The 57,671-nt window shown below is 58.0% G+C and carries 52 protein-coding genes and 1 pseudogene (2 of these 53 only partly in view); 25 read left to right on the top strand and 28 right to left on the bottom strand.

Annotated features, from left to right (window positions below):
* From EYC79_RS08725 to EYC79_RS08690, 8 genes are all read right to left on the bottom strand, one after another.
* A protein-coding gene (locus EYC79_RS08725) for a DUF3830 family protein (protein ID WP_130977705.1) crosses the window boundary here: on the bottom strand, positions 1-385 show its 5' portion. It extends 26 nt beyond the left edge of the window; only the first 385 of its 411 coding nucleotides appear in the window; it begins with the start codon at positions 383-385; the stop codon falls past the left edge of the window.
* 21 nt (positions 386-406) lie between these two features.
* Positions 407-1,816, bottom strand: a complete 1,410-nt coding sequence (gene hydA, locus EYC79_RS08720) for a dihydropyrimidinase (protein WP_130977704.1) — start codon at positions 1,814-1,816, stop codon at positions 407-409.
* A 9-nt stretch (positions 1,817-1,825) separates the two neighbouring features.
* Positions 1,826-2,554, bottom strand: a complete 729-nt coding sequence (locus tag EYC79_RS08715) for an amino acid ABC transporter ATP-binding protein (RefSeq protein WP_130977703.1) — start codon at positions 2,552-2,554, stop codon at positions 1,826-1,828.
* Positions 2,551-5,451: an FAD-dependent oxidoreductase gene (locus EYC79_RS08710; RefSeq protein WP_130977702.1), complete on the bottom strand. Its 2,901-nt coding sequence runs from the start codon at positions 5,449-5,451 to the stop codon at positions 2,551-2,553. Before EYC79_RS08710 ends, EYC79_RS08715 begins: the two co-directional genes overlap by 4 nt.
* A gap of 14 nt (positions 5,452-5,465) precedes the next feature.
* Entirely contained in the window at positions 5,466-6,359 is an 894-nt protein-coding gene (locus tag EYC79_RS08705) for a dihydrodipicolinate synthase family protein (protein ID WP_130977701.1), read from the bottom strand.
* A 22-nt stretch (positions 6,360-6,381) separates the two neighbouring features.
* Positions 6,382-7,074 (bottom strand): amino acid ABC transporter permease, encoded by a 693-nt coding sequence (locus EYC79_RS08700; RefSeq protein WP_130977700.1) that lies wholly within the window; start codon positions 7,072-7,074, stop codon positions 6,382-6,384.
* A 68-nt stretch (positions 7,075-7,142) separates the two neighbouring features.
* Entirely contained in the window at positions 7,143-7,967 is an 825-nt protein-coding gene (locus EYC79_RS08695) for an ABC transporter substrate-binding protein (RefSeq protein ID WP_130977699.1), read from the bottom strand.
* Between the two features lie 170 nt (positions 7,968-8,137).
* Positions 8,138-8,779: a GntR family transcriptional regulator gene (locus tag EYC79_RS08690; protein ID WP_062599709.1), complete on the bottom strand. Its 642-nt coding sequence runs from the start codon at positions 8,777-8,779 to the stop codon at positions 8,138-8,140.
* 121 nt (positions 8,780-8,900) lie between these two features.
* Here EYC79_RS08690 and EYC79_RS08685 point away from each other — a divergent pair, with 121 nt between their 5' ends.
* Complete coding sequence (locus EYC79_RS08685; protein WP_245495228.1) at positions 8,901-9,584, top strand: GntR family transcriptional regulator; 684 nt, start codon at positions 8,901-8,903, stop codon at positions 9,582-9,584.
* 135 nt (positions 9,585-9,719) lie between these two features.
* Positions 9,720-9,895 (top strand): annotated as a pseudogene (locus tag EYC79_RS23745) (IS110 family transposase); the annotation flags it as partial.
* Positions 9,896-9,967: 72 nt separating this feature from the next.
* Here EYC79_RS23745 and pcaF read toward each other — a convergent pair.
* From pcaF to EYC79_RS08665, 3 genes are read right to left on the bottom strand one after another with little or no spacing between them, the layout of a single operon-like run.
* Entirely contained in the window at positions 9,968-11,173 is a 1,206-nt protein-coding gene (pcaF, locus tag EYC79_RS08675; RefSeq protein ID WP_130977698.1) for a 3-oxoadipyl-CoA thiolase, read from the bottom strand.
* An 11-nt stretch (positions 11,174-11,184) separates the two neighbouring features.
* Positions 11,185-11,886, bottom strand: a complete 702-nt coding sequence (locus EYC79_RS08670; protein ID WP_280956453.1) for a 3-oxoacid CoA-transferase subunit B — start codon at positions 11,884-11,886, stop codon at positions 11,185-11,187.
* On the bottom strand, positions 11,883-12,605 hold the full coding sequence (locus EYC79_RS08665) for a 3-oxoacid CoA-transferase subunit A (RefSeq protein ID WP_130977697.1): 723 nt from the start codon (positions 12,603-12,605) through the stop codon (positions 11,883-11,885). The genes EYC79_RS08670 and EYC79_RS08665 overlap by 4 nt, the downstream gene beginning before the upstream one ends.
* Positions 12,606-12,739: 134 nt before the next feature.
* Between EYC79_RS08665 and EYC79_RS08660 the strand changes: the two genes are divergently transcribed.
* Positions 12,740-13,501, top strand: a complete 762-nt coding sequence (locus EYC79_RS08660) for an IclR family transcriptional regulator domain-containing protein (protein ID WP_130977696.1) — start codon at positions 12,740-12,742, stop codon at positions 13,499-13,501.
* Between the two features lie 7 nt (positions 13,502-13,508).
* Here EYC79_RS08660 and pobA read toward each other — a convergent pair whose 3' ends face one another.
* The 4 genes from pobA to EYC79_RS08640 all read right to left on the bottom strand — a co-directional run bounded on the left by pobA (position 13,509) and on the right by EYC79_RS08640 (position 18,580).
* A complete protein-coding gene (gene pobA / locus EYC79_RS08655) occupies positions 13,509-14,684 on the bottom strand; it encodes a 4-hydroxybenzoate 3-monooxygenase (RefSeq protein WP_130977695.1) in 1,176 nt (391 codons plus the stop codon).
* 62 nt (positions 14,685-14,746) lie between these two features.
* On the bottom strand, positions 14,747-16,243 hold the full coding sequence (locus EYC79_RS08650; protein WP_130977694.1) for an AMP-binding protein: 1,497 nt from the start codon (positions 16,241-16,243) through the stop codon (positions 14,747-14,749).
* Between the two features lie 31 nt (positions 16,244-16,274).
* A complete protein-coding gene (locus EYC79_RS08645) occupies positions 16,275-17,114 on the bottom strand; it encodes a p-hydroxycinnamoyl CoA hydratase/lyase (protein ID WP_130977693.1) in 840 nt (279 codons plus the stop codon).
* Between the two features lie 53 nt (positions 17,115-17,167).
* Complete coding sequence (locus EYC79_RS08640) at positions 17,168-18,580, bottom strand: aldehyde dehydrogenase (RefSeq protein WP_130977692.1); 1,413 nt, start codon at positions 18,578-18,580, stop codon at positions 17,168-17,170.
* Positions 18,581-18,758: 178 nt separating this feature from the next.
* On the opposite strand from EYC79_RS08640, the gene EYC79_RS08635 reads away from it, so the two are divergent.
* Both EYC79_RS08635 and EYC79_RS08630 read left to right on the top strand, forming a co-directional pair.
* Positions 18,759-19,166: a MarR family winged helix-turn-helix transcriptional regulator gene (locus tag EYC79_RS08635; protein ID WP_165456985.1), complete on the top strand. Its 408-nt coding sequence runs from the start codon at positions 18,759-18,761 to the stop codon at positions 19,164-19,166.
* 193 nt (positions 19,167-19,359) lie between these two features.
* Positions 19,360-20,592: an MFS transporter gene (locus tag EYC79_RS08630; protein ID WP_130977690.1), complete on the top strand. Its 1,233-nt coding sequence runs from the start codon at positions 19,360-19,362 to the stop codon at positions 20,590-20,592.
* 247 nt (positions 20,593-20,839) lie between these two features.
* Here the strand turns inward: EYC79_RS08630 and EYC79_RS08625 are convergent, their stop codons facing one another.
* Positions 20,840-22,741, bottom strand: coding sequence for a bifunctional sugar phosphate isomerase/epimerase/4-hydroxyphenylpyruvate dioxygenase family protein (locus EYC79_RS08625; protein ID WP_130977723.1), 1,902 nt, complete (start codon positions 22,739-22,741; stop codon positions 20,840-20,842).
* 118 nt (positions 22,742-22,859) lie between these two features.
* Between EYC79_RS08625 and EYC79_RS08620 the strand changes: the two genes are divergently transcribed.
* A complete protein-coding gene (locus EYC79_RS08620; protein WP_062424475.1) occupies positions 22,860-23,555 on the top strand; it encodes a TetR/AcrR family transcriptional regulator in 696 nt (231 codons plus the stop codon).
* Here EYC79_RS08620 and aroQ read toward each other — a convergent pair.
* From aroQ to pcaDC, 10 genes are all read right to left on the bottom strand, one after another.
* On the bottom strand, positions 23,533-23,970 hold the full coding sequence (gene aroQ / locus EYC79_RS08615) for a type II 3-dehydroquinate dehydratase (protein ID WP_130977689.1): 438 nt from the start codon (positions 23,968-23,970) through the stop codon (positions 23,533-23,535). The two genes, EYC79_RS08620 and aroQ, sit on opposite strands and share 23 nt — an antisense overlap.
* The gene (locus tag EYC79_RS08610) at positions 23,967-24,836 is read right to left on the bottom strand and encodes a shikimate dehydrogenase (protein WP_130977688.1); all 870 of its coding nucleotides are present in this window, start codon (positions 24,834-24,836) and stop codon (positions 23,967-23,969) included. The genes aroQ and EYC79_RS08610 overlap by 4 nt, the downstream gene beginning before the upstream one ends.
* Before the next feature lie 56 nt (positions 24,837-24,892).
* Positions 24,893-25,651, bottom strand: coding sequence for an amino acid ABC transporter ATP-binding protein (locus EYC79_RS08605; protein WP_130977687.1), 759 nt, complete (start codon positions 25,649-25,651; stop codon positions 24,893-24,895).
* A gap of 11 nt (positions 25,652-25,662) precedes the next feature.
* Positions 25,663-26,502 (bottom strand): transporter substrate-binding domain-containing protein, encoded by an 840-nt coding sequence (locus EYC79_RS08600; RefSeq protein WP_082479230.1) that lies wholly within the window; start codon positions 26,500-26,502, stop codon positions 25,663-25,665.
* 113 nt (positions 26,503-26,615) lie between these two features.
* A complete protein-coding gene (locus EYC79_RS08595; protein ID WP_113326509.1) occupies positions 26,616-27,266 on the bottom strand; it encodes an amino acid ABC transporter permease in 651 nt (216 codons plus the stop codon).
* Between the two features lie 10 nt (positions 27,267-27,276).
* Entirely contained in the window at positions 27,277-27,945 is a 669-nt protein-coding gene (locus tag EYC79_RS08590; protein ID WP_130977686.1) for an amino acid ABC transporter permease, read from the bottom strand.
* Between the two features lie 325 nt (positions 27,946-28,270).
* On the bottom strand, positions 28,271-29,353 hold the full coding sequence (locus EYC79_RS08585; protein WP_130977722.1) for a 3-carboxy-cis,cis-muconate cycloisomerase: 1,083 nt from the start codon (positions 29,351-29,353) through the stop codon (positions 28,271-28,273).
* Between the two features lie 5 nt (positions 29,354-29,358).
* Positions 29,359-29,979, bottom strand: a complete 621-nt coding sequence (gene pcaG / locus EYC79_RS08580; protein WP_062424469.1) for a protocatechuate 3,4-dioxygenase subunit alpha — start codon at positions 29,977-29,979, stop codon at positions 29,359-29,361.
* A gap of 1 nt (position 29,980) precedes the next feature.
* The gene (gene pcaH / locus EYC79_RS08575) at positions 29,981-30,721 is read right to left on the bottom strand and encodes a protocatechuate 3,4-dioxygenase subunit beta (protein WP_130977685.1); all 741 of its coding nucleotides are present in this window, start codon (positions 30,719-30,721) and stop codon (positions 29,981-29,983) included.
* Positions 30,718-31,929 (bottom strand): bifunctional 3-oxoadipate enol-lactonase/4-carboxymuconolactone decarboxylase PcaDC, encoded by a 1,212-nt coding sequence (gene pcaDC / locus EYC79_RS08570; RefSeq protein ID WP_111846547.1) that lies wholly within the window; start codon positions 31,927-31,929, stop codon positions 30,718-30,720. The genes pcaH and pcaDC overlap by 4 nt, the downstream gene beginning before the upstream one ends.
* 84 nt (positions 31,930-32,013) lie before the next feature.
* Here pcaDC and pcaQ point away from each other — a divergent pair, with 84 nt between their 5' ends.
* The 8 genes from pcaQ (at position 32,014) to EYC79_RS08525 (ending at position 40,085) form a co-directional block, all read left to right on the top strand.
* The gene (gene pcaQ / locus EYC79_RS08565; RefSeq protein ID WP_130977684.1) at positions 32,014-32,946 is read left to right on the top strand and encodes a pca operon transcription factor PcaQ; all 933 of its coding nucleotides are present in this window, start codon (positions 32,014-32,016) and stop codon (positions 32,944-32,946) included.
* 682 nt (positions 32,947-33,628) lie between these two features.
* Positions 33,629-34,633 carry a GGDEF domain-containing protein gene (locus EYC79_RS08555; RefSeq protein ID WP_245495227.1) on the top strand — a complete coding sequence of 335 codons (1,005 nt, stop codon included), beginning with the start codon at positions 33,629-33,631 and terminating at the stop codon, positions 34,631-34,633.
* Between the two features lie 400 nt (positions 34,634-35,033).
* On the top strand, positions 35,034-35,495 hold the full coding sequence (locus tag EYC79_RS08550) for a helix-turn-helix domain-containing protein (protein ID WP_130977682.1): 462 nt from the start codon (positions 35,034-35,036) through the stop codon (positions 35,493-35,495).
* Positions 35,496-35,546: 51 nt separating this feature from the next.
* Positions 35,547-37,502, top strand: coding sequence for a DNA-binding protein (locus EYC79_RS08545; protein ID WP_130977681.1), 1,956 nt, complete (start codon positions 35,547-35,549; stop codon positions 37,500-37,502).
* A gap of 30 nt (positions 37,503-37,532) precedes the next feature.
* Positions 37,533-37,751: a hypothetical protein gene (locus EYC79_RS08540; protein ID WP_111846552.1), complete on the top strand. Its 219-nt coding sequence runs from the start codon at positions 37,533-37,535 to the stop codon at positions 37,749-37,751.
* A 32-nt stretch (positions 37,752-37,783) separates the two neighbouring features.
* Positions 37,784-39,007 carry a YcaO-like family protein gene (locus EYC79_RS08535; protein WP_165456984.1) on the top strand — a complete coding sequence of 408 codons (1,224 nt, stop codon included), beginning with the start codon at positions 37,784-37,786 and terminating at the stop codon, positions 39,005-39,007.
* Positions 39,004-39,708, top strand: coding sequence for a TfuA-like protein (locus tag EYC79_RS08530; RefSeq protein ID WP_130977680.1), 705 nt, complete (start codon positions 39,004-39,006; stop codon positions 39,706-39,708). Before EYC79_RS08535 ends, EYC79_RS08530 begins: the two co-directional genes overlap by 4 nt.
* 125 nt (positions 39,709-39,833) lie before the next feature.
* The gene (locus EYC79_RS08525) at positions 39,834-40,085 is read left to right on the top strand and encodes an immunoglobulin domain-containing family protein (protein ID WP_113265662.1); all 252 of its coding nucleotides are present in this window, start codon (positions 39,834-39,836) and stop codon (positions 40,083-40,085) included.
* A gap of 1,174 nt (positions 40,086-41,259) precedes the next feature.
* Here the strand turns inward: EYC79_RS08525 and EYC79_RS08515 are convergent.
* On the bottom strand, positions 41,260-42,456 hold the full coding sequence (locus EYC79_RS08515; protein WP_130977679.1) for an ROK family transcriptional regulator: 1,197 nt from the start codon (positions 42,454-42,456) through the stop codon (positions 41,260-41,262).
* Positions 42,457-42,677: 221 nt separating this feature from the next.
* On the opposite strand from EYC79_RS08515, the gene EYC79_RS08510 reads away from it, so the two are divergent.
* The 6 genes from EYC79_RS08510 to EYC79_RS08485 all read left to right on the top strand — a co-directional run bounded on the left by EYC79_RS08510 (position 42,678) and on the right by EYC79_RS08485 (position 48,748).
* Positions 42,678-43,916: an extracellular solute-binding protein gene (locus tag EYC79_RS08510; protein WP_113225218.1), complete on the top strand. Its 1,239-nt coding sequence runs from the start codon at positions 42,678-42,680 to the stop codon at positions 43,914-43,916.
* 77 nt (positions 43,917-43,993) lie between these two features.
* Positions 43,994-44,887 carry a carbohydrate ABC transporter permease gene (locus tag EYC79_RS08505; protein ID WP_130977678.1) on the top strand — a complete coding sequence of 298 codons (894 nt, stop codon included), beginning with the start codon at positions 43,994-43,996 and terminating at the stop codon, positions 44,885-44,887.
* Entirely contained in the window at positions 44,887-45,732 is an 846-nt protein-coding gene (locus tag EYC79_RS08500; RefSeq protein WP_113225220.1) for a carbohydrate ABC transporter permease, read from the top strand. The genes EYC79_RS08505 and EYC79_RS08500 overlap by 1 nt, the downstream gene beginning before the upstream one ends.
* The gene (locus EYC79_RS08495) at positions 45,729-46,751 is read left to right on the top strand and encodes an SIS domain-containing protein (RefSeq protein WP_130977677.1); all 1,023 of its coding nucleotides are present in this window, start codon (positions 45,729-45,731) and stop codon (positions 46,749-46,751) included. The genes EYC79_RS08500 and EYC79_RS08495 overlap by 4 nt, the downstream gene beginning before the upstream one ends.
* Positions 46,752-47,681: a PfkB family carbohydrate kinase gene (locus tag EYC79_RS08490; RefSeq protein WP_113180441.1), complete on the top strand. Its 930-nt coding sequence runs from the start codon at positions 46,752-46,754 to the stop codon at positions 47,679-47,681.
* Positions 47,678-48,748: an ABC transporter ATP-binding protein gene (locus EYC79_RS08485; protein WP_130977676.1), complete on the top strand. Its 1,071-nt coding sequence runs from the start codon at positions 47,678-47,680 to the stop codon at positions 48,746-48,748. The genes EYC79_RS08490 and EYC79_RS08485 overlap by 4 nt, the downstream gene beginning before the upstream one ends.
* A 554-nt stretch (positions 48,749-49,302) precedes the next feature.
* On the opposite strand, the gene EYC79_RS08480 is transcribed toward EYC79_RS08485, so the two are convergent.
* Entirely contained in the window at positions 49,303-50,622 is a 1,320-nt protein-coding gene (locus EYC79_RS08480) for an alpha/beta hydrolase family protein (RefSeq protein WP_130977675.1), read from the bottom strand.
* A 797-nt stretch (positions 50,623-51,419) separates the two neighbouring features.
* On the opposite strand from EYC79_RS08480, the gene EYC79_RS08475 reads away from it, so the two are divergent.
* The 5 genes from EYC79_RS08475 to EYC79_RS08455 all read left to right on the top strand — a co-directional run.
* Entirely contained in the window at positions 51,420-52,244 is an 825-nt protein-coding gene (locus EYC79_RS08475; protein ID WP_335625460.1) for an alpha/beta fold hydrolase, read from the top strand.
* Entirely contained in the window at positions 52,241-54,058 is a 1,818-nt protein-coding gene (locus tag EYC79_RS08470; protein WP_130977674.1) for a S9 family peptidase, read from the top strand. The genes EYC79_RS08475 and EYC79_RS08470 overlap by 4 nt, the downstream gene beginning before the upstream one ends.
* 27 nt (positions 54,059-54,085) lie before the next feature.
* Positions 54,086-55,516, top strand: a complete 1,431-nt coding sequence (locus EYC79_RS08465; RefSeq protein ID WP_111846563.1) for a M20 family metallopeptidase — start codon at positions 54,086-54,088, stop codon at positions 55,514-55,516.
* Positions 55,517-55,595: 79 nt separating this feature from the next.
* Positions 55,596-57,209 carry an ABC transporter substrate-binding protein gene (locus EYC79_RS08460; protein ID WP_205654339.1) on the top strand — a complete coding sequence of 538 codons (1,614 nt, stop codon included), beginning with the start codon at positions 55,596-55,598 and terminating at the stop codon, positions 57,207-57,209.
* Positions 57,210-57,268: 59 nt separating this feature from the next.
* A protein-coding gene (locus EYC79_RS08455; protein ID WP_162746159.1) for an ABC transporter permease crosses the window boundary here: on the top strand, positions 57,269-57,671 show its 5' end (the start). Its footprint extends 626 nt past the window's final position; the window shows 403 of its 1,029 coding nt (coding positions 1-403); it begins with the start codon at positions 57,269-57,271; its stop codon lies off the right edge, out of view.

Raw genomic sequence — 57,671 nt, 5'->3', positions numbered from 1 at the left:
GAGCACCTTCCCAAAGAGTCTTGTTACCCAGCACGGCCAAATTTTCCAAGTTGGACGTGACGGTGATGAAATGGTTGCCAGCGAGCTGTCCCATCTTGGAAGAGAAATCGACACCGCCATACGCGAGCAAAATCTCCGTCTCGCTGATACCGCCGGGATAAAGGATGATATGACCGGGTGCGGGATGGCTCGTGTGGTTCTCGTAACCCACGCCGAAATTATAGTCTCCAAGTGGTACCCATACGCCCTCCCCCGACCAGCGAACATGTACGATCTGGCCTTCAAAGGGCAGACGTTCAATGAACGCCTTGCAGGTCTGTGGGGCTTTTTCTGTCTCTAGCACAGCATCGAAAACGAATGGGCCAGCGGTGATTTTCAGTTTCATAAATTCAAGTCTCCGAATTGCTTAGATAGTTTTAGTGCTTTTGGCGCGGGCTGAGCGGTAGGTGCCATCGCCCTTTTTCCCGACGAGCGCGCCGTCACGAACCATCAACCGACCGCCGAGGATGACGGTGGTCGGCCAGCCGGTAATCTCGATACCTTCATAGGGCGAATAGTCAGCACCATCGTGCAGATCGGCATGGCGTATCGTGCGTTTGATGGTAGGGTCCCAAATGGCGATGTCGGCATCTGCGCCAATCGAGATCGTGCCTTTTTCCGGATAAAGCCCATAGGTCTTTGCATGATTGGTCGCAGAAAGCGCGACGAAGCGCGGCAAATCGATGCGCCCCTTCATGACCCCTTCCGAAAAAAGGATCGGCAGACGCGTTTCGACGCCGGGAATTCCGTTTGGGATGTGACGAAAGCTTTCAAGTCCCTTTGGACTACGCTTGCCGCGCTCGTCATCGTAGCGGAACGGGCAGTGATCCGATGAGAAGAGATCGAAAATGCCGGTCTCAATGCCTCTCCAGCATTCTTCCTGAGCAGCCTTGTCGCGGGGTGGAGGCGAGCAAACAAATTTCGCGCCCTCCCAATCCATGCCGTCTAGATCATCGGCCGTCAGCATCAAATATTGCGGGCATGTCTCGCCAACCACCTTGATGCCACGAGATCGGGCCCGCGCGATTTCCTCCATCGCCTCGCCGTTGGAAACATGAACAATGACAACCGGCACATCAACGATTTCGGCAAGTGTCAGCGCCCGGTGTGTCGCCTCACGTTCAACCGCCACCGGCCGTGTAGAGGCATGCGCTCGCGGCGCTACGTCACCCTCCGCCTCATGCCTTGCAATCAAAAAGCGGATAGCATCTTCATTTTCGCAATGGACCATGACAGTCGCACCAGTCGAACGTGCAACGTCCAGCGTCTTCAGTATCTCTGCATCGTTGAGCCGAAGCCCCTCATAAGTCATGAAGACTTTGAAAGAAGAATATCCGTCAGCAGCCAAAGCCGGAAGCTCCTGCCCAAAGAGACTATCCGTCGGATCCGAAACGATGAGGTGAAAGCTCACATCGGTGTAGCAGTTGCCTTCAGCGAGCTCGTGATAGGCGTTTAGAGCCTCTCGCATCGGCCGGTCTTTCTCCTGCAGACAGAAAGGCATGATTGTGGTGTTCCCGCCGAAAAGAGCAGAACGGGTACCGCTCTCGAAGTCGTCGGCCATGACGATGCCATCTCCTGACGGCTGGGAGATATGGACATGGCTATCAATGCCACCAGGCAGAACATATTTGCCGCTGGCGTCGATTGTCTGGGCACCGCCATCAAGCTGTTCGCCGATTTGGACGATTTTACCGTCGAGAATGCCTATGTCGGCTTTGAAGATGTCGGAGGCGGTCGCTATGGTGCCACCTTTAACAACTAGGTCGAATTTGGTCATATCAAACTCTCAATGATGGAGGATCTTGCTGAGAAAGGCTTCTGTGCGCGCATTGTGACGATTACTAAAGAAATCTTCCGTTGCGCGGTCCTCGACAATTTCGCCCTGGTCGATAAAGATCATCCGTGTTGCGACTTTGCGGGCGAAACCCATCTCATGGGTAACAACCATCATCGTCATGCCTTCTTTGGCAAGGTCGGTCATTACATCCAACACTTCGGAAATCATCTCGGGATCGAGAGCTGATGTCGGCTCGTCGAACAGCATGGCTTTCGGGTTCATGGCAAGCGCCCGGGCTATCGCCACGCGTTGCTGCTGTCCGCCTGACAATTGGCTTGGATACTTGTGGGCGTGCCCTGTCATCCCCACACGATCCAGAAGATCCATCGATCGCCTTTTCGCAATGCTTTCGCTGCGATGAAGAACGATGCGCTGTGCAAGCATGATGTTGGCTTCGATTGTTAGGTGGGCAAAGAGTTCAAAGTTTTGAAACACCATACCAACACGAGAACGAAGATCAGGAAGATCAGTGCCGGGATCGTTGACTTCTATGCCATCCACGCGGATCGACCCTTCCTGAATGGGCTCCAGCGCATTGACACATTTGATCAGGGTCGATTTTCCAGATCCGGACGGACCGCAGACAACGACAACTTCACCCTTGGAAACACGCGTTGAGCAGCTCTTTAGAACGGCAAAATCGCCGTAGTATTTCGTGACGCCGGTGATCTCGATCATGACCGAACTCCCTGAAAGCGGTTGATGGAAAAGGCCGACAAATCGCGCCCGGGGTCTCGGCCAAGGACGAGATCGGCCGTGAGTTGGCCGATGAGAGGCCCAAGCGTAAAGCCATTGGATGTGACTGCATTAAAGAAACCGGGCACACCTGGATGCTCTCCGAGGATCGGCGCGCCGTCGATGTTGATGTTCATGGCAGCCCAACTGCGGATGACATGCAGTTTTCGCAAACCCGGGACAACGTGCTGCGCCACCCAAAGATTGCCCTCCAAGCTGGAAAACATCGGGCGAGGATGGCTGTGGACCGGATCAAGACCAGCCGTCCAACCACCGCCGATCAAAAAATTGCCATTAGCAGCCTGCTTGAGCGTCAAATGACGATCGGCATGGGCAACCAGATGCGAGATAGCTGGCGCAGCAGCCTCGGTCACCACCATTTGCAGCGGCGCCCCGAACACGGGAATGTCTAGCCCCAGCATTGCGCCGACGCGCGAAGCAAAAGCACCGGCAGCATTCACGATGCGACCTGCCCGTAGCGGTCCCCGCGAGGTCTCGATAATAAATCCTGACCCTTCGCGGCGGATCGACAGCACTTCGGTACGATCAAATACGCGAGCACCAGCGGCCACAGCGCCGTCATGCACGTGCCGCGTCGCGACAAGCGGGTTGATCTTCCCTTCCGTCGGACAATAGGCGGCTCCAATCATCAATGGCGAAAGCGCGGGCTCTAGCTTTCGTAAATCTTCAGCGCCAATCACCTGACAATCGATGCCATTTTCGCGTTCAACCCGAGTCTTCTCCTCAAGGAAGCGCATGTGTGCTTCGGTCTCGGCAACCATCAGGCCGCCCGTGATCTTCATCTCAAAATCGCGACCGAGCTTTTTCTCCAGCATCTGCCATAGCGAAATGGAGTCTCGCTGCAACGGAAGCGTTTTTGCTGCTGGCCCTCCACCTGCTTCTGCGCGGGCTCCGTGATCGAATGACAACAATTGCGCATGTAGGCTGCCAGCATTCCCGCCCGATGCCAGCCCGCCAGGAAAGCCACGTTCCAACACCACGACATCTTCGCCAGCTTCTGCCAGAAACAACGCGCTCGAAAGTCCGGCAATCCCCGCGCCGATGACAACGGTGGACGCTTCTCTCATCGGTAGCGGTTCGGAATGGTGCAATGGCGGACGTGCGGGCAACAGTGCTCGTCTATGCCCTCCCCACTCCGGCTTCTCAATCGCAAGTGCTGCAAGCGGCACCGGACGTAGTGGCATCTGCGGTGCGAGCAGGCCGTCGGTCTCGCTCATGGGTCGGCCGGTCAATTGTGTGAGCGTCCGGCCACAGTAGCGGCTTTGGCAGCGTCCCATCCCGGCACGGGTCAGGCGCTTCATTGTTGCGATGTCCAGCGGACCCTTAACGGCAAGGCTCTTCAGAGTACCGATCGCAACACTTTCGCACCGGCAGGCGAGCGCGGTGTCTGCGAGTTCCAACGGCGTGGGCGCTGGCGCAAACAATCGCCAAAGCGCCGCTTGAAACGCTTTGGCGCGCGCGAGTTTTTTCTTTGCTGTGGTGTCTGGCTGGCGCTTGAGGCCAAGCTTGGCGGCAATTGCCAGACCTGCAAGCCTGCCTTCAGCCATTGCCAGGTGGGCACCACCAAAACGCACAGCCTCGCCGACGATATGGATGCGAGGCAGCGAACTTTCGCCATCCTCGGCACAATCTGCCGTGAGGGTGCCATTTTCGGTTACGCGATGAGCACAACCGAGCAACCGCGACAACTCGTTGGACGAGGTAAAATGTCCACCCAACAAAACGGTATCGACTTCGATGGTTACGTCGCCCCCAACACCCGAAACCGTCGCCGCCTCTACTCTGCCATCACCTCTAATGTCCGAAATTTGCGCGTTCCAGGCGAGCCTGACGCCTGCTCGCTCAAGTCGAGCAATTTCTTTCATGCCTTTCAGGGCAAGTGCCGCGTCATGGCGAAAAACACTGAATGCTTCGACTGGTCTGCTCCATGGCGAGCCTGCCTGCTCCACCAGACAGACGACGTCACCGCCGGCCTTGAGGATCTCGCTTGCGACCTGAAAATTGAGAGGGCCGTTTCCGGCAATCAGAATGCGCCGGCCAGGAAGCGTGCCATAGCTGCGAAGCAGGGTTTGCGCAGCCCCTGCCGTCATGACGCCTGGCAGCGTCCATCCTCTAATGGCTGGCGGCCGCTCGAAAGCCCCGGTGCCGATGACAAGCATCGTAGGTCGGCAATAGAAAACACCATCATGGCCCAGGCAGGAAATTACTACTCGTCCATCTTCTCCGTGAGCCGCGCCCCAGACGGTCACGCCTGAAAGAATGGTCACGCCAAGCGAACGTGCTCTTTCGATCAACGCAGCCCCATCTGCGGCCTGCCGGTCAGCCTTGAGCACCAGGCGTGCTGCATCCGTGTTAGGCTGCTTGAAGAATTGGCCGCCCGATGTGTGCCGCTCGTCCACCACAGTTACAGAGGCCCCGGCTTCTGCCGCTGCCACCGCGGCAGCGAGACCACCCGGCCCCGCTCCAATGACCAGCAAGTCCATTTCGAACTCATTAAGTTCTGTTGGGACAGGCCTCAGGTCAGCGAGGTCAGTACAAGTGATATCGGGACGCGCCTGCTGACGAGCGACGCGCATGCCGTCTCGAACGGGCGTCATACAGGCGCGCTGGCTCGTGCGGCTATCGACTGTCACAAGGCAATCGTGACACACACCCATGCCACAAAACAGACCACGCTTCTCCCCTGCTGCATCAGTAGAGAAGTCTGCTTGATCCAGCGCGGTCAGCGCGGCGGCAATGGAAAGGCCCGGATCGACGCGATGCGCAACGCCATCGAAATAGACGGTCACGCCTGCATCCTGAATGATCGAACCGGGCATCTGGTTTCTCCGGCTCAGTTTTGGGAAAAGCTTAAGCCGAAACGCTCGACCAAAGCCTTCATCGCGGCATCCTGCTCTGATGGCAACGGCAGACGCGGCGGCAGCGGCGATCCTGCGGCAAACCCCATGTGGTTCAGCAAGGCCTTGGAGCCAGCGACATAGGCCTGCCCGCCGACCGCCTGGATGATGGGAAGCCACTTCAGATAAAGCGCACGTGCTTCATCGTATTTCTTCTCATCGGCCGCTAGAGTGAAGATGCGCGACATTGCTGCAGGCGCCACATTGGACGCAACGGCTACCCAGCCCTGCGCACCCATGACGAAAGATTCAAAGCCGAGAATACCGCCGAAAGGAGTCATCTTGTCACCAGCCAGTCGAACGATATCGCGGATACGCGTGACTTCAAGGGTCGATTCCTTGACATAGTCGCAGCCATCAATCTCGGCGATGCGAGCCAGAAGTTCGGGCTTCATGTCCACATTCGACGTTGCAGGGTTGTTGTAGACCATGATCGGAATGGAAATTGAGCGGGCGATGGTTTGGTAATGTGTTACCAGTTCGTCGTCGGTCGGCGTCGAGTAGAATGGCGGGATTATCATCACGCCATCCGCGCCCAGTGCCTCGGCCTTGCAGCTCAAGCGAACCGCTTCACGGGTATCTTCAGCACCTGTTCCGATCAGAACTGGTACGCGCCCGGCGGCGCTCTGGATGACCGTGCGGGCGACGTCGTCCCAATCCTGATCGGATAGTGAAAGGAACTCTCCTGTCGAACCAAGAGGGATGAGTCCATGCACGCCCTCCCGGATCTGCCAATCTGTAAAGGCAGCGAGTGCTGGCAAATTGACTTTCCCATCTTCGTCGATGGGAGTGATCATCACGGTAAAGACACCACGAAACGTCTTTGGCATGCAGTAAGTCCTTTATTGAATATCAGCGCTTTTCGCTGAGCTGTAGCGGAGCTGTGTACTGGCCGAAGCGCCTTTCGATATGCCGCTGCACAAAGTCCCAGAGGGTCGTGAGAAGAAGATAATAGATGGCAGCCACGGCGAAGAGTTCGAGCACCATGAACTTTTCCTGGATCAGCACCTGGGTGCGCCGTAGCAGTTCCTCCATTGAAATGACGGAGGTGACGGATGTTGTTTTCAGCAGACCATTGACCGAGTTACCAAGGGGCGGGATGATGACCTTGAACGCCTGCGGCATGACGATGTGGCGCATTATCTGACGCTCAGTCATGCCTAAAGCTCTCGCCGCACGCGCTTGTCCTGCAGGAACTGCCTCGATGCCGGACCGGATAATCTCCGCCAGATATGCTGCCTCGTTCAAAGCCAGCCCGATCAACGCAGCTTGTACAACGGAGAACTTGATCCCGAGTTGCGGTAATGCGGTATAGAGCACGATCAATTGCACGAGCAGCGGCGTGCCACGGAACAGCCAGATATAGAACCACCCGATGCACCTCATAAGCCTTAGCTTGGATCTGCGCATGAGGGCCACGACAAAGCCGAGTAGTAGGCCGAACACAAGTGAGACGCAGGTCAGCCAGATCGTGGTGACAACACCTCCGAGGATGAAGGGATTGACGAGATAGTCGAAGAAGCCAGACCAGTTCCAGTACGACATGGAGGGACCTTTAATGCTACGGAGATGCCGGACGAGCCGGCATCCATCAGAATGATGAACCGCTCAGATCAGCGGCCTGGACCCTTGACTGAGTAGTCGCCTGCGATCATCGGCAGACCGTAGCTGTCGAAGAGTTTTCCCAACGAGCCATCTGCTTTCATTTCTTTGAGGACGCCGGATACCGCGTCTGCAAGTTTCGCGTTCTTGAAAGCAACGGCAACGGGTGCTGGATAAAGACCGCTGACGGCACGACGGAAATCGCCACGGCTATCATATTCCTTTGCGACACCATCGATTGAGACAACGCCCTCGACTTGACCGGCGCGCAGCGCCTGGAAGGCTAGCGCGAAATTATCGAAGGTCTGAATGACGAGCCCTGTTTTGCCGGCGGCTTTGAGTTCAGCGTCAAGAGCACGGGTCTTCGTTTCTTCGAAGCCGCCGAGCTCGACGCCGACACGCAGACCATCAAGCCCATCCTTGTCCTTCACCGTCGTATTGCTCGTCGCCACCGAAACGCTGATGGCCTGATCCTCGTAGGGGATCATTTGCATGATGGCCGCGCGCTCTTTCGTGAAGAATATTCCAGTGTTGATCATATCCCATCGGCCAGCCTGAAGACCGGGGATCATCGCCGAGAATTCGATACGGACATATTCAGGCGTAAGGCAAAGCCGCTTGGCGATTTCTTTGCCAAGTTCGACCCGCATGCCTTTGAGCTCCCCGGTGGAATCGACGAACTGCATCGGCGGTAATGTTGGATTAACCGACATTGTCAGCGTCCCAGGCTTGACCAATTCGGAATCGGGAATCTTAGGCGTGCAGCTCTGCGCAAACGCCGACGCTGCCGTGGAGAGTAATAGAAGGGAGGCAATGGAGATGGTGCGGAATGACATGATGACCCTCTGGTTTTTCGATCTTCTTGTGGACCTGAACAACGATGCTTGTTGATTTCGCATTCATTTGGTATACCACTTTCATACACAATCATTTGCCGTATGCAACATCTTTCCGCCAAGGCAGTCAAAAATTGAAATATCTGAGGTTTGGGATAGGCTGGCTCGGCTCAGTACGTCGAAAGGACGTTCTGGCGCACCCGTTCAAGATGCAACGTCATAGCCACGCGGGCGGCATCCGCATCGCGGTCCATCAGTGCTTTTACGATGCCCTGATGGTCAGCAAGACCCGGCTTCCGCTGGGCGAGTTTTCGCTGGCGCTCGAAGATCGTGGTGTAGCGCCTCATTTGCAAGATGGTGTCCGCCATGAAGGGATTTCCACTGGCATCAGCAATGCCCTGGTGCAAAGCATCATCGAAGTTCCATACGAACTCGGGATCAGGATCTGGATCCAACTCTATGTCTCGAAGCATCGCAGCGAGGTCTGCGACTGTCTCAGCCGTTATTCCCTTGCACGCTTGCGCCGCCGCACTTGGCTCAACGAGCATTCGCATCGCCACGCTGTTCAGGTAGTCGGACAGGGTGACGATACGCACCGTGAGAACGCCCTTCGCGTTGCGCGCAAGAAGCCCCTGCCCTTCAAGACGTCCCAACGCATCACGCATTGGCGAACGAGAGACGCCCAGTCGCGCCGCAAGCCTGCGCTCCTGCACCACAGCACCACCCGCCATTTGCGCGGAGAGGATTTCCCCGAGCAGTGCAGAATAGGTCTCATCTGCAAGGCTTCGTTCCGCCGTGACCTGACCGTTCATGCCATTGACTCCCCGGTAGTTGACAATATCGAGCGGTATGGACCATGGCTGAAAACAAGAAAAGCCTTTGGGGCAACATCAACTGGGAATAGACCAATAGCTGCCTGGAGGCTGATGCGCTTTGACACAAACAGACACTGATCCTGGCATAGGAAAACGGTCCAAAGACGCAGGCCACAAGCTTGCCGCCCTCGCGTATAACGCTGTTTCTGACATGATCCGCCACCGTCGTCTTGGAGGCGGCCACGTTATCATCGAAGCGCAGCTTGCCGAGATGCTCGGTGTGTCGCGCACGCCCCTGCGTGAAGCTTTGCAGCGGCTGGAAGGTGAAGGCTTGGTTCACAAAGGCGACGGCCGCAACTACGTGGTGCGACACGTCGATATCGGAGAATACATCCAGAGCCTGAAGCTACGTCTGTTGATCGAACCACACGCGGCTGTACAGGCCATGCCAAGCATACCCGGTCGCAAACTCGTCGAGGTGCGGCGCGAAATTGACGAGCTTATGGGCGCTACTGCGTACCATACGGATGCCCACTGGTTTTCAGACGATCACTTGCATAACCTGATAATCGACCATTGTGGCAACGAAGTTATGGCAGGTGTTTTACGCAATCTGCGAGCCGCCACGCGCCTCTTTGAAATCGGCCAGTTGAAAGACCGCCTGACACCAGATTCTACGGAACATCTTGCCATCATTGAGGCCTTGCAACGCAATGATTCCAGCGCGGCATTTGAAGCAACGAAAGCACATATTGAGAGCCTTATTGAGTTTGCGCGAATGCACCTCATCACCAATGAGTGAACTGTCGCTGTGAAGCACGCTCCGTGCGGCGCCCTGACTTCTATCTGAACGGAGCCGCGACATATTGCAATATGGACCGTTGCGAGGTCTGACTGACCATCTACTCTCGCCAGGCAGGCCCGTGCGCCCCCACGGGAGGTCTGCGCGGGAGCCCATCACCGAGGTCACGAAATTGGAAAGCTGGGCCAGGATGTGCGTCTTAAGGCCCCTGAGCACGTCAAGCCTTCGTGAAGCGTCAGAAAAATGATGCCGTCGATGCTGAAGCGATCGCCAAGGCTGCTTCTCGACCCACCGTGGAATTTTTTGCTGTCCCACTACATCTTCCTTGTGGCTGATAATCCACTGATATCATCCGCAAGACGCACTTCAGAATTGAACCGAGCTTACACCCGCTCCAGCGCGACCGCGATGCCCTGCCCCACGCCGATACACATAGTGGAAAGCGAGTAACGCGCGCCGGACAAGGAAAGCTCAAGCGCTGCCGTGCCGGTGATGCGGGCGCCGGACATGCCGAGTGGATGGCCGAGCGCGATGGCTCCACCATTGATGTTAACGCGCGGGTCGTCATCGGCAATGCCGAGATCCCGCAGCGTCGCTAGGCCTTGGGAGGCGAACGCTTCGTTGAGTTCGATGACGTCGATCTGCTCCTGAGCGAGGCCGAGGCGGGCAAGCAGCTTCTTGGTTGCCGGTGCGGGACCGAAGCCCATGATGCGCGGGGGAACCCCTGCCGTCGCGCCACCCAGAACGCGGGCGATGGGGGTCAGGCCGTGCTTTCTGGCAGCAGCTTCGGAAGCGATGATGAGCGCTGCCGCGCCGTCATTGACGCCGGAGGCATTGCCAGCGGTCACCGTGCCTCCTTCAATCTTGTTGACCGGCTTCAACTTGGCGAGCGCTTCCATCGATGTCGCACGCGGATGCTCGTCGCGATCGACGATCAGCGGATCACCCCTTTTCTGCGGCACGCTCACCGGCGTGATTTCTTTAGCAAGGCGGCCATTGGCCTGGGCTTCAGCGGCCTTCGCCTGGCTTCCCACGGCAAAGGCGTCCTGATCCTCGCGGGCGATATTGAAGTCGATCGCGACATTATCGCCAGTTTCAGGCATCGAGTCGACGCCATATTGCTTCTTCATCATCGGGTTGACGAAACGCCAGCCGATGGTGGTGTCGTAGATTTCGGCATTGCGTGAGAAGGCAGTCTCTGCCTTTGGCATAACAAAGGGTGCGCGGCTCATCGATTCCACGCCGCCCGCGATCACCAATTCCGCTTCGCCCGACTTAATCGCCCGAGCGGCGGTAATGACGGCATCCATGCCGGAACCGCACAGGCGGTTGATCGTGGTACCCGTAACCGAAACCGGCAAACCTGCCAGCAGCAACGACATGCGCGCAATGTTGCGATTATCCTCCCCCGCCTGGTTGGCGCAGCCATAGACGACGTCATCGACGGCGTCGAAATCGACGGTCGGATAAAGTGCCATCAGCGCCTTGAGCGGCACTGCGCCGAGATCGTCAGCACGAATAGATGACAAGGATCCGCCGAAACGGCCGATGGGCGTGCGAATATAAGCGCAGATAAAGGCTTCGGTCATTGATTTACTCCTTACAGCGCCGGAACCACGAGCTCGTCGACATGGCCATCGATATGGAGCTTCGCACCCGTCATGGCTTCAAGCTCCTCCATAGTAATGGCTGCAAGCTTTTCCCGTACGACGAATTTGCCATTCACAATGTCGATCACCGCATGGCTGGTATAGACGCGCGTGATGCAGCCGACGCCAGTGAGGGGAAAGGTGCAATGCTCGACCAGTTTCGGCTTGCCATCCTTGGTGACATGCTCGGTGATGACCACCACCTGTTTTGCGCCGTGGACAAGATCCATCGCGCCACCCACGGCGGGCACGCCCTTGGAGCCGACACGCCAATTGGCAAGATCACCATTTTCAGCAACCTGATAGGCCCCAAGGATCGCCACATCCAGATGCCCGCCCCGCACCATGGCGAAGCTGTCGGCGTGGTGGAAGAAGGCCGCACCGGGCTTCAGCGTGATGGCCTTTTTCCCGGCATTGATGAGATCCCAATCCTCTTCACCAGGGGGCGGCGCTTCACCGAAATTCAGGACGCCGTTCTCCGTATGGAAGATCGCCTCGCGGCCCTTGGGCTGGAACTTTGCGACCATTTCCGGGAAGCCGATGCCGAGGTTTACATAGGCGCCGTCGGCAATATCCTGAGCGGCCCGCCAGGCAATCTGGGCGTTGGAAAGCTTGATGTCGTCGCGAGTATCAATCATGGGTGCGTCACTCATGCGTATGCCACTCCTGCTCGGATCAGCGCTTCTTCCTGTTGCGGATCAGCCACTTCCACGACCCCATCGACAAAAATGCCTGGCGTGATCACCTGCTCCGGATCGATCTCTCCTGGCGTCACGATTTTCGACACCTGCGCGACGGTCCTTTTGGCCGCCATGCACATCAGCGGATTGAAATTGCGCCCGGCCAGACGGTAGGTGAGATTGCCGTGGGTATCGCCGAGATGCCCCTTGACCAGCGCTATATCGGCCTTCAACCAGCGCTCCTGCACATATTTGCGACCGTCGAATTCGGCGATCACCTTGCCGTCAGCAAGTTCGGTACCGAAACCGGTCGGCGTGTAGAAGGCGGGAATACCGGCACCGCCGGCGCGAATGCGCTCGGCAAGCGTACCCTGCGGCACCAGTTCCAACTCGATTTCGCCTGCGAGGTAGCGGTCTGTGAAGGCCCGCGGATCGGATGAGCGCGGAAAGGAGCAGATCATCTTCTTGACCATGCCAGCATCGATCATCGCCGCGATGCCGATACGACCATTGCCCGCATTGTTGTTGATAACCGTGATCCCTGAGGGCTTACCCGTTTCCTTGAAGCGATCGATGAGAGCGTGAATGAGCTCGATGGGCGCGCCTGAGCCGCCAAAGCCGCCGATCATTATCGTTGCGCCGTCTTCGATATCAGCCACAGCATCCGCCAGGCTGTCTATCCTCTTGTCCATACCGTTTTCCTCCAGCGACCTGTCGTGTGGCTCGCTTAAGGTTCACGTAAATCCCAACTCGGCTCGACATCAAGCCCATTTGTGCGATATAGTATATTTGTTCGATTATCGCACACTATTGAGAAAGGCGGCACATGGCTGTGAGTGGACGCGACATGATGGGTGGCCTCGCCAAAGGGCTGAGCATTATCGAAGCCTTCAGCGCCGAACGGCCGAGACTGTCGATCTCCGCGGCGGCAGAGATTGCCCAACTGGATCGTGCGACCGCAAGACGCTGTCTTTTGACGCTGGCCGAGCTCGGCTACGCCGCCTATGATGGAAAATTCTTCACCGTCACCCCAAAGGTACTCCGACTTGGAACGGGCTGTCTTGCTTCAATGCCACTGCCGCGCATTGTGCAGCCCTTTCTCGATCAACTGTCGGAAGACATCGGACAAAGTACATCCGTTTCAATCCTCGATGATACCGAAATCGTTTATGTCGCACGTGCCGCCCAGCGTCGCGTCATGTCGATTGCCCTGATGCCAGGGTCGCGGCTGCCCGCCTATTGCACCTCCATGGGGCGGGTCCTTCTGGCTTCCCTGTCCCTAGAAGACCGCCGCGCCTCTCTGGAGCGCTCCGACATCGTTGCACGCACGCCGATGACGCTTACCGATATCGATGCTCTCATGGCTGAAATCGAAGCGACCGCCGCTCGTGGTCATGCGATGATCGATCAGGAAGTCGAGATCGGCCTGCGCTCGCTGGCCGTGCCGCTGAAGAATGCGCGGGGAAAGACGGTGGCGGCGCTCAATGTCGGTGTCGCCGCTTCCGCAGGTTCGATGCAGGACCTGGTTGCGCGCTATCTGCCGGCGCTGAGTGCGGTGCAGACGGAATTGAAGGGGCTTCTCGTCTAAGCGTCAGTCATCCCAGAGGCAAGCCGACGTAGTTTTCGGCAAAACTTGCCTGCGCACGTGATGAGCTTCGCAGATAGCTGAGTTCGGCCACCTGCATCCGCCGCTCAAAAGCCCCCGTTTCGGGGAAACGATGCGTAAGGGTGGTGAACCACCAGGAAAAACGCTCAGCCTTCCAGACGCGCCCCAGCGCCCGCGCCGAGTAGGCATCGATCCCGGCCGCCGAGCGCTCGCTATAGAACTCCGCCAGCGCCTCGCCCAGCATGGTCACGTCAGAGACTGCGAGATTGAGGCCCTTCGCTCCAGTCGGCGGCACGATATGGGCAGAATCTCCGGCGAGGAACAACCGGCCATAGCGCATCGGCTCGGCAACAAAGCTGCGCAGCGGCGCAATGCTTTTTTCGAAAGAAGGCCCGCGCTGGAGCCGTGCGCCGAGATTGGGTCCAAGCCGCACGGCCAGTTCATCCCAGATACGTTCGTCCGGCCAGTCTTCCAGCCGCTCGCCCATGTCGCACTGGATGTAATAGCGGCTGCGCGTGATGGAACGCATCGAGGCAAGCGCGAAGCCGCGCTCATGACTGGCATAGACGAGTTCCTCACTGACAGGCGGACGCTCGGTGAGAATGCCGAGCCAGCCGAACGAATAGACACGCTCGAAGATGCGCAAAACATGGTTGGGGATCGCCTGGCGGCTGATGCCATGAAACCCGTCGCAGCCGACCACGAAATCGCAGTCGACCCGGACCTCCCCGGACGGCGTGCGCAAGGTAACGAAGGGTTTTTCCGTCTCTATATCGTGGAGACCGACGTCGCTCGCTTCGAAGAGGATCGTCAGACCCCGCGCCTCGGCGGCTTCGAAAAGGTCGCGCGTCACCTCCTGCTGGCCATAGACCGTAACGCAAGCACCGCCCGAAGCCTGTTCGAGATCGATGCGAAAATCATCGCCGTCGGCAGACAGATGCGTGCCGGAATGGCGCAGCCCTTCCTCGCGCAAACGCTGGTCCAGCCCAAGGCGGGACAGGCAGTCCACTGTTCCCTGTTCCAGCACCCCTGCCCGCACCCGTCCCTCCACATAGGCGCGTGTCTGCCGCTCGATCACCACTGTCTCGATGCCCGAGGCATGGAGGAGATGAGCAAGGATAAGTCCGGCGGGACCGGCTCCGACGATAGCGACTTGCGTGCGCATGATTGTCTCCTAACTGGCTTAGCGTCGCTTGGCGGCGCTGCTGGATGGGGGGAACGGGACGGTCAGGCGGAAAGACTCTCACGGAGCTTGTTCTTGCGGATTTTGCCGGTGCTGGTACGGGGCAGTTCCGTGACGATCCGGAAATGTTTCGGCACCTTGAAGCGGGCAAGCCGCGCCTCGCAATGGGCACGAAGTTCGCCCTCCGCATCTTCGCATCCTGGTGAAAGTATAACGAAGGCATGCCCCGCCTCGCCCCAGCGCGGGTCCGGCACACCAATAACTGCCACCTGGAGGACCGCTGGATGTTCGGCGAGGACGCTTTCGATCTCTACTGGATAGACGTTCTCACCGCCCGAAATGAACATGTCCTTTCGGCGATCGACAACGGTCACGAACCCATCGGCATCTCGAAGTCCAATGTCGCCGGTGCGCAGCCAGCCATCCGGCGTGAAGGCGGCATCGCGCTCTTCCGGTCGGTTCCAGTAACCGGGGGTGACATGCGGCCCTTTGACGATGATCTCGCCAGCGGTCCCGTCCTGCACCTCCCGGCCCTCGGCATCGACGATGCGAATGGCCGTGGCCGGTCCCGCCTGGCCGACCGCGCCGGCATGATTGGAAATCAGCGCTGGATCGAGCGGCATGCCAAGGATCGTTCCGGCCTCGGTCATTCCGTAGCCATCCACCATGGCAACGCCACGCTCCAGCCACCAACGGATATTGGCAGGCGGGTTCGGAGCGCCGCCGGTGAAAAGCGCAGCGAGCGACCAGTTTTCCGGCTGGAAACCATCGGCGTCCTTCAACGCCGTCGCCATCTGCGGGACGCAGAAGTAATGGGTGATGCCGAGCGCGCGGTCCGCAAGCCGGGAATTGGTAACGACCGGATCGAAGCCGGATGAGACCAGCACCGTACCGCCCTGAACCAATGGCGGCCAGACGGAGGTTACCAGGCCGATGACATGGAAGAAGGGCGATTCCGCGAGAAAGACCGACTCCGACGTCACCTGCCCCAGCACGCCGAAATTGACGCCGGTGAAGAACAGTGTCTGGGGGGTTAGAATGACGCCCTTCGGCACGCCGGACGTTCCGGAGGTGTAGAGAAGGACGCAAGGCCGGTTGGCATCTTGCGGAGAGCCTCGTTCGCCTGCCGCCGCATTTTCGCAACGTGCAGTAAACGCTGCGATATCGAGCAGTCTTGCGCCGTCCGGCACCGCGAAACCTGCCGACGATCCGTCGACCAGGATCAGTGCGGGGGTACAGTCGATGAGAATAGAATCGATCTCGGCAGCCGCGAGCCGCCAGTTCAGTGGCGTGAAGATAAGGCCGGACCGCAGACAGGCCTGCTGCGCAATCACAAGATCGGCGGAGTTGCGTGCAATCGACGCGAGCCTGTCACCCGGCCCAAGGCCGAGCGTGTCGATTGCCGCTCTTGCCTGCTCGATCGCCCGGTCGAGGCCCCGATAGGTCCAGCGCCTCCCGGACGCCAAATCGACAAGGGCGAGTTTTTCCGGGCGCGCCTGCGCATGCAGGCCCACCGGATCGGGGGCTAGCCAGTTATGCATGATGTTGGTCCTCCTCCCAGTAAAACCTCTATCAGCTGTGGATTTTACTCTTGTCGTAAGAGCCGAGACCCGGTTTGTAGGTCTTCTCGTCGATGAACTGGCGGATGCCCTCCTTGCGACCTTCACTGTCGTAGGAATTGGCGGCTTCCTGAGCGCGCACAAGATAATCCTCAGCCTCGTCATAGGTCATGACGCCGACGCGGCGCACCGCATCCTTGGTCGCCTTAAGGGCTACGGGGTTCTTGGCCAGCAGAACCTTGGCAACCTCGGTCACCCGGCCCTTTAGCGAGGCAAGCGGCAGGCTTTCGTTGACGAGGCCCCAGGCAGCGGCCTTTTGACCGTCGATCGGCTCACCAAGCATGGCGTGATACATGGCCTGACGGAAGGGCATCAGCTCTACTGCTACCTTCGTTGCGCCACCGCCTGGCAGAATACCCCAGTTGATCTCGGAGAGACCAAACTTAGCCTCATCCGCTGCAAAGGCCAGATCGCAGGCGAAGAGCGGACCGTAACCGCCACCGAAGCACCATCCATTGACCATCGCAATAGTCGGCTTCTGGTACCAGCGCAGACGACGCCACCAGCCATAGCTCTCGCGCTGGCTCTGGCGCACGCCAGCCAGACCCTTGGCCTCAGTTTCACGGAAATATTCCTTGAGATCCATGCCAGCCGTCCAGGCTGTGCCTTCGCCGCTAAGGACAAGAACGCCGACATCCTCGCGGAACTCCAGCTCGTCCAGCACGTCCAGCATCCGGCGGTTTAGCTCGGGGCTCATCGCATTGCGCTTTTCCGGACGGTTGAAACGGACCCAGGCGATGCCTTCGGCAATATCGACGGCGACGACGTCCGCCTTGCTGCTATTCTCGGTCATGAAATTGGTTTCCTTTTAAATGATTTGAAGGCGAGCACAGGCTCGACGTAAGATCAGATCGGGAAGCGTCCGGCTTCGGTCTCGACCGTGATCCAGCGAAGCTCGGTGAATTCCGCAATACCGGCCTTGCCGCCAAAGCGCCCGTAGCCCGAAGCCCCGACGCCGCCGAAAGGCATCTGCGCTTCGTCATCCACCGTGGGGCCATTAACATGGCAAATCCCGGAGCGAATCTGTCGGGCGACCTTCAGGCCGCGGGCCGCATCTCCTGTGAAGACCGCAGCCGAAAGACCGTATTCGCTGTCATTGGCAATGCGGATGGCGTCGGCCTCGTCCTTCGCTCGGATCACCGCGACGACAGGCCCGAAGCTCTCCTCGGAATAGAGGCGCATTCCAGCGCTGACATCCGCGACGACATGGGCAGGAACGAGCACACCGTTCGGCTCGCCCGCCGCAATCACCTTTGCACCCTTGGCGACGGCGTCGTCGATCAGGCCCTTAAGCTTATCGGCGGTTTTGATATCCACAACAGCGCCAAGCGGCGCCGCACCCTGGCGCGGATCTCCAGCGGTGAGCATCCGCACTTTGGCGGCAAATTTTTCAAGGAAGGCATCCGCCACAGCATCGACGACGATAATCCGTTCCGTCGACATGCAGATCTGGCCCTGGTTGAAAAAAGCGCCAAAGGCAGCTGCCTTCACTGTCTCGTCGAGATCCGCATCGTCCAACACTACAAGCGGCGCTTTGCCGCCAAGTTCCAGAACACAGGGCTTGAGGTTTTGTGCCGCACGCATGGCGACTATGCGCCCGACGGCCGTAGAACCGGTAAAATTGACACGTCGGATAGCCGGATGATCGATCAAGGCACCGACGACGTCTGCCGCATCCTGCGGCGCATTGGTGACAAGCTGGACGAGACCCTCGGGCAATCCGGCCTCCGCCAGGGCCTCGACGATAAGGCCATGGGTTTTCGGGCACAGTTCACTTGCTTTGAACACCACTGCATTGCCGCAAGCCAGAGGAGTGGCCAACGCACGCACACCTAGGATGACCGGCGCATTCCACGGCGCGATGCCAAGCACGACGCCCGCTGGTTCGCGAATGGCCATGGCAAGACAGCCAGGCTTGTCGGAAGGGATAACTTCGCCAGCAACTTGAGTGGTGAGTGACGCGGCCTCGCGCAGCATCGACGCTGCAAGCATGACGTTGAAGCGCGCCCAGGCTTCGGTCGCACCGATCTCGGCCATCATCGCAGTCACAAAGGCGTCGCCCTTTGAACTGACGGCATCAGCCGCTTTCAGAAGCGCGGCGCGGCGCGCATTCGGCCCTTGTGCGGCCCAGGCCGGCATGGCGCGAGCGGCCGCATCGACTGCAGCTATCGCCTCATCAGGCGTTTGCGCCGGCGCTTCGCTCGCCACCTCGCCGCTAATCGGATTCACGCGTCGAAACAGGTTCGATGTCGATGTCATGGTTTCTCCTCCCTAGAGCGTCCGAGGCTCCCGACCTCAAACATTGCTATGTGAAATAGCGATTGACTGCTATATCACATAGCGATACAAAACTGACAAGGGTCAATTTTACTATTTTTGAAAAGGGCGACGCGTGAAGGCGAGAATGCAGGACATTGAAGGGTTAAGAGCGCCTGTCATGGACGATCTCCTCGGTTACCATCTGCGTCGGGCCTCGATCCTCGATCTGGCGGGTTTTGCCGAGGCGCTGGGCGACGAGATCAAACCAATACCTTTCACGGTTCTGTGCCTGATCGATGAGACGCCAAGCATCACCGCAGCTGAGATCGGCCGGCAGGCGCGGCTGCAGCGGGCCAATCTCGCACCAATCCTCGCGCACTTCGACACTCAGGGATGGATTGAACGTCTCGCCGATGATGAGGACCAGCGCATTCAGCATCTGCACTTGAGTGAGACGGGTGCTGAGGCCGTGGCCGAATGGCGCGCGAGGGTCATGGCGCAGGAGGAACGTACATTTAGTGCGCTGACGCCAAGAGAACGCGAGGTGCTGCGCCAATTGTTGTCGCGCATCTGGAAGGGCGCGTGACGTCATCTGAACGGGCAGAAAGCACGGTTACAGTTTTAGCCATCGCCTTCGAGCGGCGGCGTTGAAGAGAGGGAGCCCTTACTCGCAGAGGATAGGCTCGGGAGGACTGCGGGAGTTATCGCTGAGGCTCCGTCAGACGTAGGCCAAATGAAAGCATGATTGCCGCTGAGGCGGCCTTTGGGAGGAGAATATCATGACTAAAGCCACGCATATTCATGCGGGGACGGGAACGCGCGCACTCGTGCTTGTGTTTCTCGCCGCGATTATCGAAGGCTTCGACCTTCAGGCAGCGGGTGTTGCTGTGCCGAAACTTGTTTCCGCCTTTGGGCTCTCACCGTCACAGCTGGGCGTTTTCCTCTCATCGGCGACCTTCGGACTGGTGCTCGGCGCGCTGTGCGGCGGCGTTATCGCTGATCGCTTTGGACGGCGCAACGGGCTTGCCCTTTCGCTGATCGTCTTCGGCCTGTTTTCGATCGGCACGGCTTTCTCCGACACGTTCGAGCATTTGGTTGCGATGCGGTTTCTGACCGGCGTCGGCCTTGGGGGCGCGCTGCCTAATCTCATCGCAATTGCCGCTGAATCCGTTGCGCCTGAGCGGCGCGGCAGGGCAGTTGCGATCATGTATGCCGGCGTGCCGCTTGGTGGCGCACTCGCCAGCCTCATCGCCCTGCTTGGCCTGCATGACGACTGGGGCTCGATATTCCTGGTAGGCGGCATCTTGCCATTGCTGCTGGCCCTGCCGCTCCAACTCATGATGGGACCGTTCCGCGTGACACGCGATGCAAGGGCACCTGCCCGTCGCCGCGACGTGCTGATGGCGCCGGGTGCACTGCCACAGACGCTGCTGCTCTGGGCCGCCTTCTTCTTCGGCCTCATCGTCGTATATCTGCTTCTCAACTGGCTGCCGCAGATTCTCGTGTCACTGGGCTTTGCGCGTGAAACGGCGTCGACCGTGCAGATCGTTTTCAATATCGGCGGCGCAGCTGGCGCCATCCTTGGCGGGCGGCTGCTGGACGGCAACAGGCCTGCCTTTTCCGCATCGCTCTGCTTTATCGGGCTGATGCTGGCAATCACATCTCTTGCCATGTTGCCCGCGGGCAATGTTGCGGCGGCGCTGGCGGCTGGCACTTTTGTCGGCGCGACGGTCATCGGCGTACAGGCGCTGCTCTATGGTATTGCCCCACAATGCTATCCAAGCGAGGTGCGCGGCACCGGCGTCGGCCTTGCCGTTTCTGTCGGTCGGCTTGGTTCAATCGTCGGACCTCTCGTCGCTGGCTGGCTCCTGGCAAGCGGCATGGGTCCGCAGCAACTTCTCTACACGCTGCTGCCCATCGCGGCCATCTGCGGCACCACCACCGTGATCCTCATCCTGCACCGTAGCGGGAAGACACGGGAGGAAATGTCGAGACGCCTGGGCCAAGCTTGATCGGATCGCAAACCCTGCCGCGTAGAGGTGGGCGTCCTTAGGCAAACAAAAAATATCTTGCCTTGATGAGGAGCGTGATCTCGCGAGAGATGTGCTCCTCATTGGCATTTGCCGCATAGCATCCTCGATAGCACTGCAACGTCCGGGCATTGTTCCAAGTTGCGATGCCGTTCTCTACCACCGGTGCCATACCCCCGTCTGAGCCACCGCTAGCAACACGGTGCCCGTGTGTTGCAACAAAGAACGACTATAGCTTCGGTAGGCCCTCCGGTCGCAGTAGGCGACGCTGGGCGGCAATGCGGAAGGGCGCGTTCATGGCGCCATAGCCGTTATAGGCGCCGCGTCGCTCGATGATTTCGAAGAAGAACCCTTCACCGAAAGTGCGGCTATAGATCTGGAAATATTCGCCGTGTTCGTCGCGGTCGTAAAGGATACTGGCAGCACGCAGCGCATCGGAGAAATCCGGTTCAAGACCGAAGCGTGCCTCGAGGTCATCGTAATAGTTTCGCGAGATCGGCAGCGCCTGAAAGCCGGTGGCCTTTAGCGCTTCGGCGGTCGCAAAGATGTCGTCGCTCGCAAATGCGATGTGCTGGATGCTGGTGCCGAAGCCTTCTGCCAGGAATTTGCCGGCAAAGGTCTTGCGATTTTCAGCACCGTTCATGGTGAGGCGGAAAAGCGGTTCCGGCTCGCTTTCGATGGCTTGGCTCCGGACCAGTCCGCCCGGATCGACGACATCGACCATCGGTGTGCGCCGGGTCGAGAAGATCGATGTGTAGAATAGAAGCCACGTCAGCATCTCGTCATAATGGGTTGTCTGGGCAAGATGGTCGATGCGGGTAAGACGCGCTGTGAGCGACCCGCCCTCGTCGACCAAAGCCTCGAATTCGCTCTCCCAGATACCGCCAAGCGGCGCATTATCGTCGAGGAAGTAGATGACACCGTTGCCGACGCCCTGAATGCCGGGCACCGCGACTTCGCCGGGCTGCCGGGGCTCGGAAAAGACTGGCGCACCGAGTGCGCGCACGCGGGCGAGCGCTTGCTCGGCATTATCGACCTTGAGGCCAAATGCATAGGCATTGGTGCCATGTACGGCATAGGAAGCGCCGGCAAAGCTATCGCCACTCTCATCCGTATTAATCAGGATACGGATATCGCCCTGGGTATAGAGATCGACAGCGCGGTTGCGGTGCCGGGCGGTGCGTCTAAAGCCAAGCGTTTGTAGAAGATCGATGAGGGTCTGTTGTTCGTCGGGTGCCGAGGTGAACTCGACGAACTCCACCCCTTTCGCCTCGACACGGTCCGGCATCGCCGGCATGGAAAGACGGATATCGGGCTCGTGGCGCCGGACGCGGTCCATCAGATTGATGAGCGAGCGATGTCCGTCCTCTGCCAAAGCCCTGGCTGATCCGCCACGGAATTGATCATTGAAGATTTCAAGGGAGAGCGGGCCGGTGTAACCCGTGGCAGCCACGGCGCGCATGAAATCGACGACTGGCAGATCGCCCTCTCCTGGCATATTGCGGAAATGGCGGCTCCAGTAGAGCAGATCCATGTCGAAGAGTGGCGCATCGGCAAGCTGCACGATGAAGATCTTGTCGCCGGGAATAGAGCGGATCGAATTGGGATCGATCTTGCGGGACAAGGTGTGGAAACTATCCAGAATGATGCCGACATTCGGGTGATCGGTCCGCCGCACGATTTCCCATGCGTCGCGATGGTCGTTGATGTGGCGTCCCCAAGCCAGTGCTTCATAACCGACACGCACACCATGCCGAGCGGCCATCTCCCCAAGGTCGTGGAAATCAGCTGCCGCCCGGTCTATCCCGCCAAGCGAGATCGGCGATACGTTCGAGCAAATCAGCATGAGATCAGTGCCAAGCTCTTGCATGATTTCGAACTTGCGCTCCGCCCGCTCGAAGGCGCGGCTGCGGTGAGGCTCCGGCATGCCTTCGAAATCTCGAAACGGCTGGAAAAGCGTGATGTCCAGACCATGATCACGGACGATCTTTGCCACCTCGCGTGGCGAGGCATCGTAGGTCAGAAAGTCGTTCTCGAATATCTCGACGCCGTCAAAGCCAGCACGGGCAATCGCTGCCAGCTTTTCAGGAAACTCGCCGCTGATCGACACTGTCGCCATCGACGTGCGCATCATCACGCTTTGCTTGTCTGTCTGGTACTGGGCCATATTGCCTTACCTTTCGTGTTTATGTACGAGTTGGTTAATATGGAACGTGGAAAAACGCGGATGCAAAGCATCCGGGGGAAACATGACGAGCACCGCGACGACCACTGAGGGTAAAAAGGCGCGTCCGGCAAAGCGCGATCCGGAAGGCGTGCGGCGCGACATACTGGCGGTCGCGATGGAGGAATTTTCCCAGAACGGTCTTTCCGGGGCGCGGATAGACGAAATCGCGGCACGAACGAAAACGTCCAAACGCATGATCTATTATTATTTTGGCGACAAGGAGGGCCTGTACCAGCATGTTCTGGAAGAAGCCTACAGTAAGGTGCGCGGTGGCGAAAGCGATCTGGCACTGGACCATCTCGACCCGATGGCCGCGCTCGACGCACTCTGTCGCTACACTTTCGAGCATCACCGCCGCAGTCCGGCCTTCATCCGCATGGTCATGATCGAAAATATCCATCACGGCCGGCATGTGCAGATGTCGAAGTCCATCCGAAGCCTCAACCGTCCCGCCATTGCCGCGCTCGAGGCGGTGCTGAAGCGCGGTCAGGATAGCGGTGTCTTTCGTGAAGGCATCGAGGCACTGGAGCTCCACTGGCAGATCAGTGCGCTCTCTTTCTTCAACGTCTCTAACGCTCCGACCTTCTCTTCCATCTTCGGCGAAGATCTTTTCACGCCGCAAGCGCAACAAACGCTGGCCCGCCACGTGGCTGTAATGGTCCTGCGCTATGTGGTGCGGCCCGAACATATCGACGCTATAGGGTCTGACGAGCGATAAGATGGCGAAGCGCCACGCAGTAGCCGTCGATACCGAGACCCGCGATAACGCCGTCGGCTCGCATCGATACATAGGAGTGGTGGCGAAAGACCTCCCGCTTGTGGATGTTGGAAATATGGACCTCGACCACTGGCGCCTCATATGCGTTCAATGCATCAAGGATGGCAATCGACGTGTGACTGAAAGCGCCAGGATTGATGACGATGCCTGCGGCCTTGCCGCGTGCCTCGTGGATCCAGTCGATCAACTCGTATTCCCGATTGCTTTGGGCGAAGAAGAGCTCATGACCTGAGGCCATCGCTACGTCGCGACACGCCGCTTCGACATCGGCAAGCGTCTCGCGGCCGTAGATTTCCGGCTGGCGCTGCCCGAGCAGGTTGAGGTTCGGTCCGTTCAGAACAAAAAATAGGCTCATGCGGCCGCCTCCGCTTGAAACATCTCCGCAAAGTGTGCGCTCATCCGCTCCGCATCCGGCTCACGTTCGCAGAATAGCCTGAATGCACCGACAGCCTGGAAAATCGCCATGCCGCCGCCCGGTAATGTCTGACAACCCTTCGCCGCAGCGGCCTCGATCAGCCTGGTGATGAGGGGCATGTAGACGATATCAGCGACCCATTGGCGCGGCATAATCAGATCGGGATCGACGGGGATGCCGGGATGGGCCGGCATGCCAACAGGTGTCGCGTGGATAAGACCATCGACATTGCCCAGCACGGCTGCTGGCGTTCTGGCTGGCGTCGCCCGCCCCTCTCCAAAGCGGTTGTTGAGTTCACGCGCAAGCCGTGCCGAACGGTCCGCGTCCTGGTCGAAAATATCCAGCCTGCCGATGCCGAGTTTCAATGCGGCATGGGCAACCGCGACACCGGCGCCACCTGCACCAATGAGAAGCGCCCGATCGCGCCAGGCAGCGGGTAGACCGCGCTGAAAGCTTTCGTAAAAACCGTACCAGTCGGTATTGTGACCGATGCGCTTGCCATCTCGGAAGACGACCGTGTTGACGGCGCCCAGCATGCGGGCGTCCTCGGAAAGCTCGTCCAGATGGGAGATTACCGCCTGTTTGAATGGATGCGTAATATTGGTTCCGGCAAAGCCGCGGGCTTCCAATTCCGCGAGAAGGTCGGGCAGCGCGGTCTCCGGCACGTTGCGGACATTGATGTCCACGAGTTCGTAAGAATAGTCGAGTCCGTGTGCGCGACCCTCGCGCATGTGGAGCGCCGGCGATTTCGAAAGCTGGATGTCGGCGCCAATAAGGCCGACCTGATAGGCGGTTCGTTCTGTCATGGATATGGACCGTTTATGCGGCGTGAAAGGCGCGGCGGGTCATCCCGCCGCTTGCTTCAGTGGTGCGCCAAGATTTCGCCGAGAAAGGTGCGCGTGCGCTGGTGTTTGGGATCGCGGAAGAATTCTTCCGGCGGCCCCTCCTCGATGATCTCGCCCGACGCCATGAACACCACGCGATCCGCCACCTGACGAGCAAAGCCCATTTCGTGGGTCACGCAGATCATGGTCATCCCGTCGCGGGCAAGGCCGATCATCGTATCCAGCACTTCCTTGACCATTTCCGGGTCGAGCGCCGAGGTCGGCTCGTCGAAGAGCATCGCCTTCGGCTCCATGCACAGCGCCCTCGCGATTGCCGCACGCTGCTGCTGGCCGCCGGAGAGCTGGGCGGGATACTTGTCGGCCTGATCGAGGATGCGCACGCGAGCGAGATATTTGCGTGCGGTTTCCTCAGCATCCGATTTGGACAGCCCTTTCACCCGCATCGGCGCAAGCGTACAGTTTTCCATGATGGTCTTGTGCGGGAAAAGGTTGAAGCTCTGAAACACCATGCCCACCTCCCGACGCACGGCATCGATGGCGCGGACGGAATCGGTGAGCTTGGTGCCTTCGACGGTGATCGTCCCCTCCTGGATTTCCTCCAGATGGTTGATGCAGCGGATCAGTGTCGATTTCCCAGAGCCGGACGGGCCGCAAAGAACGATCTTCTCGCCTTTGCGAACCGTCAGATTGATATCCCTAAGTGCATGGTAGGCTCCATACCACTTTCCGACGCCCTCGAGGGCAATCAGCGGAGCCTGGGCGGCGGATTGCGGCATGGAAACCTCCCTTACTTCACGGTGAAGGGGACGTCAGGCATGGATTCCGGGAACTTCGGAACCTCGCGCTTCATCCACTTGGTGTAAATCGCCTGCAACTCACCATCGGCCTTGATCTTTTCGAGGAAGGTGTTGATGGCCTGGTTCCAGTCCTTCTCTCCCGGACGGGTGCCCGCGCCATTGTAAAGGGTCGTCAGGTCGAACTTGGACTCATACTTGCCGGGGGCCGCAGCGTTCAGACGATCACCATAAAACTGGTTGCCGCCTACGGCCTCGACCTGACCGGAGACGATCGCCTGAATATTGGCGGCATCGTCGTCGAAGCGCAGAATGCTTGCCTTGTCGCCTGCGCCCGCCGTGATGGCGGTGTCCATGGCACTCGACTTCGGTACCCCGACATTCAGTCCCTTCAGATCGTCAAAACCGGCAATCTTCTTGTCCTTGGGCCCATAGACCGACAGAACGTTGCCGGCATAGGGCTGCGAATACTGGATCGTCTTGGCGCGCTCCGGCGTCATGCCCATCGTTGCAAAAAGCACGTCCACCTTACCGGTCATGAGCGCCGGAATACGGTTGGCAACGGCGAGCGGTACGAACTCGGCTTCAAGACCGAGGCTTTTGGCGAAGGCTTTGCCAATATCCGCGTCGAGGCCATCCTGGACCCCGCTAGAATTGACGAAGCCCCAAGGCGAGTTGTCGCCCTGAATGCCAATAACAACCTTGCCCTTGGCCTTCGCCTCCTCAAGCGTGCCGGCCGCGGCATCGACCGGGGCCATGAAGGGCAGAGCGGCAGCGGCGGCTATTAGCCCAAGTACGCTGCGGCGACCGAAAGTCATGCTGGATTTCATCATATTATCCTCCTTGTAAACTGATGAATGCATGGTCACGAAAGTAGATCTCCTCCACCATCGTCCGGAAAATCGAAGCCGATTTTCGAAAAGCCGACGGGTCTTTCCACGACGCTCTATCGAGCGGCGGTCTGAAGGCGTTTCTCAACGCCGGCACCCCAAAGAGAGAGCGGCCAGCAGATCAGGAAATAGATGAGGCCAACGATGGCGAAAACAGTAAGCGGACGGAACGTCTGATTGGAGACGATCTGGCCGGCGCGCGACAATTCGACAAAGCCGACGATGGCAGCGAGCGACGTGCCCTTGATGAGCTGCACCAGGAAACCGATGGTGGCCGGCAACGAAATGCGCAATGCCTGCGGCAGGACAACATCCTTCATGATCGACCTGTAATGCAGGCCGAGCGCACGAGCCGCTTCCGTCTGCCCCCTCGGAACAGCCTGTATACCACCGCGCCAGATTTCACCAAGAAAGGCGCTGGCATGCAGTGTGAAAGCGATGGCGACAGCGATCCACGCATCGATGTTGAAGCCGAGCAGAGCCACGCCGTAATAAACCACGAAGAGCTGCATGAGGAGCGGTGTACCCTGAAAGACCGCGATATAGCCAGCCGTTGCGCGACGGATGGATGGGACTTCGGCAGTGCGGGCCAATGCCACGAGAAGGCCGAAGACACCACCACCAGCAAAGCCGATCAAGGTCAATGCGATGGTCCACTTCAGGCCTTGCATGAGGAAGAACAGTTCGTTGGGGCCTATGCTTGCCATGATCGTCTCCTCACTTGACCGGGTAGCTGAAAGAGATGCGCGAGATGAGACCAAAGACGCCCATCATCAGCGAGGAAATCACGAGGTAGAGCAGCGTGATGGAAAAATATACTTCGAAGGAGCGGAAGGTATCCGCCTCGATCTTCTGCGCCACCGAGGTGAGTTCGTAAGCGGCGATCGACGTGCAAACGGAGGTCGTCAGCGTCAGCATGATGAACTGGCTTGTGAGCGAGGGGTAGACTGCCCGCAGCGCAGGCTTGAGAATGATGTGGCGGAAGATTTGCGCGCGACCGAGGCCAAGCGCGAGCCCTGCTTCCACCTGCCCCTTTGGGACGGCATCCACACCCCCGCGAATGATTTCGATCGCATAGGCGCCACCATTAAGCGCCAGCGCGACGATAGCAGTCACTGTCGGATTAAGACGCAGACCGAGCTGCGGCAGCGCGAAGAAGATAAAAAATATCTGGACCAGAAAGGGCGTATTGCGGATCAGCTCTACGAAGCCGATGACAAAGCCGCGCAACGGCTTGAAGCGCGACCGACGTGCTACGACGCCCAGAATCCCGATGACGGTCGCCATCGACATGCCGGCAAGCGCCAGGCCTATGGTGGCGAGGCACGCGACGAGCAACTCGGGAAGGCGATCGATGACCGCCGAGAAGTCGAGACTGTATGACATGGTTCCTCCACAACCTTCCGGTTAAGGCATCAGCCCGCCGTTGGGTCGTCTCCCCGTTCTCCGCACTCAGGCTTCGAACGCTCCCTTGTTCTTGCCGGACTGTGTTTCAAGAAGAGCTCTCCTAAGCCCCTCCATATCCGACCTCTGAATGTTTGTACCAGTTAGTTCATTTTAAAGTCAACGCTCAGGAAGGGTGAAAATGCAGCTTTTGCGACTGATTTTCGGAGCGACTTTATTCCTATTTATACAATGATTTCAACGCATAAGGAAACATCACGCGGCAAGCAGCGATCATGTTTCAACACCCTCTCTCGCAGGTCATTTCCTAAGTGTGATGACCGCCACATTCTTCAGGCTCTCGCCCGATCCGTCTGACGTCGCCTAGCAGTCGGCGCGCAGTCCGTAGTGCGGAGGCGGTCGCCAATACCGTGGGTGGCAGCGTCATCCACTCAAGCATCCAGGCGGCACCCGACCGCTCCTGCTCATGAACAAGCGACTGATGAAGCGCCGAAACCTGTGTTGCGTTGAAGCGCGCAAGCGTGACCAGCAGTTCTGCTGCAACGGGGTTCTGCTTGTGCGGCATGGCGGAAGACCCGCCGCCACCTGCGAGGCTTATCTCGGCCCCTGCCTCGGCAAGTAAAGAGATGTCCTGGCCAATCTTTCCGAGGCTGCCGGTGACAAGCGACAGCAGCCCCCCGAACTCCGTGATCATGTCACGCTGGCTGTGCCATTGAGCCTGATCGTGAAGACCGAGACGGGCGGCGAGTGCAGCCCGCAAAGCCGGACCATCATCACCGAAGCGTTCGAGCGTTCCCGCCGCACCGCCGAACTGCAAGGCAAACCCGTCGACGGCAAAATGGGCGAGCCGGGATCGCGTCCGTTCCAGGGGTGATCGCCAGGCACCGATCCGGTCGGCAGCCTTGATCTCGATTGCAGCCTGCATCCGCGTATGCGCCATCAACAGCTTGTCGCCGTCGCGTTCCAGAAGCCCGTCGAGATCGCCGATCAGCGCATCCAACCGAGCCTGGATGATGTCGTTCGCTACTTTCAGTCTCAACACCAGGCTGGTATCGATTACATCCTGGCTAGTTGCGCCGAAATGCACCTTCTCCGCAGCCACCCCACCGACTGCCGCGCGCATCTGTCGAATGAACCCAGGAACGACGACGCCATCACGCGCCATTCCATCCGCAAGCGCGGCCATATCCGGCACGAAGGTGCCAAGCGCGGCGTCGATCGTTTCCGCAATATCGACGGCGAGTATACCGCAATCTGCCTCGGCCAATGCCAGAGCCCTCTCGAAGCGGATCATAGCGGCAATATCGGCCTCTGCAGAAAACAGCGAGGCGATCTCGGCATCGCCGAAGAGGCCGGAGAGGAAAGGATGATCAAAGGGCGAGAGGGTCATCGCGGTCATATATCGAAGAAGACGGTTTCGCCATCGCCTTGCAGGCGGATGTCGAAGCGATAGGCATTCTCGCCATCCGGCTTTGCGATCAGCGTCGGAACGCGGTCCTTGTGTTCGATGCGGGCCAGCACTGGATCAGCCACGTTTGCCGCGTCCTCCTCCGGAAAATACATTCTCGTATGTAGACCGATATTGATGCCGCGCGCGACAATCCAGAAGGTGATGTGCGGCGCCATGAAGCGTCCATCCTTGAATGGAACGCGGCCGGGCTTGATCGTTTCGAAGAGGAACTCACCGGTATCCATATCGCCAGGCGACCGGCCCCAGCCGGCGAAATGGGGGTCGGGAGCGCCGGCCGTTTCGCTCGGGCTGTTATAGAGTCCTTGAGCATCGGCCTGCCAGATTTCCACCAGCGCATCCTTCAGCGCATAGCCGCCGCCGTCGAAGACGGTGCCGCGAATGGTGATGCGGGTGCCGGTGGCCTGGTCGTCATAGAGTTTTCCCGCGCCGAGATCTTGCTTGAAGACGCCGTTGATGCCTACGAAGTTCGGTGTGCAGCCAATATGGACGTAGGGTCCCGCCGTCTGGGAGGCGCTTTCCTTCAGATAATCGAGCGGCTGGACCATGTCAGTTCCCCTCCGGGCGGTTCTCGAAGAAGGTGGAGCGGCGACCACGCAGCACGATGTCGAACTTGTAGGCGCGCATATCCATGGGAATGGTCGCATTCATGTCGAGCGGCGCGATCAATCGACGGATGGCTTCCTCGTCAGGGATCGTCTTGACGATCGGACACCGCCAGATGAGCGGATCGCCCTCGAAATACATCTGGGTAATCAACCGCTGCTGAAAACCATGACCGAAGACCGAGAAATGGATATGGGCCGGGCGCCAGTCATTCACGCCATTCGGCCATGGATAGGGACCGGGCTGAATGGTCTTGAACCAGTAATAGCCATTCTCGTCGGTGATGGTGCGACCGACACCGCCAAAATTTGGATCGACGGCGGCGAGATAGCTTTCCTTCTTGTGCCGATAGCGCCCGCCGGCATTGGCCTGCCAGAACTCTAAAAGCGCACCGGCGACACCCGCACCGCGCTGATCGAGCACGCGGCCATGCACGAGAATGCGCGGCCCGATCGGCATTTCGCCGGGCTTGGCATAGTTGAGGATCAGGTCGTTATCGAGCGGGTTCAGCAACCCATGACCGAAAACCGGGCCGCTGATTTCGCTCTTGGTGCCCTCAAGCGAAATCAGCGCACGCTGTGGCGAGCGCAAAACGGAGGTCTTGTACCAGGGCGTGTAGGCTTGCGGCTGCATCTCCCGATCACGGGCAAAGAAGGGGCCGGTTTCCGGTGGATGATTGCTCACGTCGTCTGCTCCTTCAGCGGGGAGGATGCGTTTCGGTTTGCCAGCACCTGCTTGGCAATCTTGAAGCCATGATTGGCGGCAGGCACTCCAGCATAGATCGCCACATGCATCAGCGCCTCGCGAATATCGTCCTCACTGGAACCGGTATTGGCGGTCGCCCGGACATGCATCGCCATCTCCTCATATTGCCCAAGTGCTGCAAGAAGCGCGATGGTCACGTTTGAGCGCTCTCTCTTTGTCCAGCGATCGCTGGACCAGACCGTGCCCCAGGCACTTTCGGTGATCAATGTCTGAAATGGCTGATCGAAGGATGTCGCCTGCGCGCTCGCCCGGTCCACATGGGCATCGCCCAGCACCGCGCGGCGCGTGGCCATGCCGCGGCTGTGGCGGTCGACGGATAGTGGTTCGGTATCGCCTGGCGGAAGGGCCTTCAGGAAGTCCGCGACCGCAGCTGCGTAGGCAGTCGGCTGCTCAAGCGGCGGGATGTGTCCGTTGTTGCAGACCCTAACAAAGTAGCTGTTGGCAACGAGACCGGCCAGCGACTCTACGAGTTCAGATGGAGTCGATCCATCCTGATCGCCAGCGACGCAAAGTGTTGGGACAACGAGACGAGCAAGAGCATCGGTGTAATCGGCATCGCGGATCGCCGCGCAGGTGCCGCAGTAGCCCTCGGCCGACTGGCGAAGCAGCATGGCGCGAGCGCCCGCGTAAAGCGGATTGTCGTCGCGGCGAAATGCAGGGGTAAACCAACGCTCCATCACGGGATCGACAAGGCTCTCAAGCCCGTTTGCGCGGACGGCGTCGATACGCGCATTCCACATCTCGGCCGTGCCGATTTTCTGCGCTGTATTTGAAAGGACCAGGGCCGCAACGCGCTCGGGATGTGTTATCGCAACCGACTGCGCGATGAGGCCACCGACCGAAAGCCCCCAGACGATGACCTCGCCGATCTTCAGATGATCGAGAAGGGCGATAAGATCGTCCGCATGAGTCTCTATCGTATAGGGCGGCGTTCCGACGCTGGATAGGCCGTGGCCGCGCTTGTCGTGAAGCAGATAGGCATAAGCATCGCCAAGCTCGTCGATGACGGTATCCCATATACGGAAATCCGTGCCAAGCGAGTTGACGAACGCGATGACCGGTTTGCCAGCCGACAGACCCTTTGTCCGGTAGTGAATCGCGGCATCGCCGACCTGTAGAAAATTCATCTCTCACTCCTCTTGTGCGGAGATTGCAAGATCGCGCTGGTTAAGTAAAATGAGATTTTCGGCATTTCTCATAACTTGGTGGTTATGGCTTCTCTCATCGATCCACGTATCAAACTCCGGCATCTGCAAGCCTTTATCGAGGTGGCGCGACAAAAGAGCGTCATGCGAGCTGCCAACGTGCTGCATATCAGCCAGCCGGCAGTCACCAAAACGGTGCGAGAACTCGAGGATGTGTTAGGCGTCGCACTCTTCGAACGCGAAGGTCGCGGTATTCTTCCGACGCGCCTCGGCGATATCTTCCTGCGCCATGCGGGCGCCACGATGGCCGCCCTTCGCCAGGCGGTAGACGCTGTGTCACGGGAAGCGGCGCATACCGACCCGCCGGTGCGCATCGGCGCACTGCCGACGGTATCGGCGCGCATCATGCCCGAGGCCATGACGCACTTTCTCGCTGAGGCAGCGCAGGCTCCCATTAAGATTGTCACTGGAGAAAACGCCATCCTGCTTGAGCAATTGCGCCAGGGTGACCTTGATCTTGTAGTCGGCAGGCTTGCCACACCGGAGAAAATGACAGGCCTCAGCTTCGAGCACCTCTACTCGGAGCAGGTTGTCTTTGTCGTTCGTCCCGGCCATCGACTGCTGTCAGGCAAGGCCGATCTCTTCACCGAGCTTTCAAATTACCCAATTTTGATGCCGACCAGCAATTCGGTGATCCGCCCAATCGTCGAACAGTTTTTGATCGCACAGGGCGTGGCGATGCCGAAGACGCAGATCGAAACAGTCTCAGACTCGTTTGGACGCGCCTATGTCCGCATGAGCGACGCCATCTGGATCATTTCAGAAGGTGTAGTCGTCGACGACGTCGCAGCGGGCGCACTTGCGATTCTGCCCTTTGACACCTCCGATACTAGCGGCCCCGTAGGGCTTACAATGCGGACGGATACTGCTGTGTTCACCTCGCTCGCCCTCATGATCGAGGCAATTCGCAGGGCTGCGACTATTGGGCGGATGGCGTGATCTGAACCAAGACCGCTTGCCTGGGATCAAACCGCTAAAGTGGGATTATTTATCGGATGAATAGTTGTTCACGGCACGTGCCGGCAACGATTGTTTAAGCACGTGTAAAGGTACCGCGAGCGCTTCGCGGGCGACGTCTTCCAGCTTCATGAAACATGCACAGATGGGGAGAACGTTCTCGACGTCTAGCTAAATCGACCTTATCGAGCGGCTTGGCATGGCAACCTAGCTACTTTGTTGGTGGAGCCGCGAAATATTGCGATATGGACCGTTCCGAGATCTGACTGACCATCTACTCTCGCCAGGCAGGCCCGTCGACGGCCGCATTCAATCAGCCGCAAAACCCTTCCGCCTGAACACATCCCTAGATTTAATTTTAACACCCAGCACGCTTAACGTTACGCCAACCATATCCGCGATATACGAGACGACGTAAGGAATCTTATAGAGACCACCCTGTAGGCTTTGACGTAAGGCAGGCAGAGCAATGCAGATCGATTTACAAACCCTTTGGTACTTGACCGTCGGAACGCTGCTGGTGTCAGCCTCGCTTCTCCTTTGGGAAAGGCAGGCCCATCCAGGTCGCGCACGTGTGCTTGGTGTTCTGGCCGCGGCACTCTTCGCGTTCGTTCTCGGGTGCGTGCTCGCAATGAACCGCAGCCACTTTCCAGTCGTGCTCGGTATGGCGGCGATCAACATCCTGATGATGTCAGGATACCTCTTGGTCCTTAACGCAGTCGCCGGGCTTGATGGTCAACGGCATTTCTGCTCGTCCGTCGCAGCGCTGAGCTTCCTAGCCATCGCTTGGGCAATCGCTGGCACGCACTTCCCGGCCGCATTCTGGAACCATGTCTCGTCTATCCCCATCGCTCTGACCTGCGGACTGACGGCATGGATGCTCCTGCGCAGCCGCACTGTGCAGCGATTGCCCTCCCGTCCGGTCGCAGTAACGATTTCGGCCTTCCATGCCCTGTTCTATTTTGCCCGAGCGTTCATTGCCCCTGTTCTCATTGAGCGCTACGGGCAAGATATGATCTCCATCATCGGGAAGGCGACGATGTACGAGGCTGTCTTGTACTCGGTGGCGATGCCAATGTCCTTTTTGATGATTATCCGAGAGGAGGAAAAGCTCAACCTGCTCCGTATGTCACAAACCGACCAACTGACTGGACTTGCGAACCGCCACGCCTTTTTCGAGCAGGCATCTCGGATGCTGCGGGAGCGGCAAGGTGACCCCGTCTCACTGCTCGCCTTCGACCTCGACCACTTCAAGGCAATCAACGACCGTCATGGACATCCAACCGGAGATAAGGTTTTGCAACTGTTCGCCGACACCGCCAGCAAAGAAGCAGGCCCGGGCGCACTTCTTGTCCGTTTGGGCGGTGAGGAATTCGCTGCGCTTCTGCCATTGTGCGACCATTCTCAAGCTCTCAGTCGCGGCCAAGCAATCGCAAGCCGGTTCGCCGAAGAAGCCGCTCGGGCAGAGGGCTTGAAGACTCGCGCCACAGTCAGTATCGGCCTTGCGGCGCCGGACTGCAACGACCTCTCCGGGATGCTTGCAAGCGCCGATAGCGCGCTCTACCGCGCAAAAGCCCTTGGACGGAATCGCGTTGAGACCGCAAAGCCAAACGAATTGCTGCTGCACCCCTCAGCCGATCCGTCGCCTCATCAATTGCGGGCAGTCTAGGACGAGAAGTCATCCCACGATGTAGCTCTTTGGGATGAGCACCTTGAACATGGACCAACTCCGTGCTCATCTTTAAGCGATCGCTTTCGAACCAGATCCCCAAGCTGAGTTCCCGTCTCACAGAACTGCCACAACGGCGCCCGTTACCCTGAGTCTTCAATCCAAGAAATTTGGCGTGCCCGCGGCCAACGACAGCAATCCATCACCTGCATTTTCATTCAGGGCGTCAGAGCAGCGTTTGCTAGAGTTAAGTAATCTTGTTGAATTCTTAAATGTGTGCACACCAGAGATTGAAATTGTACTGAATTTCAATACAAGCTGTAGCATAAACGCGCGTTTCCCGAGGGACGCCGACGTCGTTTCTCGGAACTATAAAACTTTTCGTATTAGGAGTTCATCCATGGTCCACAAGAGAAGTCCCGATGCGATCGACGTGTTTGTGGGCGGTCGTATCCGCATGCGTCGTATGATGCTGAAGTTGAGCCAGACGCAGTTGGCGAACGAACTCGGAGTGACGTTTCAACAGGTCCAGAAATACGAGAAGGGCACGAACCGTGTTGGCGCAAGCCGTCTGCAAAAGATCGCAAATGTCCTCGGCGTCCCGCCAAGCTTCTTCTTCTACCAAGAGAGTGAAGAACTGGTCACCACGGCAGGCATCGGAGATTTCACGACGATGAACTACGTTTCGCAATTTCTTCAATCCCGCGAGGGCATGGCCCTAAACCAGTCGTTTTTAAAAATTCCCGATGCAACCGTCCGCCAAAAGATTGTGGCGCTCGTCAAGGCTATGGCCGAGATGGACGAGCTTATTCCTATTGCCCCTGAAGGGCGTTCATCGGTGGAAGTTAGGTTGAACAGCTAGGTCGCAGATCTGGGGTTTTGGACAACCATGACGGAACTGTAGTGGGGATCAATGGCGTTCAGGTTGTTGACACTTGGGGAACTTCGGCTCGTTGATCCTTCGGGGAATGCTGTTACCTTCTCCGAGAAGGGTTTAATCATCCTTGCCTACCTATTTGTCCACCCGCAACGTGCCCAATCGCGGACGGCGTTGTCGAAGCTGCTATGGGACGCGGTCGAGCCGGCGCAGGCATATACCAATATGCGCAAGTCATTATCGAGGATCGACGGCCGCCAGCATGAATTGGGTCATCAATTCGTTCAAATCACTGCTTCCGATGTAAAGCTCAATGCTAAGGCTATCGACTGCGACATTGCGGGATTGGAAGCCCCGCCTGTTTCGGACGCACTGATTGATCTGCGCTCGTTAGTCGGACTCTTCAGTCATGCGTTTCTCGAAAACGTCGACAGCACAGGAGCCGCACTGTCAGCCTGGATTGGACAGCAGAGGGTACAACACCTCTCCCGATTGCGGAAAGCCTTAATCACTGCGATACCGATCGCGAAATCTGCGCAAGATATCGCGCTCGTCAAGGATGCGGCCCTGCGCATATTTCAGCACGACCCGGATGACGAGATGATCGTCAGCTTGCTTGCGGAGACCTATTCCACCGAGGGCAAGGTAGAGGCCTTCCGAAACATCTACGAAGGCCAGAAACAGAAGCTGTGGGGTAACCTGACGCTCGATCCCGATGTCCATGCCCTGAATGTCGTCAAAAAGGTCTTTGAGAAGCAGCGCACTCTCCTTGCCGTTTCGCAGCAAGGAATTGGGGACCAGTTGGGCGCTAAAGCAAACACAGGCCTCAAGCGCCCCATGCCGAGGCTTGTACTCCTGCCGCCAGTGGAGAGCATTGCCGGTCGCCAGCCTCTGCTCCCTTTCGCTGACGCACTCATTGAGGACGTCACCATCGCGCTATGTTCCTTGACCTCGGTGTCTGTGGTCGCTCCCTACACGGCCGCCCAGATCAGCCGGCAGTCGGATAAGGCCACCACGATCGCGCAGCATTCCATCTCCTACGTGCTCGATACCAGGCTTTCAGGCCAGGGCACCCAATGCAGCCTCTTCGTGCAGTTGGTTTACTTCGCAAACGATGAGGTCATCTGGGCGGACCGTTACGACATGGAAAAAGACAGTCTGGCCGTCCAGCGGCGTCAGATAGCTCGCCGAATTTCCATGGCGATCACCGGGGAAATAGAGCGCAACGAGCTGGCGCGGGAATATTTCGAGCAAAGCCCGACCGCATACCACCATTACCTCCTCGGACAGCGACATCTCAAGAACCTTGGTCTTCCAGATATTCGCCGTGCACGCAAAGAATTTCGAGCAGCGCTCAATCACTCTCCCTATTTCGCGCCAGCATTGAGCGGTATCGCTCGAACTTATTCAAGGGAATGGCTAATCACGGCACGTGGAGACGCTCAACTTCTGAAAGAAGCCGAGAAACATGCTAACAAAGCGATCGCGGCTGGCCAAGACATGGTCGGCGGCTACAGAGAACTCGGTGTTGCTAAGATGCTCTTAGGCGGCATTGATGAAAGCGTTGAGGCCTTGGAGTTGGCCGAGACGCTCAGCCCCCATTATGCCGATGTCACCGCGGACTACGCCGACACCCTTGTCCATGCATCGAAGCCCGGCCTAGCACTCGAGAAAATCGAAAAAGCCATCGAGCTCAACCCCTTGAGCCCCGATGTCTACCTTTGGACAGCAGCCGGCGCGTCCTACTGCCTCGAAGAGTACGAGCAAGCCTTATCCTATATCGAGCGCATGGCCGACAGAGGGCTCGCTAACCGCCTCTCCGCCGCAAGCTGGGCGATGATTGGCGACCAAAAAAGGGCGAAGAGCTTCGTGCGCAAGGCTCGGGAAACCAATCCCGACTTCGATGTGGATACTTGGCTGACCGCCGTGCCGTTCAAGGAGCAATGGCAGAAAGATCACTACCGTGATGGCCTGCGAAGCGCAGGCTTTTGAAGCAAATGAGCCAAAAGAAGGATTTTTAGCATGGCAAGAATCGTCGTTATCGGAGCGCCAGGTGAGACTGGCCTATGGGTTGCAGATCTTGATGCAGGAACTGTTAAGCCCTTTCAGCCGTCGGCAGGAAGCGCGCTGGAGGCAGCGGGTAAACTCCGGGCTAGCGGAGCTACGATCATCAAAGGCGTGGATTTCGCTGTCTCCGTGAAATCGGCAGACGACGCCTTCTCCGGTCATCTCGACGGATAAGCTAGCCAACGATGCGGCCTCGGAAGACAGTGATGTTAAACGATCAGATGCCGTACCTTCCTGAGGCCCGCTCTGCCACCTACTCGGCGCGTATCTGCACGCCAGAGGAGACGCTCAAGCGCGTCGCATCCTTCCTCCCACGCTACGGGATCACTCGCGTATCTCGATTGACTGGTCTCGACAATATCGGTGTTCCCGTCTGGAGCGCAGTTACTCCTAACGCTCGCTCGATCGTCATCCATCACGGCAAGGGTATCACTGATGCTGATGCTAAAGTGTCTGCAACGATGGAGGCGCTCGAGCGCGCCATCGCCGGCAGTCCATCGATCGACACAATCACTGCAACACAAGCGAGCCTCGAACTGGAAGGGCGGGTGGTCGATAACCTCGTGGGTCTCATCGCCCAAGGTCAGAACGACATAGCCGACGACGAGATGCTAACATGGGTTCGGGCAAGAGATGTTTTATCCAAAGTTGAAACCTGGGTTCCCTATGAAGCTGTCATCCTGGATCGTACTCCAGAGGTGGTTAGGTTCTGGCAGTCTTCGGATGGCCTAGCATCTGGAAATACACTCTTAGAAGCGAGCTTCCATGGAGTCCTGGAACGTATCGAGCGCGATGCAGAAACTTTGTGGAATATAGCGAACGCAGATCAGCGCCTTAAGACCTGCCTCGACCCTCGCAGCCTTCTGGATCCAATCATAGATGGGCTCGTCAGTAAAATTGAAAAGGCAGGTCTAGAACTTCGGCTGTTCGACATTACGAGCGACATCGGCATCGCCTGTTTCGTAGCGTTTTTGGGGTCGGCCTCACTCACATCAAGAAGCAATTCGCGCTTCATCGACGTGACCAAGGGAAGCGGTGCGCATCTCGATCCCGCGCGAGCCGCAATCCGGGCAATTACGGAAGCGATTCAATCCCGCCTGACTTATATCGGCGGCGCAAGGGACGACATCTATCCAGAGACGTTCGAACGGCCCCTACCGCAGGAAGTTCGGAACTATTTTAACGCCGAGCCGAGACCCCTCCCTCCCCGCAAGACGGTAGGCCTTGGACCACTGGAAGACATGTTCGAAACCGTGCTCAAGCATCTTGAAACTGCATCTGTGGGCTCTGTCGTTGTCGCTCCGCTGACACCGCCGGATTTTCCATTCTCAGTCGCCAAAGTCTTAGTGCCTGACCTTGAAAATCCGCCAGGGGAGCGAAAAAGACGTTTTGGGGTCCGAGGTATATCGAAGGCGTTGTTTTCGCTATGAAGATTGTCTTCGTCGGCCCCACGCTTCCGGAAGCAGTAGATCTGGTACCGCCGAATGTAGAAGTCCGCGGCCCGGCCAAGCACACAGATATCCTGGCTGCTGTCACTGACGGCGCAACGGTAATCGGCTTGATCGACGGGAATTTTGAAGATGTGGCCCCTATCTGGCACAAGGAAATCCTATTTTCTCTCTCACAGGGCGTTCGCGTCTATGGCTCAAGCAGTATGGGCGCTTTGAGGGCTGCTGAATGTGCCGCATTTGGAATGATCGGGATTGGCAAGATTTATAGCCGTTATGTTAGTGGCGAACTTGTTGATGATTCCGATGTCGCGCAAATCCACGGCCCGAGGGAGATGAACTACGTGTCACTGTCCGAGCCCTTGGTGAACGTCTTGGCAACCCTTGACGACCTGTTGTTGCGGCGTGAACTTGACCACGCCGACTACGACAGCCTCCGGACAAGCGCCGAAATGATATTCTTTAAGGAGCGGACTTACCGGGCAATCGTCGCCAATGCCAATCTACCGGACCATTTATCGCGAGAAAGCCTGACAGTATTGTTGCGGACAAATGCTATCAATCAGAAACGGCTTGACGCGCTGGAATTACTGAAAGCCATAGCGGCGGCTGACGACAGGCGAGTGCAAGTTCCTACGGACTGGACTTTCGCCTCGACAAGGCAGTGGCGAAAAATCCTCTAGCGACGCCGGTTGTAGCCCGACCCTGCACGGCACTCCAAGCTGTGTCACGCCTATGTCACGCGCAATTCGATAACTTCTAATTTATCCTTCGACGTAGAAAACTGATTTGGAATGAAGGATTGATGATGGCACTAGACGCTCATGAGAAAGACACCGACCAGGACGGTGATATCGCACCCGAGCTGGTTTCGATTGCACGGCTTGTGACTTATGCGCGCAACAGCGCCAAGGATCTTGACCTCGAATTTTCGACATACTGCCTCGATTTGGCTTTAGGTTCGCTGGTGGAAGAGATCAGAAAACGCGGAGTGGATAAGACTGAAGCCAGCGATGAGGGGGAGTATACCGCAAGCGTCATCTCTGGGGCATCTCACTAACTACGCTGTCTACGCTCGCCGATCAAGAATGGTCGCTACAGCAGCTCGTCGATGATGCACTCGAGTGGTGCCCCGTCATCGACAATGCGGAAATGATTTCCCTTCCTTCGCGGCTCACCAATCGAGAAGGTGCCTGCCGTATCGTGGCCGACGCGCAGCAGGGGACCAACGGCATTCTGAGGCGAGACCTCGAGCTGCTGGCCGATTCAGAGAGGTGGGTTTCCAACAGCAGGCTCGCGAGCCAAGGCATGACCCGGTCTGCCCCGGAGCCACCGGCGCGCATTGGCATCATCAGCGACTGGGGACGGCAGAGGCCCGCTTTTCCCACTCTGCGTCATACTAGCGGGTGACGCCACCCTGGTCCGATAAGCGCGACAGACCAACTTTTAGTAGATCGTCGTCAAGGTCGTATCCGACCAAGAAAAGTGCGGCAGGTGGTCGAGGTCATCGTCGTCCGTCAGAAGGGCGAATACGTTACCGAATAAAGGTCGCCGCGGTTAAGTCCGACCGTTCGGGCCGCGATCAGGGATTTCTCGAGCTGACAACTGAGTTTTCCGTGCTCCAGATCGACGATGAAGCATTCCCCGGTACAGCAACGCGCGGCGAACTGAGTTTGCGTCTACCCCTACATTTTTTGGTATTCTCGGACATGCGCGCCAAAATCTGTCGTTAGCCAGATCGTGATGAGCTCCCTTTAAATTCTTTCTTATCGTACAGGAAGCGCCGCTCATATTTAAGGCCAAGAGAAAGAAGCTCATCTCCCGCAGAATGAGCTGCGGCACATATCCCACCGACACCAGCGGTCATCCCTGGTTCGTCCAGTCTTCCACCCTTAAGCCGGGCACCCGTCGAACTCCCTGCGGTTCATCGTGACCATAATCGCCTCACCCGCGAGCGGGTGTGTCCCGCAAAGACTGCGTCATAGGATCCAATCGAAGTGCAGATACGAGCCAAATTTGCTAGCCACGCACGTGCATGCAGCAGTGATTGTGGGAAGCACCGAAAACGCCCTCCGCTTCCGATGCCACAAGCTCATGCATCCTTCGCCGCATGCCGCAACACTGGTACCAGCCGAGGAAGGGGTTGAGCCTCAGCTTAGAGTGGCTAGCTTGGAGTCCTTGGGGGAATTGCGTCAGCACCGTTCGCTAATTAAGACATCCTGTCTCTAAATCGCTTACTTGAGAATGGCCGAAAACCGCGGGTCAAAGGCGCGACTGATCGGCTCGGCTGCAGCACCAAGCGCCACCGCCCATGGATCTGTTATCCCGAGTTGAAACCTCGGAACACGGCGCCCGGACCGCTGAGAAAGAGACGGAATGAGCGGTTCCATCGCTTCCATCAAGCGACGGGCAAGCACCTCCGGGGTGCCACCACAAAGGATCACAGTTTGTGGGTCGAAAATTGTTTCGATGAGGTGAATGCTCCAACGAAGATCTGTCACGGCTTCTTCTAACCAGAACTGGATCCTTCGGTCATCTGTCGCGGCGAGCTCATTCACCGCGGCGTAAACTCCGGGATCAGCCGGATCAATTTCGAGATGCTGATAAAGTGCAGCGAGCGAAGCACGATGTTCAAGAGGCGAAGCCCGACCGCCCGGCGACAACAGTGCCATACCGATTTCGCCTGCATTGCCATTTGCACCGCTGTAAAGCTCGCCACCAAGAATGAGACCGGCACCAATACCGTAGCCGAGATAGAGGCAGACAGCATGGTCGAGTCCGTGGGCGGCGCCCACCATTCGCTCCGCTTGAGCACAGGCTGCCGCGTCGTTCTGTAACCCGACTTCAAGCCCGGTGCCTGCCGCCAGCATTTCCAGCAGAGGAAAAGATTGCCATGCAGACATCATCCACGGATCGTCAACAGCGGTTTCCAAACCGAAGGGTCCCGGCATTGCAGCGCCGAGACCAACTAAGCGACGCTCTGAATCACGGACTAGAAGGCGCAGATCTCGCCTCACGGTTTCAATAAGATCTAAGATAACCTTCACGCCGCCTTGAGGTCCATTAGCTGGAAGTGGCGCTTCTGCACGGGTGAGGATTGTACCCAACAGATCGACTGCGAGTGCGCGAGTAACGTGACGATCGATTTGAAGACCGATAGCGAAAGCACCTTCCGGCACCAGACTGTAGGGAGTCGACGGCTGCCCCCTGCCCCTTCGGATAACCCCCTGCGCACTCACCAGCCCATCTCGCTCAAGTTCGTCGACGATGTTGGATATCGTTTGCTTCGTCAACCTGGTGGCACGTGCAAGATCAGCGCGTGAAAGAGCGCCATTGAGGCGCAACGCGTCGACAATCACCCTTCGGTTGTGCGCACTTGTTCCTTCTTGGTTGGTCCCGCTTTTGGCACGGATCGGTCGTCTATCATGCATCTAGCAATTCCCCTTGACACCACTTGGATATTGAAGAAGATATAAAGTCAATGCAATTGACTTAATAAGGGACCGGAGAGTCCTTGGGGAATGCGAAGAGCCAAAAGCGGCTCCGCGGCGATCCGATATCGGTATCCAACAAAGGGTGCCTTAACGACTGGAGGCGACTTGAAGCCGCCCTCGGTAAACGCGTGAATGCAAAAAAACTGGAGGCTGGCTAAATGTCGAACTCATTGAAGAAGACCCTGCTTGGCGCTGCACTGCTCAGCGCATCTTTTGCACCGGGTGCCTTTGCCGAGACTAATATCAACGCACTTTTCATGGCGCAGGCCGCATACAGCGAAGCTGATGTTCGCGCGATGGCAGAGGCCTTCAGCAAGGCCAATCCTGACATCAAGGTCAATCTGGAGTTTGTTCCTTATGAAGGCTTGCACGACAAGACAGTGCTGGCGCAGGGCTCTGGAAGCGGATACGACGTCGTTCTTTTTGACGTGATCTGGCCGGCTGAATATGCGTCTAACGACGTTCTCGTAGATGTCACTTCGCGCATCTCCGAAGACACGAAGAAGAGTGTGTTGCCGGGAGCTTGGACCACCGTTCAGAACGACGGAAAATATTACGGGATGCCATGGATCCTCGACACAAAGTACCTGTTTTACAATAAAGAGATTCTTGAAAAGGCTGGCATTAAAGCGCCGCCGAAGACCTGGGACGAGCTGAATGAGCAGGCCAAAATAATCAAAGACAAGGGCCTGCTGAATACCCCGATTGCATGGAGCTGGGCTCAGGCCGAAGCGGCTATCTGCGACTACACGACGCTGGTCAGCGCCTACAAAGGCGAGTTCCTGAAGGACGGGAAACCAGACTTCCAGACGGGCGGCGGTCTTGACGCCCTGAATTACATGGTTGCCAGCTACAAGTCCGGGCTAACTAATCCGAACTCAAAAGAATTTCTCGAAGAGGATGTCCGCAAAGTCTTTCAGAACGGCGATGCCGCGTTTGCGCTTAATTGGACCTACATGTACAACATGGCGAACGACCCCAAAGACAGCAAAGTTGCTGGCAAGGTCGGTGTCGTTGCAGCTCCGGGCGTTGCCGGGAAGAGTGAGGCGTCCGCAGTCAATGGCTCCATGGGCCTTGGCATCACTTCTGCCAGCAAGCATCCTGACGAAGCCTGGAAATTCATTACGTTCATGACCTCTCAGGCGACGCAGAACCAGTATTCCAAGCTCAGCCTGCCAATCTGGGCGTCCTCTTACGATGACCCTGCTGTCACCAAAGGCCAGGAAGAGCTGATCTCCGCCGCGAAAATTGGTCTCGCCGCAATGTATCCTCGGCCGACGACGCCGAAATATCAGGAGCTCTCGACCGCTCTTCAACAGGCGATCCAGGAGTCGCTTCTCGGACAGTCTTCCCCCGAGGACGCGCTGAAGACAGCAGCTGAAAACAGCGGCCTCTAAGCAATCTACAACGACCAGGCGGACGATACTGCCGCCTGGCTTGCCGTCGTCGTACCGATGAATGGAAAGGGCGCCCAATGTCCGGCACTTGGATGACCACCCGTGCGTGGCTTTTGATGCTGCCCCTGCTGATGATGATGATGGCCGTGATCGGGTGGCCATTAATCGACACTGTTACCTTATCCTTCACTGATGCAAAGCTTGTCGGCACCGCAGGCAACTTTGTCGGTATCGACAATTACGTCAAAATGCTCTCCAGCTCGAATTTCCAGCGCACTCTCTCAACAACCGCGATTTTCGCTATCGTCTCGGTGACTGCGGAGATGGTGATCGGTGTCCTGGCTGCCCTGCTGCTGAACCAGGACTTTTACGGCCGCACGATACTACGTGCGCTGATGATCCTCCCTTGGGCGCTGCCCACGGTGGTTAATGCCACCCTTTGGCGGCTGATCTATAATCCCGAATATGGCGCTCTGAATGCGATGCTCACCCAGCTCGGATTGCTCGACACGTATCGCTCGTGGCTCGGCGAGCCCGGCTCTGCGCTTGCAGCCTTGATTGTCGCCGACTGCTGGAAGAATTTTCCACTCGTTGCGCTAATTGCTCTTGCCGCGCTGCAGGCCGTGCCGCGCGATATAACAGCTGCATCGTTAGTAGATGGTGCCGGACCGTTTTCGCGATTTCGGTTCGTGATCCTCCCGTACATTGCTGGCCCCTTGATGGTGGCTTTAGTCCTGCGCACGATCGAAGCTTTTAAAGTATTCGACATTATCTGGGTGATGACCCGTGGTGGTCCGGCGAATTCCACGCGCACGCTCTCAATCCTCGTCTACCAGGAGGCTTTCTCGTTTCAGCGAGCCGGGTCCGGTGCCTCTCTAGCACTGATCGTTACGCTGCTGGTGACTCTGCTCGCCGCCGCCTACGCAATGCTGGTTCGCAAGAGCGCAGGGAGCGCAGGGAGCGCGAGCTGATGGAACGTCGCGGCCCTCTCTTCAATATCTTCATCTACATTTGCGCTCTGTTACTTGCAGCTGTTATTCTCGCGCCGGTCTTCTGGCTTTTTATCATGAGCATCTCGCCAGCTGCCGATCTCGCCGCAAAGCCGTTGCGGTGGTGGCCGCATACTCCAGACTTCTCCCGGTACCGTGTGTTGCTGTCAACGATGGAAAACAGTGCTGGTGCGGCGTTCACGTCGTCGCTGATCAACAGTATTGAGGTCGCCGCAATGGCAACTATCGCCGCTATCGCGCTTGCCATTCCGGCCGGCTGGGCCGTCTCAAGAACGCCCACCGTAGGCTGGTCGCTGACAATGGTGATCGCCACCTACATGTTGCCGCCGGTCGCTCTGGCTGTGCCACTCTACATGGGGCTTGCCCGTCTCGGCATGCTCAACAACGTCTTCGGCCTTGCACTGGTCTACCTTACGATTCTCGCACCCTTCACAACTTGGCTGATGAAATCTGGGTTTGATTCCATCCCTAAGGAGATCGAGGCGGCGGCCATGATCGACGGTGCTGGCCTGTTTCAAACCCTGAAGATTATCACTCTACCTCTCGCTTTGCCCGTCGTGGCGACATCCGCGCTATTTGCCTTCCTATTGGCTTGGGACGAGTTCTTTTATGCGTTGCTGTTCACTTCCGACCAACGCGCCAAGACACTAACTGTTGCCATCGCCGATCTCGCGGGCGGCCGTGTCTCCGACTATGGACTGATTGCAACCGCTGGCGTGCTCGCTGCCCTGCCGCCAGTGCTGGTCGGTCTTGTCATGCAACGCGCCCTCATATCGGGGCTTACTAGCGGTGGCGTGAAAGGATGACAATGCCTAATCATATAAGCAGACCTAAAGGACTTTTGGCTATCGATCGCGAAATGGCTCGACAGCATGCCGACACTCTGGCCTCATACGATGCCGCGAAGACCGGAGCCCGGACCATTGCCGCATCGCTGAGAAAGACAAAGAAACTGCTTTTGCTCGGCATGGGCGGATCGCACGCCGTCGGCCGTGCTGTCGAACCGCTTTATCGTGCACTCGGTATCGAAGCCATCGCGCTGCCCCTTTCAGAACAGCTGGGCCAGCCGCTTTCTCTCGAAGAGCGCACCGTTATTGTCGCCTCGCAGTCGGGCGAAAGCGCCGAGGTCGTTCGCTGGTTCAGGGAGACTGGCGGCAACGCCGATACATTTGGGCTTACCTTGGAAGGGGCCTCGTTCCTAGCACGGACGGTGACATCGCTAATTGGAGTTGGTGGGACTGAACTCGCTTTTGCGGCAACCCGCAGTCTCATGATCACCTTTGGCTTGCATCTCGCCATTTTCACGGCACTGGGTGCAGATCCAAGCGCTGCTCTCGCTGTGCTTGATGCTTCAGAGGCGCCTGATATCATCCCCGCGCTTGATGCTCTTACCACGGTGAACGCCGTCGTTACTTCCGGCCGTCGCCTACAAGGTCTTGCCGAAGCGCTTGCACTCGGACTCACCGAACTGTCCCGTCTGCCGTGCTTCTCCCTTGAAGGCGGCCAGTTGCGGCACGGCCCCATGGAAATGCTAGGCCCCGATATTGGCGTTGTTCTTTTTCGTGGAAACGACAGCACTGCGGGCCTAGTCACAGCGATGGCCGTCTCTGCGGTCAATACGGGTGCTCCCGTCATCATATTTGACACGTCGGGCAATGAACCTGTCGCTGGCACCGTGTCCATCTCCTTTCGGCCCACCACAGGGCTAGCCGCCATATTCGCAATGCTTCCAACGGCACAGCGCTTTATGATCGATTTCGCCGAGGCACGTGTCGATGATGCCGGTACACCTGTACGCTCGAGCAAGATTACCAGGAGCGAATGAATGCGACCGCTTGCAGTCATCGGTAACGTCAACGTCGACCTCATTCTTGGTCCCGCGGCGCCGTGGCCAAAGGCCGGCACTGAAATCATCGTTGATCACGACGAACTTCGTGTCGGCGGCAGCGCTGGCAACAGTGCGTTGGCCTGGGCGGCAATGGGCGTGGAGTTTTCGATCGCTGCCAACGTCGGCAGTGACCAATACGGCAGTTGGTTGCGTGAAACCTTTGGGCATCGTGCTGCGAAATGGTCGGTACGCTCCGAGCGAACCACTCTATCTGTTGGTATCACTCATCCAGATGGCGAGCGGACCTTCTTTACAACACGCGGGCACCTGCCTCGGTTCGGCATCTCCGACGTAATGCAAACCATCGATGGTGGCGCGATGGCGGGCGGACTTGCATTGGTCTGCGGCTCGTTCCTGACAGACGACCTCGTTCGTGATTACTACACCCTCTTCGACTGGGCGGCGTCGCACGACATTACCATTGCACTCGACACGGGCTGGCCATTGGAAGGCTGGACCGAAGAGAACTGCACTGCCACTCTAGGCTGGCTGTCCCGCTGCGGGATTGCTTTGTTAAATGAAGTTGAAACGACGACGCTAGCTGGCCTTAATGATCCGATCGAGGCTGCTCGCAAGATTCGGTCGTCCATGCCCATTGATGGCATTGTCATCGTCAAGCGCGGCGCAGATGGTGCCATAGCTGTCGGCCCAGGAGGTTTGCTGACGACTATAGCAGCTCCGAGGGTTGAGGTCGTCGATACGATCGGCGCGGGAGATGTGTTCAACGCTGCATTTCTAGCCGCGCTTGCCAATTACAAATCGATTGAAGCCTGCTTAGTCACAGGTACCCAAGTCGCGTCCCGGGCGATTTCCACCCGTCCCCGCCACTACGGCGGCCCGCTTGCTTCCGAGGAGGCCGTTGCATGAGCTCGCTTCAAATCAACAATATCCGCAAGTCCTATGGAGAAATTGAGACCCTGAAAAGCGTAGATATCTCGCTTGAAAGCGGTGAGTTTCTCGTCCTTCTGGGTTCCTCTGGTTGCGGCAAGTCAACGCTTCTAAACATCATTGCCGGCTTAGCCGAGGCGTCCAGTGGCGACATTCTGATTGGAGGATGCTCCGTTCTGGGCGTGCATCCGAAAGATCGCGACATCGCAATGGTGTTCCAATCGTATGCGCTCTACCCAAATCTCACTGTGCGGCGGAATATTGGGTTTGGCCTCGAGATGCGTAAAGTTCCCGTCCACGAACGTGACAAGGCCGTCAACGAGGCTGCAAAATTGCTCCAAATCGAGCCTCTGCTAGATCGTAAACCAGCTCAGCTCTCCGGCGGCCAGCGTCAGCGCGTAGCAATCGGCCGTGCTCTGGTACGAAAGCCTGAGGTCTTTCTTTTCGACGAGCCACTATCCAACCTAGACGCCAAACTTCGCATGGAAATGCGCACCGAGCTGAAGCGCCTACATCAGGTTTTGAACACCACGGTGGTATACGTTACGCATGACCAGATCGAGGCGATGACGCTAGCCACGCGTATTGCTGTGATGAGAGATGGGCGCATCGAGCAACTAGGCACACCCGCAGAAATCTATGATCGGCCCGCCACCCTGTATGTTGCCACCTTCGTCGGCGTACCACCGATGAACCTACTACGGGTTACCGTCAAAAATGGGGCTCTGGCGGTGGATGGTGCAGACGCCCAAATGCCTCTGCCGACATCACTCAACAATGCATTTGGGGAGGGACAGAAGCTCATCCTTGGCATACGACCGGAGGCACTATCGCTTACCGGGAGCGGCAGCATGATTACCGCTCATTGTGATGTGTCCGAGTTAACCGGTCCTGAGCTAGTCGTCACCGCATCCGTTGGCACTCAAAATGTGACGGCGAGCCTGCCGCCAAGATCAGCTCTCGCCCGCGGAGACGAGGTCCGGCTGTTCTTCGATCAGGAGACTGTTCACCTCTTCAATTCGGAAACCGGGTTGCGATATGGCTGAGCGTTCGCGTTGCTGCTCGATCCTGCCAGGGCGTCATCGCGGCTAGCGTTGCAGTTCGACAAGGACTTTGCACCCGTATCTTCTTCAAGCAGACGATAGTTACGTGGACCAGAGCTGGGCCAATTTTAGCCCAGCGGCCATCAAGCGGCTTGCTTCGCGAGTCGCGAAATCGAGATCGTTTGCTGCCGCGGTGGCTGCAATGTAACCATCTGCCGTGCCGATAGCTTTCTCTGACGCTCCAGCGCGTGCCGTCGGTTCTGAGTAGAAATTTGAAGAAGTCAAATCGAACGACAGGATACAAAGGGAGAAGAGGGTCAACACTCCGTCCAAGGTGGTCCCGGAGGATAACTGAACCATAAATTCGACGGCAGGAGCCTTGGACAGAGACGTTGGATGCGGATCCGCTGCATCGATTGATGCCGATTTGACTCCAGGCACGCTGTTAGCGGCGGTGTTGCCATCAAGCTTGCTTTGGCTGCCTCAGCCTTCGACCTGAAGATCACGCGGCAGCCGCTGACAGGCGACCGTCCGCGGTCCACACAGACAGGTAAAATTCACTCCGCGGGAAGTCTCGGCTCATAGTCCGGTAACAGCCTACATTCCTCATTATAGGTTTTGCGCTTTTCTTCGCACAGCGCAGCCACTGACTGCTTAGTCGGTTTTTTACCTTGTTCGATCCAAGTCAACATCGCGTTAAACAGCGCTGCGTACTGCGGAGTAGACAGTTTAGAGTGCTCAGCCTCGTCAGAGAAATTCAGGACCAGAAGGTCGCTGTTGCCTGCCGTCGCTACCGTCTGGCGATATATTGCCTCATGATCGACGAACACCGTCGGATCGTTAACCGCGTGGAGCGTGATTGTTGGCAAAACGATCTGGCCGGTGAGATCGGCGTCGTAGGCCATGGCGCGACGCGCTTCTGGATCGGCTTCGAAACGTTCTACACCGCTGTTCAATGCGGTATCGTCGTCGGACCCCGCGTACTTCACCTTCGAGTTGTCGAAAGGATTTCTTCCATCCATTCGACGCCAAACGATATCAGAGAAAAGTCCAGTCGCCCAAGAAAGATGAGCCACAAGAGTTTTCTCCGGCACCTTGGTGACCGCAAGGATGTTTTTCAGGTTTCTAGACTGTTGTGCGGTACGCTCATTCGGCGCAAGCGCCAAGCCTGTGCATTCATTAACGCGATTTTCAAGTTCGTCACGCTTCATCGTCACCCCCTTCGGCAGGCCTTGCCAAACGCGATATTGCACTTCGTCTGCGCGCGGGTGGTTTTTGCAATAATACTGGTAGACCGCACGTAGATCGGCGCGGAAATCGTATCCACGGCTCCCTCCGGCTAGAAGTCCGCTGGTCAGAACGACTCCGTCGTAGTTTTTGCGGCCCTGCCAGTCGAGCGCATAAAGCTCCGCGGTCTTCGCAGCAACATTGCCGCCCCATGACTGGCCGTGGAGGAGGACATGTTTCGGCTTGCCAAGCTGTTGAATGGCGATGCGCCTTACGCTGTCGGTATCCTCCGCCGCCATGCGCACGCCGTAACCCTGCCGACGATAGTTAGATCCCGCCCAAGCGTAGCCTTCCTGAACCGTCACGGCGAAGCGCGTAAGATCTTCTACCGGGTCATCCGCTTGTGGCTTCGCAGTGCGCGGACCACCGTGGGCATGCACGACCAGAGTACCGTTCCAATTCTTTGGTTTTGCAATCCAGTAATAGGCGCCTTGTGTGTCCTGGCCAGCGAAACATTCTGCGCCGGCTGGCAAGGCTGTAGGGCAGTCTGTCTTCTTCGGCTCGCCGCCGTCACCCTGTTGCGCTGAGGCTGACCCGGCAACGATCGTAATAAATGCCATAGCCGGTAAAAGCTGTCTGCTGAAATGCATGAAAATTCCTCCTCTCCCCTCCCCACTGCGATGCTACATAAGCGGGAATAGGAGACAACGCAGAAAAGAAATCATTCGCTGCCTTCAGCGAAATCTAGTTTTGATTGGGTGGGATCATGCCCAAACGTGTCAAGGAATGGGTGAGCTCTCACCCATCACGGAGTGGCAGTAGTGCCCCAAGCCATCGCGATGGCGGATCAGATATTTGATATCCGCGCGATACGAGGTCAATCTAAGGCCAACTCCTTAAATGAAAGAGGCACAATCCGAGCAGCAAGCAGAGGCCTCACTGGAGATGCTTCCTACCTCTGATGGATTCCTACCATCGACCCCGAGATAGTCCGCCAAAACGATTGAAAATGCCGATCGCTTCATTCAAGCAAAACCGATGAGTGTGATTCGCAGATCAACAGCCCGAGGCGAACCTTCCTAGCCAGTGAGATATCGAACCTCGATTAGGTGGTACGACCTACACTGCGTTCGTTCGCGCTCTCGACCTGCGATCCCCAACTATTCCAAAACGGAATGGGCGATCTCAATTTTGCATTGGACGTTCGCGCAGCTTCGCGCCCATGATGCCCAAAATATAACTCTGACTACAAATTAAGCAGAAATGCGCACGTTTCTGCTTTTCGTGATTGGTCTTCTATGATGACAGACAGTGACAGCAAAAAGAGTATTTTCGAATTTGACGTGGGGGGCGGCCATGTTCTGAATGTCGAGGATTACGGAGCCCACACAGGGATCCCGGTCATCCTGCTTCATGGCGGCCCCGGAGCCGGCATTCCCGCCGACAGATCGAAAGTTTTGATCTGTCGGAATTTCGCGTCATCACGTTCGACCAGCGTGGTGCGGGCAAGTCCACGCCACATGCGAGCGTTGAGGGCAACACGACCTCGGCACTGATCACCGACATCGAATCCATCCGCAATCATTTCGACATCGATCGCTGGCTGGTTGCCGGCGGGTCCTGGGGCAGTTGTCTGGCACTCGCCTATGGGCAGGCGCATCCCGAGCGCTGCTTCGGCTTTCGCCTTCACGGCATCTTCCTGGCGGGGCCGGACGACATCGACTGGTGGTTCAACGGCATGCGCGCAATCTTTCCGGACCACTGGGAAGAGTTCGCAGCCTTCATTCCCGAGGCGGAGCGCCATGATCTTCTGTCCGCCTATTATCGCAGACTGACATGCGGTAACGCGCAGACGGAAGTGGCTGCGGCACTGAGTTTGCGGGAATTCTCCGCCAAGACCCAGACATTTCTTCCCGACCCCGCCCACGTGGCAACGTTGCTGGATCCCAAGTCAGCGCTTTCGGTGGCACGGCTGTTTACGCACTATTGCATGAACGGCGCATTTCTGGCGCCTGGCCAGCTGCTCGCCGGAATCGATCGGATACGCCACCTGCCCTGCCAGATCGTCAACGGTCGCTATGATACAGTCACGCCGATGCTGTCGGCATGGCGGCTGCACCGGGCATGGCCCGAAGCAGGCTTCACGATCGTTACGGAAGCCAATCACCAATCCACCAAGGGCGCGATGTTTGAGGAACTGGTCGCTGCGGGTGAAAGGCTTCGCGATCAGCTGCATCCCACCGAGCGGGCTTTGATGGAGCATGGCGCATGACAGCGAAGATGTTTACAGCCGCAGCCATAAATCCATTTTTGGAAGTTCGCGCCGTCAAGACGCCTGCGATTTCGCCCGACGGTGCATGGCTTGCTTACCTCTCCGACGAGACCGGCTTCAACCAGCTTTTTGTCAGGCCCCTGACGGAGAATGTCGGGACAGCGCGACAGCTGACGCACATGCCGGAGCCGGTCGGCGCTTTCGCTTTCAACCCTAAAGGAGCCGGAATTCTCTTCACCGTGGATTGCGGCGGCGACGAACGCCATCAACTGTGGTTGCTACCCGATCTCGACTCCGCGCCCCTGCCACTGACAAAAGCACCGACCGTCGTGCATCTGTGGGGTGCATGGTCGCCGGATGGCAAGCGCATAGCTTACGCTTCGAACGCCCGATCGCCCCATGACATGGATGTGCAAATCATGGACATAGCCACCGGCGAGGTCTCAACCGTGTTCAGCGGTCGTGGCATGCGCGAAGTGATGGCCTTTTTCCCGGACGGTCAATCGCTTCTCGTGCGGGAATCTGTCCGCTCAGGCAACGACCAGGACATCTACCGTCTCGATATCGACAAAAGTGCCCTCACCCCTCTGATGCCGCATCAGGGCAAGGCGCGTTATCTTGCCGCCCGACTTTTCAAGGATGGCAGCGGCGGTGTGACCGTCTGCGACCAGGACAGCGACTTCATGGCAATCCACCGGTTTGCGGCTGAGGGCGGCAGCGCCAAGCCGGTGGTGGAGCTTTCCAACCACAATATCGAGGCGCTCGCGCTATCTGCCGATCAGACCCGCATCGCGTTTCTCGCAAACGAAGATGGCTGGAGCCGCATCGGCATCGTCGATCGCGATGGCAGCGGCCTCATCTCTTTCGAGGAGCAACCATCCGGCGTGATCGGCTCGATCGCTTTCACACCTGATGGCAGCTCTCTGATCTTTCCGCTGGAAAGCGCATCGAGACCGCCGACAATCTGGAGGCTCGATCTTGGAGCCGGTCATTTCGAGGAACTGGTGGGCGTGGATGCGAGAGGGCTCGATATGTCGGGCTTTGTCGATCCGGTCATCGAGCGTTTCGCGAGCTTCGACGGCCTCGGCATACCGGCCTGCGTCTACACACCGAAAACACCGCCGCCGACCGATGGCTACCCCGTACTGTTCATCGTACACGGCGGCCCCGAAATGCAGTGGCGGCCGGATTTTCGCGCCGACGTGCAGTTCCTGGTGAGCCAGGGAGTTATGGTCGTGGCGCCCAATGTACGCGGCAGCACCGGCTATGGCCGGACATTCCATGAACTCGACGATCGCGAGAAGCGGATGAATTCGGTCGCCGACCTGAAGGCGATCCGGCTGGCGGTGGGCGCCCGCGATGACGTGAACGCCAACCGTATCGGCGTGTTCGGTCGCTCTTATGGAGGCTTCATGGTTCTGTCCGCGCTGACGGAGGATCCCGAACTCTGGTCACTCGGCGTCGATTTCTACGGTGTCGGCAATTTCCTCACCCATCTTATTGCCACCGGCCCGTGGGGGCGTCAGCAGCGCGCTGCCGAGTATGGCGATCCGACAGCGATGCGCGAGGCATTGGAGCGGTTTTCGCCGATCAACCGGATTTCCCGCATGAAGGCACCTCTTCTCATCGTCCACGCCAATCGCGATCCGCGCGTACCGATGGGCCAGAGCGAGGACGTCTATTCCTGCCTGAATGGCCTCGGCCACGACTGTGAGTATCTGCGGATCGACCATGAGGGGCATGGGTTCGCCCGGTTCGAAAACCGCTTGAAGGTGTTCCTTACCTTTGCCCGCTTCCTCGAAAAACATCTTTGACAGCAAGTCGTATTGGAGAGTGTTGACATGCAGAACAGTGAGCCGATCTGGGATCTCGTCGATGAGCACAGGACGGAGTTCGAAGCCCTGAGCGACCGCGTCTGGGGCATGCCGGAAATCGCCTACACCGAGTATGCCTCGGTAGCCGAACATGCGGCGATGCTGCGCCAGCAGGGGTTTCGCGTCACCGATAACGTAGCGGGCATTCCGACGGCCGTCATGGGTGAAGCCGGCGAAGGCGGGCCGATCATCGCTATCCTCGGCGAATATGACGCGCTGCCGGGGCTGAGTCAGGAAGCGGGGATTGCCGAGCCGAAGCCGATGCCCGGCAACGGCCATGGCCATGGCTGCGGTCACAACCTGCTCGGTTCCGCCGCGATGCTTGCTGCGACCGCGATCAAGGACTGGCTGGAAAAAACCGGCAAGCCGGGCCGCGTGCGCTATTACGGCTGCCCAGCCGAAGAGGGCGGCGCGGCAAAATCCTTCATGGCCCGCGAAGGCGCCTTTGACGGCGTCGATGCGGCGATCACCTGGCATCCGAGCGCTTTCACGGAAGTCGCCCGTGCGCAGTCGCTCGCCAATACTCGCATGGATTTCAAGTTCACCGGTCGCGCCTCGCATGCTGCCGCCGCCCCACATCTCGGCCGCTCCGCGCTCGATGCCGTCGAACTGATGAATGTCGGCGTCAACTATCTGCGCGAGCACGTGCCGGACTCCAGCCGCATCCACTATGCCATGCTGGATTCCGGCGGCATCGCGCCCAATGTCGTGCAGGCAAAGTCGGCCGTGCGTTATGCTATCCGCTCGCGTGACCTGAAGGGCATGCTGGACCTCAACGAGCGCGTCAAGCAGGTGGCGCTCGGTGCCGCCATGATGACCGGCACCACTGTCGAAATCTCGATCATGAGCGCCGTCTCCAATCTGCTTGCCAACAGACCGCTGGAAGAGGCGATGCAGCGCAATCTGGAGCGTCTCGGCCCGGTCCCCTTCGATGCCGAGGACAAGGCGTTTGCCGCAAAGATCCAGGCGACGCTGAGCGACGAGGACATCGACAACGCCTATCTGCGCACCGGCCTGCCGCGCCGCGAAGATACGCCACTTTGTGATTTCATCGTTCCACTCGACGTTCATGGCGAACCGATGATCGGCTCCACCGATGTCGGTGACGTCAGCTGGCTCATGCCAACCGTGCAGGCGCATGCCGCAACGATCGCGATCGGTACGCCGGGACATTCCTGGCAGGTCACGGCGCAGGGCAAGACGCCCGCCGCCCACAAGGGCATGACCCATGCCGCAAAGATGATGGCCGGCACGGCGATCGACCTTCTGGAAGACGCCGATCTCCTGGCCGCCGCCAAGGCCGACCATCAGGCGCGCTTAGGCAAGACCGCCTACGTTTGCCCGATCCCGGCCGATGTGCAGCCACCGCTGCAACCGCGCCCGAAGGAGGCCGCGTGAGACGAAATAACCGGGGGCGCCAAAAGGCCCCCGGCCCAAAATCAGCGTTCAAGATCTAAAAACAAGGGGAACTGAAAGCATGATGACGAAACATTTTTCCGAGCATAAGAAGGCAATCGCTGCCGCGACCGCCCTTCTTTCCTCCATCGCCTTGCCGGCGCAGGCGGCCACGCCGTCATCGGCGCTGGTCATGGCGTGGAACATCGATGCTATCAGCACTTTCGATCCGGCCCAGGTCGGCGAAGTCGTTACCAACGAACTCTTGCAGAACACCTGCGATTCACTGGTGGATTTCGATCCGAATGACGAATCCAAGGTCGTGCCGCTGCTGGCCAAAAGCTGGGATGTTTCCGAGGATCGCAAGCAGATCACATTCCATTTGAACGAGGGGATGAAATTCCCGACTGGTGAAGCCGCCTCCGCCAAGGAATTGGCCTGGTCGATGCAGCGCGTCATCAAGCTCGGCTTCGGCAATGCCGCGGCGATGACCGAATACGGTTTTAACAAGGAAAACGTCGCAGATCTCATCACCGCGCCGGACGACAACACACTGGTGATGAAGCTGGACAAGCCCTATCCGACAAATCTGATCCTGCAGGCGATTGGCGCCAACCGGGTGTCGGCCATCCTCGACCAGAAGACGTTGACCTCGAAGGAAGTCAACGGAGATATGGGCAACAAATACCTGGCGACCAACACAGCCTGCGTCGGCCCCTACAAGCTCGTACAGTGGAATGCCGGCGAGTCCATCGTTCTGCAGGCCAACGACGATTATTATGGTGAAGCGCCGAAGCTGAAACGCGTGCTGATCCGCCACGTCGCCGAGCCGGGCACGCAGCGCCTTCTGCTGCAACAGGGCGACGTCGATATCGCCCGCGACTTGTCGCCGGACGATCTGGCCGATCTCGACGGCAAGCCGGGCCTCAAGGTCGAACGCGTGCTCAAACCGCAGCTATTCTTCTGGACCTTTAACGCTAACGACCCGATCTTCAAGAACGAAAAGGTGCGCCTCGCCATGCGCTACCTCATTGATTACGACGGTCTGGGCAAATCGGTCATGACCTATCTCGGCGTGCCACGTGCAAGCTTCGCACAGCTCGGTGCCGTCGGCGCTCTCGATGCGCAGGAAGGCCAGCCCTTCAAGCTCGATATCGAAAAAGCCAAGGCACTATTGGCCGAGGGCGGTTATCCGAATGGTTTCGAAGCCAGCGTTCTGATCGGCACCCTGCCGCATTCGGCACCGATCGCCCAGAGTGTTCAGGCCAATGCCGCCAAGATCGGCGTGAAACTGAATATCGAGCGCATGGCCAATGCCCAGTTGTTCGCCCGCATTCGTGGTCGTGAGTTCCAGACTGGCATGCAGGCATGGCAGACGGGCGTTCCGGATGCACATGGCAATGCATCGCGCCTTGTCTTCAATCCGGACAACCGCCCGGAAGCCAAGCTGACACAGTATCCATCCTGGCGCGCAGCATTCCAGAATGAGGATTACAACAAGCGCGTTCAGGCGGCGCTTCTGGAAAGCGATCCCGCCAAGCGCAACGAAATGTATGCCTCTCTGCAGAAGGACGTCATGGAGACCGGCCCGATGGCCATCATGTTCCAGATGTACAACATTCTCGGCATGAGCGATAAGGTTCAGAATTGGACCTGGAACGGTTTCCGTGTCTATTACGACCTGGCATCCAAGTAGGCGGCCCGATCATGGCGGACCTCACCCACTCGGATCCCAGCAGCGATGCGGGGAACAGGATGAAGCCCAATCCGGTTTTCGTCTTGCTGACCATTCTCAGCAAGACGCTGCTGCCGATCTTCGTCACCCTGTTCGGGCTTGCGGCACTGACCTTCTTCATCGGCAGAATGCTGCCGATCGATCCCGTCGCCTCCATTCTCGGCGATAACGCCACGCAACAGGCTTATGAGCAGATGCGCGTGGCGCTCGGCATGGACAAGCCGCTCTGGTATCAGTTTGGCGTTTATGTGAAGGGCATCCTGTCGCTCGATTTTGGCAATGCGCTGACGACCGGCAAGCCTGTTATCGACGATATCGCCCGCGTTTTCCCGGCGACGATCGAGCTTGCCACACTGTCGATCATCATCGGCACCGGGCTTGGCATTCCAGCCGGCGTACTCTCGGCCATGTATCGCAACTCCT

Source organism: Agrobacterium cavarae (genome assembly GCF_004310285.1).
Classification (GTDB): Bacteria; Pseudomonadota; Alphaproteobacteria; order Rhizobiales; family Rhizobiaceae; genus Agrobacterium; species Agrobacterium cavarae.
The sequence above is the reverse complement of the archived record's forward strand: the minus strand, read 5'-3'. Positions and strand labels throughout refer to the sequence as shown.

Excerpts from the sequence above, each read along its gene's own strand:
- EYC79_RS08630 (WP_130977690.1), top strand. The coding sequence starts at position 19,360 with ATGACTAAAGCCACGCATATTCATGCGGGGACGGGAACGCGCGCACTC.
- EYC79_RS08625 (WP_130977723.1), bottom strand. The coding sequence starts at position 22,741 with ATGCGCACGTCGATGGCGACAGTGTCGATCAGCGGCGAGTTTCCTGAA.
- EYC79_RS08505 (WP_130977678.1), top strand. The coding sequence starts at position 43,994 with ATGTCCGGCACTTGGATGACCACCCGTGCGTGGCTTTTGATGCTGCCC.
- aroQ (WP_130977689.1), bottom strand. The coding sequence starts at position 23,970 with ATGAGCCTATTTTTTGTTCTGAACGGACCGAACCTCAACCTGCTCGGG.
- EYC79_RS08665 (WP_130977697.1), bottom strand. The coding sequence starts at position 12,605 with ATGGACAAGAGGATAGACAGCCTGGCGGATGCTGTGGCTGATATCGAA.
- EYC79_RS08595 (WP_113326509.1), bottom strand. The coding sequence starts at position 27,266 with ATGGCAAGCATAGGCCCCAACGAACTGTTCTTCCTCATGCAAGGCCTG.
- EYC79_RS08710 (WP_130977702.1), bottom strand. The coding sequence starts at position 5,451 with ATGCCCGGTTCGATCATTCAGGATGCAGGCGTGACCGTCTATTTCGAT.
- EYC79_RS08700 (WP_130977700.1), bottom strand. The coding sequence starts at position 7,074 with ATGTCGTACTGGAACTGGTCTGGCTTCTTCGACTATCTCGTCAATCCC.
- EYC79_RS08650 (WP_130977694.1), bottom strand. The coding sequence starts at position 16,243 with ATGCATAACTGGCTAGCCCCCGATCCGGTGGGCCTGCATGCGCAGGCG.
- EYC79_RS08470 (WP_130977674.1), top strand. The coding sequence starts at position 52,241 with ATGACAGCGAAGATGTTTACAGCCGCAGCCATAAATCCATTTTTGGAA.
- EYC79_RS08495 (WP_130977677.1), top strand. The coding sequence starts at position 45,729 with ATGACAATGCCTAATCATATAAGCAGACCTAAAGGACTTTTGGCTATC.
- EYC79_RS08515 (WP_130977679.1), bottom strand. The coding sequence starts at position 42,456 with ATGCATGATAGACGACCGATCCGTGCCAAAAGCGGGACCAACCAAGAA.
- EYC79_RS08485 (WP_130977676.1), top strand. The coding sequence starts at position 47,678 with ATGAGCTCGCTTCAAATCAACAATATCCGCAAGTCCTATGGAGAAATT.
- EYC79_RS08510 (WP_113225218.1), top strand. The coding sequence starts at position 42,678 with ATGTCGAACTCATTGAAGAAGACCCTGCTTGGCGCTGCACTGCTCAGC.
- EYC79_RS08610 (WP_130977688.1), bottom strand. The coding sequence starts at position 24,836 with ATGACAGAACGAACCGCCTATCAGGTCGGCCTTATTGGCGCCGACATC.
- EYC79_RS08460 (WP_205654339.1), top strand. The coding sequence starts at position 55,596 with ATGATGACGAAACATTTTTCCGAGCATAAGAAGGCAATCGCTGCCGCG.
- EYC79_RS08585 (WP_130977722.1), bottom strand. The coding sequence starts at position 29,353 with ATGACCCTCTCGCCCTTTGATCATCCTTTCCTCTCCGGCCTCTTCGGC.
- EYC79_RS08550 (WP_130977682.1), top strand. The coding sequence starts at position 35,034 with ATGGTCCACAAGAGAAGTCCCGATGCGATCGACGTGTTTGTGGGCGGT.
- EYC79_RS08530 (WP_130977680.1), top strand. The coding sequence starts at position 39,004 with ATGAAGATTGTCTTCGTCGGCCCCACGCTTCCGGAAGCAGTAGATCTG.
- EYC79_RS08465 (WP_111846563.1), top strand. The coding sequence starts at position 54,086 with ATGCAGAACAGTGAGCCGATCTGGGATCTCGTCGATGAGCACAGGACG.
- pcaDC (WP_111846547.1), bottom strand. The coding sequence starts at position 31,929 with ATGAATTTTCTACAGGTCGGCGATGCCGCGATTCACTACCGGACAAAG.
- EYC79_RS08640 (WP_130977692.1), bottom strand. The coding sequence starts at position 18,580 with ATGACATCGACATCGAACCTGTTTCGACGCGTGAATCCGATTAGCGGC.
- EYC79_RS08600 (WP_082479230.1), bottom strand. The coding sequence starts at position 26,502 with ATGATGAAATCCAGCATGACTTTCGGTCGCCGCAGCGTACTTGGGCTA.
- EYC79_RS08670 (WP_280956453.1), bottom strand. The coding sequence starts at position 11,886 with ATGAGTGACGCACCCATGATTGATACTCGCGACGACATCAAGCTTTCC.
- pcaG (WP_062424469.1), bottom strand. The coding sequence starts at position 29,979 with ATGGTCCAGCCGCTCGATTATCTGAAGGAAAGCGCCTCCCAGACGGCG.
- hydA (WP_130977704.1), bottom strand. The coding sequence starts at position 1,816 with ATGACCAAATTCGACCTAGTTGTTAAAGGTGGCACCATAGCGACCGCC.
- EYC79_RS08635 (WP_165456985.1), top strand. The coding sequence starts at position 18,759 with ATGGACGATCTCCTCGGTTACCATCTGCGTCGGGCCTCGATCCTCGAT.
- EYC79_RS08695 (WP_130977699.1), bottom strand. The coding sequence starts at position 7,967 with ATGTCATTCCGCACCATCTCCATTGCCTCCCTTCTATTACTCTCCACG.
- EYC79_RS08500 (WP_113225220.1), top strand. The coding sequence starts at position 44,887 with ATGGAACGTCGCGGCCCTCTCTTCAATATCTTCATCTACATTTGCGCT.
- EYC79_RS08545 (WP_130977681.1), top strand. The coding sequence starts at position 35,547 with ATGGCGTTCAGGTTGTTGACACTTGGGGAACTTCGGCTCGTTGATCCT.
- pcaF (WP_130977698.1), bottom strand. The coding sequence starts at position 11,173 with ATGACCGAAGCCTTTATCTGCGCTTATATTCGCACGCCCATCGGCCGT.
- EYC79_RS08590 (WP_130977686.1), bottom strand. The coding sequence starts at position 27,945 with ATGTCATACAGTCTCGACTTCTCGGCGGTCATCGATCGCCTTCCCGAG.
- pobA (WP_130977695.1), bottom strand. The coding sequence starts at position 14,684 with ATGCGCACGCAAGTCGCTATCGTCGGAGCCGGTCCCGCCGGACTTATC.
- EYC79_RS08525 (WP_113265662.1), top strand. The coding sequence starts at position 39,834 with ATGGCACTAGACGCTCATGAGAAAGACACCGACCAGGACGGTGATATC.
- EYC79_RS08555 (WP_245495227.1), top strand. The coding sequence starts at position 33,629 with ATGGCGGCGATCAACATCCTGATGATGTCAGGATACCTCTTGGTCCTT.
- EYC79_RS08690 (WP_062599709.1), bottom strand. The coding sequence starts at position 8,779 with ATGAACGGTCAGGTCACGGCGGAACGAAGCCTTGCAGATGAGACCTAT.
- EYC79_RS08605 (WP_130977687.1), bottom strand. The coding sequence starts at position 25,651 with ATGCCGCAATCCGCCGCCCAGGCTCCGCTGATTGCCCTCGAGGGCGTC.
- EYC79_RS08540 (WP_111846552.1), top strand. The coding sequence starts at position 37,533 with ATGGCAAGAATCGTCGTTATCGGAGCGCCAGGTGAGACTGGCCTATGG.
- EYC79_RS08535 (WP_165456984.1), top strand. The coding sequence starts at position 37,784 with ATGTTAAACGATCAGATGCCGTACCTTCCTGAGGCCCGCTCTGCCACC.
- EYC79_RS08645 (WP_130977693.1), bottom strand. The coding sequence starts at position 17,114 with ATGACCGAGAATAGCAGCAAGGCGGACGTCGTCGCCGTCGATATTGCC.
- EYC79_RS08705 (WP_130977701.1), bottom strand. The coding sequence starts at position 6,359 with ATGCCAAAGACGTTTCGTGGTGTCTTTACCGTGATGATCACTCCCATC.
- EYC79_RS08490 (WP_113180441.1), top strand. The coding sequence starts at position 46,752 with ATGCGACCGCTTGCAGTCATCGGTAACGTCAACGTCGACCTCATTCTT.
- EYC79_RS08480 (WP_130977675.1), bottom strand. The coding sequence starts at position 50,622 with ATGCATTTCAGCAGACAGCTTTTACCGGCTATGGCATTTATTACGATC.
- EYC79_RS08660 (WP_130977696.1), top strand. The coding sequence starts at position 12,740 with ATGGCTGTGAGTGGACGCGACATGATGGGTGGCCTCGCCAAAGGGCTG.
- pcaQ (WP_130977684.1), top strand. The coding sequence starts at position 32,014 with ATGGCTTCTCTCATCGATCCACGTATCAAACTCCGGCATCTGCAAGCC.
- EYC79_RS08715 (WP_130977703.1), bottom strand. The coding sequence starts at position 2,554 with ATGATCGAGATCACCGGCGTCACGAAATACTACGGCGATTTTGCCGTT.
- EYC79_RS08620 (WP_062424475.1), top strand. The coding sequence starts at position 22,860 with ATGACGAGCACCGCGACGACCACTGAGGGTAAAAAGGCGCGTCCGGCA.